Raw genomic sequence first — 57,671 nt, 5'->3', positions numbered from 1 at the left:
ACATCTCGAGTGATTGAAGGATTAGGAGATTTTCTTGCAATTTTATCAATTTCATCTATATAGATAATTCCTTTTTCTGCTTTTTTAACATCGTAATCTGCAGCTTGTAATAATCTTAAAATAACATTTTCAACATCGTCTCCCACATAACCAGCTTCAGTTAAGGTCGTTGCATCTGCAATAGCAAACGGAACATCCAATATTTTAGATAGGGTTTGAGCTATCAAAGTTTTTCCCGTTCCAGTTGGTCCAATAAGTAAAACGTTTGATTTATCCAATTCTACTTCATTATTTTTAGTTGAAGATAATATCCTTTTATAATGATTATATACAGAAACTGATATTATTTTCTTTGCTTTTTCTTGGCCAATAACGTATTTATCTAGCTGAGATTTAATATTTTGAGGTGTGGGTAGATTTTTACTAACCCCTAATTCTTTTTCAATATTTTTTGATTTATTTTCGTCCACTAATTCTTGAAAAAGATTAATGCATTCATCACAAATATAGATGCCATTTGGTCCAGCTATTAAAGCATCTGCTTCGCTAGAAGGTTTTCCGCAAAAAGAACAGTATTTTTCTGACATTAAAAATTCCTCCCGTATTGTTCCGTTTCCTGTATAGATATAATTTATTTTATCATTTTGTTGTTAAAACAAGTTTATAAAACACTTATATATTTATCTCCACTGTCTGGAGCAACTGTCACTACTCTTTTTCCTTTACCTAATCTATTGGCAACTTTAATAGCGGCTAAAATATTCGCTCCAGAAGATACACCAACAAACAATCCTTCATCTTTAGCCAATTTTTTGGTTATTTCGTAAGTTTCTTCGTCGCCTATCTGTATTATTTCATCTATTAAACTGGTATCTAGGTTATCTGGTATGAACCCAGCTCCTATTCCTTGAATTTTGTGTTTACCTGGTTGTTTACCAGATATAACAGCAGAATTAGTTGGTTCTACAGCAACAATTCTAACACATCCTGCGAATATTTTTTTCATTGCTCTTGCTACTCCTGTAATGGTTCCTCCCGTTCCTACTCCTGCTACAAAGGCATCTAAAGAATAATCCATTTGTTTTATTATTTCTGGTCCAGTAGTCACTTCATGAGAATAGGGATTAACCGGATTTGAAAATTGATTGGGCATGAAACCATTTGTATCTTTAACTATTTCTAAAGCCTTATTTATAGCACCTTTCATTCCTTGATCTGCCGGTGTTAAAATTAGCTCAGCTCCAAGAAGTTTCAAAATTTTTCTTCTTTCTACGCTCATACTTTCTGGCATAGTTAAAATTACTCTGTATCTTTTACTTCTTCCAATAGCAGCAAGTGCAATACCTGTATTACCACTAGTAGGTTCAACAATAATATTTTGGGACTCATTAAGTTTATTCCTAATTTCCGCGTCTTTAATCATAAAGAACGCTGGCCTGTCTTTTACACTTCCAGCGGGATTATTTTTTTCTAGTTTAATAAAAACTCTACCTGGTTCTATCAAATTTGATAAAGTTATAATTGGTGTGTTTCCTATCGATGTATAAATCAAAATATTGCCTCCTAAAATCATCTTATGGATTTTTAAATAACAAAATCTGAATTAATTGTATTGTTTAATTCATAATAATTGGAAGACGGGCAATTAATCTTTTTTATTTCAGCTGGAACACCAACGGCAAGAGATTTCGGTGGGACATCCATTAAAACAACTGAATTTGCCCCGATTACTGATTCGTCTCCTATATATATATGGCCCAAAACCTTTGCCCCAGAACCAATCATTACATTCTTTCCAACTATTGGATGCCTTTTTCCATTAGTAACTTTTTTAGCTCCCAAGGTAACCCCATGGTATATTAATGTGCCAGAACCAATACTAGCAGTTTCACCGATCACAACACCAAAACCATGGTCTATTACAACTCCAGGCTCAATAAGTGCTGCTGGGTGAATGTCCATTGAGTGAAATATTTTACTAAGTACATAAATAAAATATGCAACTGGATAGATTTTATATTTATAAAAAAAATTAGCAAAACGATATGACATTAAACCATGAAAGGAAATTGAGGTCAGAAAAACTTTCCATTTTCTTTTAGCAGTTGGATCTTTTTCTATGTACATACTTAAATCTTTTCCTAAATCTTTGAAAATATTTACGAAATCTTTAAAAAAATTCAAAACCCCTCTCATATTCACTCTCCCTATTAGAGTTAAATTCAACTAAATTTGTCAACATTATTTCTTATATTATATAAGATAAACTTTTCGATAAAAAGATAAATTTCTTAAATAGAGTTAACGTTTTTAAAAGACAAATCACCACTTGCTATTTAATATTAAATTCACTGACTGAAAAACTAGCTTTCTTTTCATTTTTCTCATCTTCAAAAATTAACTCTTTAGGTGATAGATAAACGTTTAAATTATCTGACATCCTTGACAATATAGATCTCATTTTTCTAGTGTGTATGGTTATCAAATATTGATTATCGAAAGAGTAGGATAATTTAAATGAAATTTTAGAATTATTATCTTCTTTATATACGTAACTATTTTTTTTGTTGAAAACCAGATAGGCTATATTACTTCCGTGAAAAGTTACATACAATTTGTCTAAAACATTTCTTAATTCTTTTGCGTTGATTACTTTTTTTTCTAAAAATTTATCTTCAAAGTTTATTAATTTTTTGCTAAATGAAGGATGTGTGGAACAAATTTTAATGAATATACCTTGTGTCTTAAGTATGATGTTTTTTTCATCAACACCTAACTCTAAAATATTATCTTTTTTTAAATGATTCAAAGATTTAACTAGATGTCTTGAAGAGATAAATGGAATTTCTCTATGTAATTGTATTTTAATTTGCGAGTAGACAGTATTTAACCTATAATAATTGCTTAAATACCCAAATAAAAGTTTGTTTTCATGAGTAAAAATATCAATTATATCCCCTTCATTAGCTGAAGCAGAGACAAAATCGAGTTTATTTAGAAACACATTTAGTTTTTTTTTCGTTATTACAGAGAACTCTTTATTTATTTCTATCTCTTTCTTATTAATCTTTTGAATTTTGCTATTTAAAGTCATTCCTTGTATTTCAAAAAGTATATTTTCATTATCTACAGAAAGTTTGACCAATGAGTCATCTTCCAAATTTCTATCTCTAATTATTCCTTTTAAATATTGTATAGGAATTGCAGCCATTCCATTAAAAGGTAAAAATTCTTTTGTGACGTTAAGATAAAGTTTAGCACAACCATCTGTAGCATAGACTTTCAAGGCGTTATCATAATAAAAATATACGTTGCGAAAAGAGGGTTCAACAGTTCCACAAAAAGCATCTAAAAACTTTGTGATTCTTTTTAATTCAACAAAAGTTAACCAACCTTCCATAGAATTCATCCTTTGAATAAAGAAATTTGGTTAGATTCAGGTAGTCCTCTTAAAACGCCTAATTCCTTCAGCGTTTGTACGTTAGTTTTATTGCAACCTGTTTTTGCTAAGAAATCTTCAATAGATTTGAATCCTTCCTCTCGTGTCTTGACAATACTTTCCGCAGCTTTTTCTCCAAGGTTAGGGACTTTGATAAAAGGAACAATAAGATAATCATTATCCATAATGAATTTTTTAGAATCAGATTTATATAAATCAACCATCTTAAAAGAAAATCCTCTCATCATCATTTCTAAAGCTAATTCCAAAACAATCATTTCATTCTTTTTTCTTACGTCTAGTTCAGTATTTCTAAGTTCAAATATTCTTTTTTTTATTGCCTCTTTTCCTGAGAAGATAACTTTTAAATTAAATTCATCCCCTTTAACGGTAAAATAAGTGGAGTAAAAAGCCAGTGGGTAATGTACTTTAAACCATGCTATTCTGAAAGCCATACTAACATAAGCTGCGGCGTGTGCCTTCGGGAAAAGATATTTTATTTTTTGACATGAGATTATAAACCATTCGGGTACATTAATTTCCTTCATTAATTTGATATCAACTTCATCTATACCCTTTCCCTTTCTTACTTTTTCCATAATAGAAAAAGCTTGTTTTGGTGGAGCCCCTTTCGTTAGAAGATAATTCATTATGTCGTCTCTACATGAAATGACTTCCTCAAGTGTAGCGATTCTCATATCTATCCAATTTTTGGCGATTCCCGACCAAACGTCTGTACCATGGGATAAACCAGATATTCTAACTAACTCAGAAAAAGTTTTTGGTCTAGTATCTTCCAACATTCTTCTAACAAATGTAGTACCAAATTCGGGTATTCCCAGTGTTCCTACAGAGGTTCCTAATTCGTTTTTTAAATCGATTTTTAAAACTTTTGTCGAAGAAAATAAGCTTAATGTATCTTTATCATCCATAGGTATAGACATAGGATCAATTCCTGTTAAATCAGACATTATTTTTATAAAAGTGGGGTCATCATGTCCAAGGGCGTCAAGTTTTACTAGATCATTATGAATAACATGGTAATCAAAATGAGTAGTTTGAACCCCTGATTTAGAGTCATTAGCAGGAAATTGAATAGGAGTGTAATCATATACTTCATCTTCCTTTGGAACAATCATTAGACCACCGGGATGCTGCCCAGTTGTCCTTTTTACACCCGTAATTGATTTAGCAATTCTTAATATCTCGCTATTCTTTAGAATTCCTTTATTTTCACAATATTTTTTTGCAAACATAAATGCAGTTCTGTCCGCTATAGTGGATATTGTGCCTGCTCTAAAAACATGATCTTCACCAAACATCTGTTCAATATATTTATGTGCTTTTGTTTGATAATCTCCTGAAAAGTTCAAATCGATATCGGGTATCTTATCTCCTTCAAATCCCATGAATGTTTCAAAAGGAATATCTTGACCGTCCTTAAGCATTTCTGTTCCACAGCTATCACATTTTTTATCTGGAAGATCATAACCAGAACCTATTTTTCCATCAGTAAAGAATATACTTTTTTTGCAATTAGGACAAATGTAATGAGGAGATAAAGGATTGATCTCAGTAATTCCCAACATAGTTGCAACAAGAGATGATCCGACTGATCCTCTTGAACCTACTAAATAACCGTCTTCTTTTGATTTTTGAACGATTTTTTGGGCAATTAAATATAGTACAGCATACCCATGCTTAATAATGGATTCTAATTCTCTTTTTAACCTTTTTTTTACTATATCTGGTAAAGGATTCCCATATATTTTATAAGCCTTTTCTAAAGAAAGTTTTTCAATATCATTTTCAGCATTTTCGATTTTTGGAGGATGAAGTTTATTGCTGAGAGGCTTGATTTCTTCAATTTGGTTAGCAATTTTGTTTGTATTAAAAATTACAATTTTTTCTGCGATCTCTTTATCTTCAAAGATATTTAAAGCTTCCTTTATCATTTCATCTGTTGTTCTTAAGTATCTATTTGAGTTGGAAAGGTTCCGTTTATCTGCAAATTTTAATGTATTTAAGAAAATGATGTCTTCTTTATTTAAATAATGAGCATTAGAGACCATTATAACAGGCATATTTAATTCGTTACCAAGATTATAAATTTCGTGATAAATCTTTTTCAATTGGGCAGAAGAAATATTCTTGCTAGATTCTAGTGCGTCTAATGGGGTTATTTCTAAGTAATCATAAAATTTAGCCATTTCCACAATTTCATCGTGAGATGCTCCTCTAAGGTAGGCTTGAAAAATCTCCCCCTCCTCTCCACCGCTTCCAACAATTAGACCATTTCGCATTTTTGATAATTCGCTTTTTAAAATTCTTGGTTCTTTATAAAAGTATTTAACATGTGAATTAGATACCAACTTGTATAGATTTTTTAAACCTTCTTTGTTTTTTACCAATATTGTCGTGTAGGTTGGATGTACTCTTTTATAATCTATAAACTTATTCAATTTTTGTAAATCACTTAGCGTTTCTACATTCTTCGATTTAGCTTTATCAATTAATCTTAAAAATAATAAAGCAGTGACATGTGCATCTTCATGTGCTCTGTGATGTTCAAAATCACCTAATTTTAATGCATCGACAACTTTGTTTAAACTATAACTTCCAAGAGTTAAAAGGGATTTAGACAGGGATACAGTGTCTATATAAGTTTGTTCAAAATGTTCGTTATATACCTTCTTTACCCATTCTCTTATGAACCTATAATCGAAATTAGCATTATGAGCTACGAGAATAGATCCTTCTATAAAACTTAAAAATTCAGGTAATATTTCTTCAATTGATTTTTCGTTTTCTAACATCTGGTTAGTAATTCCTGTTAAATTAGTTGTGAAATTAGAGATGGCCTTTTTTGGTTTTATTAATTTATGAAAGGTATCTGCTATTTTCATATTTTTTATTCTGACAGCCCCTATCTCTATTATTTCATTCATTGCGGGTTCTAAACCGGTAGTTTCAATATCGAAAACTACAAATTCCGATTCCCTTATTTTCTGGTCATTTTTCATTAAATTTACTATACTAACGTACTCATCAGCGACATAAGCCTCAATTCCAAATATTGGTTTTATTCCTGCAGTTATAGCTTTATCATAAAATTCAGGAATACTTTGTAAAACACCAGAATCTGTTATTGCTACGGCTGAATGACCCCATTTTTTTATGGTTTTTATTATCTCATCCACATCAAGAAGTCCGTTCATAGCACTTAATTTTGAATGTAAATGAAGTTCAACTCTTTTTGATGGGTATTCATCTTTTCTCTCTAACGGATCTTCTTTCAGTTTTATTACGTTTAAAGGTTTTATAGCAAATTCGTGGCTATATGTATCGTAGAAGATGTTTCCCTCAACTAAAATATTGTCATTGATATCTAATTTTTCGTTTAAAATATTAGCGGTTTCACCGAAAGATTTTACCACTGTAGAGCTTTTAAGATCCGTTAAATATATTGTTGTTATGGGACCTTTTTCGTTGAATTCTTTTTCAAATATCTTTCCGCTAACAGCGACATTGCTTCCCTCGTTTGAAGGTAAAATTGACAAAGGGATTGGAACTTTTTTAAAACTTTTACCTAAGATAATCAGTTGTTCAGAGTCATTGAAATCTTTTGAATTGATAATTGAATGAGACTCGTAAGTATTTCCTTGAACGGTTTTATTTTGAAGACTTTCAGAAAAGTCAGATTTCAGACTTTCATCTATTTCAATTTTGTATGGAAATTTATTTCCACTGTATTTAAATAAAATTGATTCAATTTGTTCTCTTTCATTATCTAATTTATTTTTTACAATGGGAGAATATGTTTTAAATATAATTTGATTTTTTGAGGAATATTCTGGATTTAATAGCCTTAGATAATCCTTCAAATGATGGTTTTTAACTATGTTTTCCCAATTATTGACAATAAATTCAGGGCCTTTATCGTTGCTTATTAAAATATTTACTTCCTTTTTTAGAAGATTCTGAAAAAAAAGTTTTAATTTGTTTTCAGTTACCTCGTTGTTAAGTTGCTTTAGATGAATTTCAACTTTGCCATCACTTATATGTATTTCCCCGTTAACTTCAAAAGGTATAAAACCAATATAATCTTGTAAAAATTCACTAATATTCTGCATTTTTTAAACTCCTTCTAAAATTTCCATGGCAAAAAGCCGTTGCCAGGGCATCCGCTGCATCGTCAGGGGTTGGGGTTTTTTCTAAATTTAGTAAAATTTTTAAAGTTCTTTGAATTTGACCCTTTTCTGCCCTGCCATATCCGGTTACAGCTTGTTTTATTTGAAATGGAGTGTATTCATATATTGGTATATTCTCTTTCTCCAAACAAAGTAAAATCACACCTCTGGCTTCTCCTACTTGAATCGCGGTAGCTACATTTTTAAAAAAGTATAATTTTTCAACAGCAGATTCATTAGGATTGTACTTTTCTATCAACATTTTAAGATCATAGTTTATTTTTAACAATCTTTTTGGAAGTTCTTGATTTTTGTCAGTATAAATTACTCCATAATCAATTGTTTTAAAGTTATTACCTTTTTTTTCTAATAAACCAAAACCAATTCTCCCATACCCCGGATCAATTCCTAAGATAACCATATCTTATACACCCCATAAACTTTCGATTTCTTCTATTTCTTTTGGGACATCTTTTGATAAATTTTCACAACCACCTTCAGTAATAAGAAGATCATCTTCTATACGTATACCAATCTCTTCTTCTTCAATGTATAAACCAGGTTCGTTGGTAATTACCATACCGGGTTTCAACAGAATATGCTTGTTACCAACATCGTGAGTATCTAAACCTAAAAAGTGACTAACGGAGTGAAAATAATATTTCTGAAGTTCCTCTTCTGAAGTTATCAATCCAATTTTTTTGCACTCTTCAGATAAAGATTTTTTAGCTATCTCATTCAATTCAAACAGAGTTATTCCTGGTTTTGCAGAAGATTCTACTTTTTTCATAGTGGATAATACGATACTATAAATTTCTTTTTGCCTTTCAGTAAATTTACCGTTTATGGGAAATGTTCTAGATATATCCCCACTATAATAGTTATATTGAGCTCCCAAATCTAATAATACCAAATCCCCTTCTTGAGTTTGTGAATTGTTTGAAGAATAATGCAAGATGGTGGAATTTTTACCAGAAGCAACTATGGGCTTAAAAGCAAAATCTTTGACACCTTTTTTTCGTAGTGTGAAGTCAAAATAAGCTTCTAATTCATATTCATACATTCCAGGTTTAGAATTTGTTATTAAATTCATAATTCCTTCTTTTGTAATTTCAATTGCTTTTTTAATATTATTTATTTCTTCTTCATCCTTTATAATTCTTAATTCTGATATCTTTTTTGATATGTCCTTAACATTTAAAAAAGGCAACTTATTTTGTATTTCTTGTGCTATTTTTAATTCCATAGATTCCTTTTGTAAGATAGGCTTTTTTAAATAAAGGTATATATTTTCTATGTTTGTTCTTGAAAGTACGTTTTCTAAGTACCCTTCAAATTCATCCAAATAAAGTATATCTCCAACTTTTATGCCGCTAATTTGAGAACAATGCTCTTTACTTGGGTTTTCACCAACCCATCTAGCCAACTGAGGATTGGTTCTTTGTATAAAAAGTTTTTCCTCATATTTCGATTCACTTTTTTGAATAACAAAAAAAGATTTTTCTATATCTAAATTAGTAAAGTAATAAAAATTTCTATCGGGGGTAAAATTATAGGTTTCATCCCCGCTTTTTACAGAGCTTTGTCCAGAATATAAAATTAATATTGAATCTTCTTCTATAGTTTCAAAAATTTTTTCTCTTCTTCTTTTTGTAAGCAATCTATTGCACCTCCTCGAATATTTGTTGCTATTACTTATTATATCATCAATAAGTTGCTTGGTTTTTTCTAAAGAAATATTTTTTTAAGACGATAAAATTATGAAAACATAATCAGGAGGAGTGGATTAAATGGATGATCAAGAAAAGATAAATTTAAAAATTGAAGGAATAACAAGCGAAAATACCGATGTTCCTATAGATAAATATAGTTCTTTTGAAGAAATGGTTAAGGATTATCTAAATAAAACAAAAGGTGTTTTAACAAAGATAAAAATTAATGAAAAAGAAGTACCCTTAAGTTATTATGATGAAATAAAAGACGCCTTTTTTGAGGGTGGAGAAAGTGTTGAATTAGAATTTACTTCAAAGAAAAAGGTTTTGCTAGATCTTATTAATCAATCAAAAGAATATATAAAAAAAGTAAGAGAGAATTTAGAAGAAATTTCTAAGGAAATTTTGTTAAACAGTAACGAAGGACATAAAATGCTCAATAGCATTGCCGAGGGAATGCAAGCATTGTTAGATGTTATAGAACAAACAAAAGTTTTTACCGAGGAAGATTATTATGATCATGATGAATTGAATCAGGTTCAGGTTGTTATAAAGGATATTGTTAATGCACAAAATCAGCAAGATTATTTAGAGCTTTCTGATATTTTTGAAGTTGATTTTGAAAATGTATTAGTTAATTTTGAAAAGATACTTAACGACGCTGAAAAAACTTTAGAAAATCAAGGGGTGTAAATATGTATAATAAACCAAACTCTAATCCTTACTTTGAAAATAGTGTAAATACAGCCAGTCCAGCAAAATTAATAGAATTATTATATCAAAACTCAATTGAAAGATTGAATAAATCTATTAAATCCATTGAAAACAATAATTTACAAGAAGCTAATAAACAGATAATTAGAGTAGAAGATATAATAATGGAACTAAATATTTCTTTGAATTTAGAAAAGGGTGGAGAGGTTGCTAAAAATCTCAGATCTCTCTATAATTTTATGTATGCAAAACTATTAGAAGCCAACACTAAAAAAGATATAGGGATTTTAAATGAAGTAAAAGAATTATTGGAAGATCTTCTAGAAACATGGAAAGAAGTAAGAAAAAAAGAAGTTAAAACTTCAAGAGAACTGAACGCTAAAACTTTAGATCCAAAATTTGATCTACAATATTAATTAAATAATCCCCTTAGTCTATTAAACTAAGGGGATTATATTTTAATCTATATTGTTACCAATATGATCATAGATTTTTATCATTTTTAAATCTCTCAAAGATGGCTCCATTGATCTCTCTTGTAGAATTTCCTCAGTATCGATAGTAACTTTTGCAATTAAATCTTCTTCATTTCCTAATTTAAGCAAAATGTCTCCATGTGGGTCAACAGCGATTGAATTCCCGCAATATTTTGGGGAATTATTTGAAGGCTTACCAACCGCATTAACTCCAATAGAAAATATTTGGTTATCCTGAGCCCTTGCAGAAGTTCTTATCTCAACTAATCTTTCAAATCCTACTGGAACAGCAGAAGTAATAATAGCAAGTTGATTAGATACCCGTAAGGTTGTTTATAAACAATTATTTGCGTTTATTGAAAAATATCTTTAATTTTCTTTTGATTTTATAAAATTTGCCAAAAATAGTATAATTATAAAAATACCAAATATCTCGTCATTTGAGCAAAAGGCATAAATAAGGGGAGTGATCTTAACGAATGTTCACCAGTTGGGATTATGTTTTGATTTTTGCGGCCATTTGAAAAAGTATAATTCTGAATTTGTCTCAAAAATAAAGGGGGAGCCTACTTTTCAGATTCTAGACAATCATTCTAATACTGTATTGTTGATTAAAAAACTTTTAGATATTGGATACAATGAGGTCCAAATAAAAAAGGTTTTGGGAGAGAACTCTCTAAGATTTCATAAAAGAGTTTTTTCCAATTAATTTATTATCCAAACTGAAATTTATATATGATAAAATAAAAATATATAAATTTTGTTAGGAGTTAAAAACATGCCGGGCTATCTAACCCATATTATATTTGGACATAAGATTTTTCCTAGCAGTTTAAAAAATGTAAAGATGTTTAATTTGGGGTTAATTGGACCGGATATATTTTACTATGATATATCTGATCCAAAATTTCGAATTGTTGGAGAAACCCTTCATAATGTTGATATTACTAAATTAATTAATGAGATTAAATCAACAAGTGAGGAGTATGCGTTAGGATTGTACCTGCATTCTTATTTAGATTTAAAAATTCATCCACGAATTCAATTAATAGAGAGAAAAACCGGAAAATCTCATACGAAAATTGAAACTTTAATTGACGCTGCTTTATTAAAAGAAGAATGGAATACCACAATTTTCAGACTAGATAAAAATTTTTTTCCAAATAAATTGCCTGCACGATTTATAAGGCTTTTTGATGAAGCACTTTATCGCTATTATGGGATTGAGGGAGTAAATATAAAAAGAATTTATGAAGCATTCATAAAACATTTTTATACGTTATATAGATGGTATCCAATTAAATCAATTTTTTCACATGTGTTGTTTTTTGTTTCTTTTGGAAATTTTAATTATAAGGATTATTTTATTTTTAAAACTCCTTCATCAGATATTTTGAATGATTATGGAATAAGTACTTTATGGAAAGAATCTTTAAATGAAGTAAACAAATTAATTTCCAATAATTTTTAGAAAATTTCTTAATATTAAAGAAAGGGCGTGCAAAAAATAGAATGAATTCTGGTAATTTAATTGTTATCGTTGGACCAATGTATTCAGGAAAAACATCTGAGTTAATATCTTTTATAGAAATATATTCGCTTGGAAAGAAAAGATACAAGGTATTTAAACCTATACTTGACAATAGGTACAATGATACTTACATAGTTTCACATTCCAATACTTCTATAAAAGCTATACCCATTAATAATTCCAAAGAAATATTGTTCCATATAGACGGAGATGAAAAAGCAGTTTTTATTGATGAGATACAATTTTTAGATGAATATTTGAGAGAAACAGTGGTTGAGTTAATAAATTCGGGTAAAGATGTTTATTGTGCTGGATTGGATTTGAGTTATAAAAACAATCCTTTTAAAGTTACTTCTCTTTTAATGGCTCATGCAGATACAGTAATTAAAAAGAAGGCGGTTTGCCATGAATGCGGAGAATATAAGGGAACGATTTCATACAAAATTGTTGATAACGGAGAAGAAATTGATGTCGGGGGTTTTGAAAAATATATAGCGGTTTGCAGGGATTGCTACTCAAAGTTAAAGCAGAAAAAAGAATTAACGGAAGAAAATTAACAGGGAGTGGTTCAAACATGAAGATCACAAGTATTTTTGATAAAACTGAATTGGCAAATGGAGTTAAAATGCCTTGGTTGGGCTATGGTACTTATAAGGCTCAAGGGAATGGGTTGAAAGAAGGGCTGAAATTTGCTTTGAATATTGGTTATAGACTTATCGATACTGCTGAAATGTACCAAAACGAGGAAGAAATAGGGAAAGCTATTGAGGAGAGTAACGTTCCAAGAGAAGAGTTGTTTATAACCTCGAAAGTCTGGAATACAAATCAAGGGTTCGATAATACACTTAAATCCTTTGATAGTTCTTTAAAAAAGCTCCAAACAGATTATTTGGATTTATATTTAATTCATTGGCCAGTAAGTGGGAAATATTTGGAAACATGGAAAGCTCTTGAAAAAATTTATAAAGAAGGCAGAGTAAAGGCAATAGGAGTTAGTAATTTTTTGATACATCATTTGCAAGATGTTATTAACAATTGTGAAATAATCCCGATGGTAAATCAAGTAGAGTTTCATCCTTATTTATTACAGGGAGAACTTTTAGAATTTTGTAAAGAAAATAAGATACAACTTGAAGCTTGGAGCCCTTTAATGAGAGGAAGAGTTAATTCTATTAGAGAGATACAAGATATTGCAAAAAAGTATAACAAAACTCCTGTTCAAATAGTTTTAAGATGGGATTTACAACATGAAGTTGTAACAATTCCAAAATCTGTACATGAAGAAAGAATCAAGGAAAACTCTGACATATTTGATTTTGAGTTATCCAAAGAAGAGATGAGAATTATAGATGGTTTAGATCGTAATGAAAGATTTGGAGCCCATCCTGATGATTTTTAGAAAAAGGCCTTTAATATAAGGCCTTTTTTTTACCATTCGTTATAATGAACCCTTTCTTCTTTATATCTATCTTCGTATCTTTTATCTTCGTTTGGGTATCCTATTGCGGCGCTACAATCTTGAACCCATCTTCCTTTTGAAACTTCTTTTTTGAGATCTCCACAAACTATAATTGCCACTGCTGCCTCTTTAGCCATCTTAGCATAAGGATGAACCTCTGAAATCTTTTCGAGAATTTCTTTCTTATTAACGACAATAAATTCCCAGGGCTGTTCGTTGTTTGCAGAGGGAGCTTGCATGGCGGCTCTTAAGAGTTGCTTTACTATTTCATTGGAAACTTCTTGATTTTTGAACTTTCTAATGCTTCTTCTATTCAAAATTTCTTTAAGTATTTCCAAATTTAGATACCTCCTTCTAAGTATAATTTTACTGTCTTCAGAAATTCCAAAACACAGAATTTAACTAACTTTTAATACCTTGTGTTTGAAGTGGTTACCTCCCTACGTTACAATGTTACTGTCTTTAGAAATTCCGAAACACAGAATTTAACTAACTTTTAATACCTTGTGTTTGAAGTGGTTACCTCCCTACGTTATAATCTATTTGGTACCACAAATTTATTATCCCGTAAGGAGGTCAACCAGATGTCTCTTCATTCTGAATCCAATCAACTGTATTTCGACTTTGTTTATTCCGATTATTTTAATAAAAATTCTGAGTTTAAATATTTACTCGATTTGATAAATCAAATAGATTGGTCTGCTGTTCCTGAATTTAACAATCCTAGGATCGGTAGAACTGGTTATTCTCGTCATTCTTTACTTAAGGCTTTGTTCGTTCAAAAGGTTAAATGAACACTTTTCGTTCCTTCTTCAAAGAACATTTTCCTTGGAATTCAATATTTTATTTCTTCTTTCCTTTTATTTAATCTTTTTTACCTCAGCTTAACCACTATTTTTTGCTATTTCTGAAGTGGGTATTTGCAATTTCGGACAACGTCTCGCGTGTTTGCGAAGTCCCGAAGGATTTAGCGAAGCATCGCAAACACGCTGTTATCTGCTGTAGGTTGCCGTTTAAATCTCATCTTCGTTTTATTACTTTCTTCCAGTATTTTCTTTTCCATCCATCCGCTTCTTTATATTTATCAAAACTATAACTGTATTTCAATAGTTCATTATGTGTTGACTGGTCAGAAGGGTTATCGACTGTCGCTGGACAATGGATAATATACCCTTCATTTTTAACAACTCGTTCAAATTCCATAAGCTCGTCTTTTAGCTGCCATCCCAATGCGTGGGAAGTGATGAGTACATCTATAAAGTTATCAGGTAAAGGGATTGAATGGAGAAACCCGTCAATCACATATACGTTGTCCGTTTTTAGCTTTTTAGCCTTTTCTTTTATGAATTGTCTAAGTCTTGTGACAGGTTCCATTGCGAAAACATATCTTGCATATTTAGCTGCTTCTAATGCGACATGCCCTGTTCCTGAACCTCCATCTAATATAATTTTGGCATCCAAAGATGTTATAGATGTTATCTCTTTGAAATCCCAATTATGAAATTCCAGTTTATCATAAACTTCTGGGCACTTGTTGTAGATTAAAATATCAGAACAAGTTTGAAGGACTTTCTTGATGCAAATAGCAAGTTCGTTGTTGTCCTTGATTGGTTCATTTTCTTTCTTAATCCTATTGATGAAATCGGTTATTACAGGACATTTTCTCTTTAGAAAGTCTTCTATAGATGGATTAGCCCACAACGCTACTGCAAATTCTCTTTCTGGAATCCATCCCGGCAAATATGCAATTTGAAATTCTTCAAGTAGATAAAAATCTTTGAGCTCAAGTTTTTCTGTCGTAAACATTTAAAACCTCCAAGTAATTAAGGCAACCTATTACAGATAACGTTCCCCGCATAAAAGAAGTTCCGCAGAAGGCGGCATTTGGGTGAGTGGCGTTAGGCACGAACCTTTTATGCTGAGTTAGGCGATGGGTTTGCCATTTATCATTTTATCTTTCTTTAAGTTTTTTGACTTTTTCAAAGAGCATTTTCCTTGGAATTCAATATTTTAGTTCTTCTTTCCTTATTATTTAATCTTTTGTACCTCAGCTTAACCACTATTTTTTGCTATTTCTGAAGTGGGTAAGTATAATTTTTTTATCCCCTATAAAAATAATAACACATTTTTATAATACATAAGATAATTAAATTAGCCATTAACAAATCTTTTAAAATCCAAAGTTGATTTTTCAATTTTAAAATGTTATAATTAAATTGCACCATTAGTTGAGGCTGGGTCCTGCGCAATAGGAACCCGTGAATCTGGTCAGGCCCGGAAGGGAGCAGCCATAAGCGGTGATTCTTAGGTGCAGCAGGGTAACCCAGCCATCTTTGCTATATAATAAACCGTGGAGGTATATAAGAATTGGCTAATCGTAAGAAAAATAGGGAAGAAACGGAAGATGTTCAAATATATGGTCCAGAAGACATTGCATTTATGAATGTTGAAGACGTGATAAGAAAAGTCAATAAAGAATTAAATACAAAAAAAGAAATAAAAAAAATAAATCCTGATAAATTTGAACATTATTACACTGAAAATCCAACATCAAAACTAACTACAAAACTGCTGAGTTTAAGCTTAAAAAATGGACATACTTATAAATTTAAAGCTCCATCAGGAGTTTATGGAAGAAAAAGAATAGATAAGGCAAGTATTTTGCTTATTGAAAATATTCAACTTTCTAACGAAAAAGTTTTGGATATGGGATGTGGCTATGGAGTTATAGGAGTTACCTTAAAAAAAGAATTTCCAAACGCTGAAGTATATATGAGTGATATTAATAGACGTGCGGTGGATTTCGCGAAAATTAATGCAAAAAATAATAACGCAAATTTAACTATAAAACAAGGCTATTTATTTGAACCATGGGGAAAAGATTTTTTTGATATTATTGTAACGAATCCTCCAATTGTTGCTGGTAAAAATGTTCTGCATGAGTTGATAGACGAATCAAAAAAACATTTGAATCAAAATGGTAAGCTGTTTTTGGTAGCTTATCATAATAAAGGTGGTCGTAGTTTAGAAAATTATATGAAGGAAGTATTCGGTAACGTAAAAGAGATTGAGAAATCTGGTGGATTTAGAGTTTATTTTTCTGTAAAGAGGGGTTAGAATGTTTTTTGGTTGTAAAAAATTATCTTTTGGATACTCTGAAAATAAAGTTTTAAAGGAAATTGATTTGGAGATAGAAAAAGGCGATTTTATTGGATTAGTTGGAAGTAATGGGAGCGGAAAGTCCACTCTTCTGAAGCTTCTTTGTGGAATCCTTTTACCTGAAGAAGGACAAATAATTTTCAATGATCAAATTCTTAATGATAAAAATAGGTTAAAGGTAGGATATATTTTTCAAAACCCTGAAAATCAAATTATAGGCGTTACCGTAGAAGAAGATGTTGCATTTGGTTTGGAGAATATAGGTGTTCCGAGAGAGCAAATGAGTGAAAGAATTGAATGGGCACTTTCAACGGTGGGTTTGACAGGTTTTAATAAAAATGATCCCAACACTTTATCTGGGGGTCAAAAACAAAGATTAGCAATTGCTTCTATATTAGCCATGAAGCCAGAAGTAATTCTTATGGATGAGCCAACTTCTATGCTGGATCCCAAAGGAAGAAATGAAATATACAAAGTAATAGATAGGTTACTTCAAATGGGTGAAACAATAATAATCGCATCGCATCATCCTTCTGACTTAGAAAAAGTCGATAAAATTATTGCGCTTAGTGAGGGTAAAATCGTATTCGAAGGAGATAAAGAAGATTTTTATTCAAAACGAATAATTGAAACCGAACTTCCTTTTAAAGAAAAATTAAAACGAAGCGTGAGCAGGAATTTAGAAGAGCTGGTAGATGAATTATGCCGATAATTTTACAAAATACTTCTTTTACATATGCTATAAATACTCCTTTTCAAAAAAAAGCCTTAGAGAATATTAATTTAGAAATTAATAAAGGTGAATTATGGTTGTTAGTTGGACATACAGGATCTGGTAAAACAACCTTAATGAGTCTAATGAATGGGTTACTTTTACCGCAAGAGGGTAATGTGATAGTAGAAGGAATGTCTACAAAAGATAAAAAGGTTAATATCAAAGAGATAAGAAAAAAAATAGGGATTGTTTTTCAATACCCAGAATCTCAGTTTTTCCAACCAACGATAAAAGATGAAATTATTTTTGCACCAAAAAACTTCAATTACGAAATCAATGAAGAGATGTTGAAATATTATTTAGAATTGGTAAATTTACCAGAAAGTTATCTAGAAAAAAATCCTTTTGAACTCTCAGGTGGAGAAATGAGAAAGGTGGCAATAATTTCTGTTTTATCATACAATCCGGATTATATTATTTTTGATGAACCGACAGTTGGTCTTGATTATACAACGAAAAAATCTATCTTTAACCTAATAAAAGAATTACTTAATTTGGGGAAAACTGTGATTTTATCTACTCATTGGATAAATGAATTTGTGAGTTTAAAACCTAATATTTTGATGTTAAAAAATGGAGAAATATCTTTTAAGGGAGAATTTGATGATTTTGCTTTACTAGATGATAAGGTTCTTTTAGAGGCAGGAATAGTATTTGATGAAAAACTTAAACTATATAGATGTGCTCTAAAAAAAGGTAAAATTGATTTTGCTCAAAAGATTTCATTATTATAATTATGGAGATGATATTAATTATGAAAAAGAAGATATTTTTGATTATATTATTTATATTTATTGTCTTAACTACTTTTTCGCAGTCAACAAAAGCTCCAGATATGCGAAGAATTTTCTTGATATATGTTGAAGGAGATGCGGAATTAAATCAGTTATTAGAAAATTCTTTAGAGAATAATCTTTTAAGGCAAAGTAAGTATAGAGTAGTCACAAAAGAAGATATATTATTAGAAAATCTCTTAAAGAGCCTTTCTCAAGAAGATTATATTAGTGATAATATTCAAGCAGATTTTTTAGTTTATGTTCAAATTATAGAGGCATTTCCATATAGAAAAAAAACAGATGATTTAATGTGGTGGGAGTACAGAATTTATGCAAAATGTCAGGTAATAAAAATTTCTAGTGGAGAAAGTATGTTTTCAAGAACATTTTCTTCGGTGGGGACCTCTTATGTAACCCAAACTCAAAGTGATTTTGAAGCTCTTTATACAGCTAGACGTTTGGCTGTGAATAATCTTGCTTCATCCATATCCAACCAATTAAATTATCTTTTTAGGATTAGAGCAAATATTGTTTCTATTGAAGATAAATTTGTTAGGATTGATTCTGGAAGAAATATTGGAATTAAAGAAGGTATGATGTTTGAGTTTGTAAAAAGTCAAGAGATAGATGGGATTTATTATGATCTTAATGAAGGGAAACTTATTGTTGAGCAGGCAATGGATAATTCTAGTATATTAAGAATACTAGAACCTCCAAAGAGTTTTGATTACAAAACGAAAGACGTCTATGTTATAGAGAACCCTGATTTATCCCCCATAAGAACTCTATTAAATCTATATTATGTTGGCCAAGATTTTGAAAGAAACGGATTTGGGTTTGAGCTTGTGATTGACACGTATAGTAACTTTTATTTAGGCATGGCTTTAGAATTTTTGTTTGGGAATGACTTAACCGGTACGAGTTTTAATTTTAAAATTGGTTATCTTAACAATTTAACTGAAAGCGAATCTGAAAGTGAATCAACTCTGTCAATTGGTTCTATAGTTGGAATGGAAAGCTTTGCATATTCAAATGATGCTACTGCTACATATTTTAAACTCGCTCCTTTTATTAAATATACATATTATTTTAATGATACTTTTGGTTTGTCTTTTGAAACAAACTACAATTTTTTATGGCCTTTAGAAATTAAAGGTACATCAGAAATAGAAAATTATTTTGGATTAAATGCAGGTATAACTTTTAGATTTTAAAATTAAAAGGTAGCGAGAATAAGAAACTCTGGAGGGGCATTTATGTTCAAACTTTTGTCCGAATATGGTCCACAAGGAGATCAGCCGAAAGCAATCGAAGAATTAACTCAAGGAATTGAAAGTGATTATAGATTTCAAACTTTATTGGGTGTAACGGGTTCTGGAAAAACTTACACAATGGCCAATATAATCGCTAATGTTAATAGACCTACTTTAGTATTATCCCCAAATAAAATTTTAGCTGTTCAGCTATATAATGAGTTCAAAGAGTTTTTCCCTGAAAATAGAGTAGAATTTTTCATCAGTTATTATGACTATTATCAACCTGAAGCCTACATACCTTCAAGGGATATATATATAGAAAAAAACGCTGATATAAATGATATTTTAGTAAAAATGAGACTTTCAACATTAAAATCAATTTTAACAAGAAGAGATGTAATAGTTGTTTCTAGTGTATCAGCTATATACGCTTCAGGAAACCCTCAAGATTTTTCCAATATAAACCTTTATCTAAGAAAAGGAGAAGCGTATTCAAGAAAAGAAATTTTAACTAAACTTGGAAAAATGCAATATACCAGACAGGAAAAAGACTTTTTAGGTGGAACTTTTAGATGGAAAGGGGAAGTTCTAGAAATCTTTCCACCTTATGATGATTTTGGAATAAGAACCACTTTTTTTGATAACGAGATAGAAAAAATAGAACGTTTCGATGTTTTTAACAGAACGATAATGGAAGAATACGACAAAATAACCATATATCCGGCTAAAGAATTTGTTACAAGTGATGAGAAAATACTTTCTGCTATCGAAGAAATAAACAAGGATCTAGAAACCCAAATAGCTTATTTCAAAAGCGAAGGAAAGTTGTTGGAAGCTCAAAGAATTGAACAAAGGGTACGTCAAGATATGGAATTTCTTCAGACCTTAGGTTACTGTAAGGGAATAGAAAATTATTCAAGATACTTTGATGGTCGAAGACCTGGAGATGCCCCCTGGACACTTCTAGATTATTTTGAAAATGACTTCATAACTTTTATAGATGAATCACATATTGCTGTTCCACAATTAAGAGCCATGTTCAGAGGAGACTATGCAAGAAAGAAAAACCTAGTAGAATACGGTTTTAGATTACCTTCTGCGTTAGATAATAGACCCTTAAGGTTTGAAGAATTTATTGAAAAAACCAATCAAATAATCTTTGTTTCTGCGACTCCTGGCCCATTTGAGATGGAGGTTTCTGAGCAAATTGTTGAACAGATTATCAGGCCCACAGGACTTGTTGATCCCAAAATTGAAGTCAAAAAAACCGAAGGACAGGTTGATGATTTTGTAAGTGAAGTTAAAGAAGTAGTTCAAAATGGTAGAAGAGCATTAGCGGTTGTTCTAACTAAAAAGGATGCAGAAATACTTTCAGATCATTTGAATTTAATGGGAGTTAAATCTTTATATCTACATTCTGAATTAGATACTATCGAAAGGTCAGAGGTTGTAAAGAAATTAAGAAATGGTGAAATTGAGGTCGTTGTTGGAGTAAACCTGCTAAGGGAGGGGTTAGATCTGCCAGAAGTTTCGTTGGTTGCAATAATGGATGCAGATAGAGAAGGTTTTTTGAGATCAGAAACTACTCTTATCCAAACGATTGGAAGGGCAGCGAGAAATGTCGATGGAAAGGTTTTATTATATGCAGATAGGATAACGGAAGCAATGAAAACTGCAATAGATGAAACGAACAGAAGAAGAGAAATACAAATTAAATTCAACCAAGAACACAATATAACTCCTCGAAGTATTATTAAAAAGCTACCGGAAGATGTATTTGCTCCTTTTAAAGATGATACTATAAAAGAAGATGATTATCTTTTTGCTGTTGAAGAGAATTTATCTCCCGAAGATTATATCTCACTTCTTGAAGAAAAGATGTATATGGCAGCTTCAGAATTAAATTATGAAGAAGCCGCAAAGTACAGAGATGAAATTAAAAAAATAAAGAGAAAGTATAATATAAAGCAAAACTAATTATAGTTATTAATTAATATAATTGTTTTAAAAAATACTCCTTATTTATTCAACGGAGTATTTTTTTATAAATTTCAAGATAAGAAGTATAATATTATTCAATAAACGAAACTGTTTAATAAATTTGGTATAAAGAGGTGGTCAATATGATGGCGGGTATATTAATTGCTTTTTTAATAGGTTTTCTATTCGGATTAAAAGGAAAGCTTAGATGGTTGAAGAAATATAAATCTGTTTTGCTGTCAACGGTATTTTTACTTTTTTTCATGGGTTACGAAATAGGTAATAATGATGCTTTGGTTTCCCAAATAAAAGAAATTGGAGTATATGCATTATATATAGCTGTTTTCTCAATATTAGGAAGTGTTCTTTTCACCTCATTTTATGAAAAGTTTTTTAAAAAGGAGAAATAAAGATGATTTTACTCTTATCCGCTGTTTTAGGAGGAATTATATCTGGTATTTATCTTGATATAAGTATACCAGAAAATTTAGTAACTATTTTACTGATGTTTTTGGTCTTCAGTGTTGGGGTAGATATTGGTAGCGAAGAGAAAATACTTTCAAAATTGAAAGTAAACCTAAAAAATATAATATTTCAATCCATTTTAACTATGTTAGGGACCCTTACTTTTGCATCATTTGCAATTTTTTTTACAGATTTAAATTTATTGGAATCAATAGGAGCATCAGCAGGTTTCGGATGGTACTCTTTATCTGGAGTTATGATAAGTAATCTTTATTCACCTTTTTTAGGTGCAATTTCATTCAGTTCAAATGTAATAAGAGAAGTTTTGGCAATCGTATTAATACCTTTGATATCCAAATGGTCACCTTTGGGGGCTGTATCGGTTGGTGGGGCGACATCTATGGACACTATGCTTGGGGTTATTTCAAAAAGCACCGATAAGGAAACAACTTTAATTGCTTTTGGTCAGGGAGTTATAATATCTTTGTCAGTACCAATTATCATTACGTTATTATTTTAAAAAAATAAAAGGTGTAGAAATCTACACCTTTTTAGCATTATTATTTTTGTTGTTGGTTTCTATACTTCTTATTTTTTTACGTAAAAACCTATCGGTATCAAAGAAAAACCTAAAAAGTGCCCAAATGAATATAAAAAATATACAAAGAGTGACCCATAACATTTCAACTGAACCCATTAAACCAAAGATTCCCGTTCCTCTTAGCCCTGTAATGATAAAAGCCAAAAGCCATTCTCTGCTAAATAATGCCACAACTGTTATTGCAAAAAGTATCCACGGTTGGTTAAAGGCTAAAGAAAAAATGAATACAGAAGCTAATCCTCCAATCCACAGAACTATCCTATAAATCTTCTTATTAAGATTGTTCTTTTCTTTATTATCTAACTTTGGCAAAACCAACACCTCCAAAAATTATTTTTCATCTTCGTTTACTCTTAATAATGCAAGAAAAGCTTCTTGAGGAATGTTTACTTTTCCTATTTCTCTCATTCTCTTTTTTCCTTCTTTCTGTTTTTCTAAAAGTTTCATCTTTCTTGTAACATCTCCACCGTAACATTTTTGTAGGACATCTTTTCTCAAAGCTTTTATTGTTGATCTTGCTATAATCTTTCCTTTACAGTATGCTTGAATAGGAATTTCGAATTGATGTCTTGGAATCAGATCCCTTAATTTATCAACCAAATTCCTTGCAACAGTATAAGCTTGACTTTCATGAACTACATAAGATAGGGCATCTACTTTTTCTTTATTTATTAAAATTTCTAATTTAAGCAAATTAGATTCTTTATAACCAGTAATTTCATAGTCCATCGAAGCATATCCCTTGCTAACAGCTTTCATTTTGTCAAAAAAATCAAATATTAAATCTGCAAGGGGAATTTCAAAATGTAAAACAACTCTATTTTTCCCCGCATTAGATACGGACAAAAAATTTCCTCTTTTTTCAACTTGAGCTAAATTTATTAAATCCCCCATATAATCAGGAGGAGTTATTATATCTAACTTACAGAAAGGTTCGTAAACCTCTTCTATGGTATCTTCTTCTGGAAACTCAGAAGGGTTAGTAATTTCTAATTCTTTACCATTTTTTAGCTTTGCTTTGTATATAACACTTGGAACAGTTAATATAACTGCAAGTTCAAATTCCCTCTGTAATCTTTCTTTGACTACCTCCATGTGTAGAAGCCCTAAAAAACCAGCTCTAAATCCGTAACCCATTGCAGGAGAATTTTCCGGAGTAAAAACAAGTGAAGCATCATTTAATTTTAATTTTTCAAGAGCTTTTCTTAATTCTTCATAGTATTCAGGAAGGCCAGGATACAAACCTGCATAAACCATGGGTTTAACCTCTTTATAACCCGGCAGCGGCTTTTCAATAGGGTTTTCTGCATCGGTTATAGTATCTCCGACTCTGGCTTCTTCAATCTCTTTAATACCTGCTATAATATAACCGATTTCACCAGATGATAAATCTTCTGTTTCCATCATTTCAGGATGGAAAACCCCTACTTCGCTCACTTCATAAACCTCTTGCGAAGTCATAAATTTAATTTTCTTTCCTTTCTTAACCGTGCCACTAAAAATTCTACAATAAACGATTATTCCTTTATATTTATCGTATTTTGCATCGAAGATTAACCCTTTTAATTTTCCTGATATATCTTCTTTATTAAGTGGGGAAGGGACTTTCTTAACAATTAACTCTAATAGTTGCTCTACTCCTTCTCCAGTTTTGGCACTAATTTTTACAATTGAATCGGCATCAATGCCAACTAAATCATTTATTTCAAGTATGGTTTCTTCTATATTAGCTGTTGCAAGATCTATCTTATTAACTGCTCCTATGATTTCCAAATCATTTTCCAACGCCAAATAAGTATTAGTAACAGTTTGAGCTTGAACGCCTTGACTGGCATCAACTAATAAAATAGCGCCTTCACATGCTGCTAAACTACGTGATACTTCATAAGTAAAATCTATATGACCAGGTGTATCTAAAATATTTAACTCATAATTATTTCCATCTTTAGCTGTGTAAAATACTTTTACAGGGTGTGATTTAATTGTTATACCTTTCTCCCTTTCTAGATCCATCGAATCAAGAAACTGTTCTCTCATATTTCTTTCATCAATAGAATGAGTTAACTCAAGAATTCTATCCATCAAAGTAGTTTTGCCATGATCTATATGGGCAATAATTGCGATATTTCTGATGTAATTCGGATCGAACAAGAAAAAAAGCACCTCCAATGGGAGATTAGTTTAAAATAGGTTATATGAATTAAAATAAAAACCAGTATTATTATATCATAAAAGAATAGAAAATAGTATTTTTCTAATTCCTGTCAAGAAAAGAAATTTTATACCTTAAAAGCCTTTGTTTTTAGACAGTAGAGCTCTCAAAATTCAGTGCCTCTTCACAATAGTGTTCAACTTATTTATATGGTTTGATATTATATAAACTGAGTTTTTTAAAAAGTTAAAAAACTAATGATATAATTATTTGTGAAAATTTAGCGAGTACTTTCAGAATTCTTCTAATGGAGGTTAATTGAATAATGAAAAGAGTATCTATTACTTACAAGATTCCTGAATCGGGAGTTAATTTATTAAAAAATGAATACGAGGTTTGGATCAATCCGAAGGATAAATTATTGACCAAAGATGAATTAAAGGAGCTTGCAAAGGAATCAGATGCTTTGATAACGATGTTAGCTGATCCAATAGATGAAGAAGTTTTAAGCCAAGGCAAGAATAAATTAAAAATCGTAGCAAATTATGCGGTAGGATACAATAATATAGATATAGATAAAGCGAAAGAATTGGGAATTTACGTAAGTAATACGCCGGATGTTTTGACAGAAACAACAGCAGATTTAGCATGGAGTTTGATGTTAGCAGTTGCAAGAAGAATAGTTGAAGCGGACAAGTTTACAAGGGAAGGAAAATTTGATGGGTGGAAACCGGAGCTTTTTCTTGGAACTGATGTGTATGGAAAAACTTTAGGAATTATTGGTTGCGGGAGTATAGGTCAAGCGGTAGCAAGAAGGGCAAAAGGTTTTGATATGAAAGTTTATTATTACCAAAGGCACAGACTTTCTAAAGAGAGGGAAGAGGAGTTAAATATTTCTTATCTGCCTCTTGATGAACTTTTAAAGGTATCTGATTTTATAAGTTTGAATGTTCCCTTAACAGAAGAAACTTATCATTTGTTGGATAGAGAAAAATTGTCTTTAATAAAGAAAGACGCTTTTGTTATAAATACTGCAAGAGGCCCTGTTATCGATGAAAAAGCTTTATATGAAAAATTAAAAAATAATGAAATTGGCGGAGCCGCTATAGATGTTTATGAAAATGAGCCAAAATTAACTCCTGGATTAGCTGATTTAAAGAACGTTGTTCTTACCCCTCATATTGGTTCAGCTACCCATGAAACGAGAAATAAGATGTCTCTGATGGTTGCAAAGGATGTAATAAGAGCTTTAGAAGGACAAGTGCCAGAGCATGTAGTTTGGAGGTAAATATTGAATAGAGTGTATGAAATTTACCAAAAATTGTATAAATTTTATGGTTCACAACATTGGTGGCCCGCAGAGAATTGGTTTGAAGTAGTTGTTGGGGCAATTCTTACTCAAAATACTTCATGGAAAAACGTAGAAAAGTCAATTGAAAATTTAAAAGATAAAGATCTTTTAGAACCTTTTAAATTGTATAGAATTAGCGAAGAAAAGCTGGCTGAATTGATTAAATCATCAGGTTTTTATAATTTGAAAAGTAAAAGACTGAAAAACTTTTTGAAATGGCTTAAGGGTTATGATTTTGATGTAAATAAAATAAAGCAAAAAGATCTTTTGAATTTGAGAGAAGAATTGCTTAGTATAAAAGGGATAGGTAAAGAAACTGCAGACTCTATACTTTTATATGCATTTGAAAAACCCGTTTTTGTTGTAGATGCATACACAAAAAGGATGTTTACAAGATTAGGATTTCGATTGTCAAAAGATTATGATGAGATAAAAGACTTTTTTGAGAAGAATTTGCCAAAAGATGCTCAACTTTTTAACGAATTCCATGCGTTAATAGTTAACCACTCTAAAGAATATTGTAAAAAGGTTCCGAACTGTAAAAAATGTTTTTTAAAAGAAAAATGTGAATGGGGAGTGACGCAATAATAATAAGTTTAAAAAAATATGGTCTTGATGATATTAAAAGATTAGGTATCGCTGTATCAAAATGTCTATTTCCAGGAGCAAAAGTTTTACTTTTAGGAGATCTTGGAACTGGAAAAACTACTTTAACTTCATATATTATAAACGGGCTGTCTGACAAACCAATAAATGTAACAAGTCCAACTTTTTCTTTGATAAAAGTTTATGATACTAATCCAAGAGTGTACCATATAGATTTATACAGATTGACTGATCCTCAAGAAATAGAATATTTGGAAATTTTTACCGATTCTGATGGAGTTTATATAATTGAATGGGCAAACTTTTTAGATTATCTTACACCTGAAGAAAGGTTAGAGATCCATATTTCATACAACGAAAATATCAGATACCGAGATTTATATATCAAATCGTTTGGAGAAAAGTATGAAGAATTGAAATCAAAGATAGAAAAGGAGTTATATTCTAGTGTCGATTCAGCGCATACTAAACGTAATTTCAGAAAAGGATTATAAAGCTCACAGTAGAAAGACAAGGGCATTAATAGAAAAGGCCAATGGGATAATAAGAAAGCCAAGGGAATTAAATCCAAGAAAAATGTTCTGGATTTACAGAGTATTAGGTAGAGATGCAGAATTAAAAATTTCTAAAAAACATATCAATGATTTTCAATTTTTGATCATGCATATACTGCGTAAGCCAAAAGAAAACAGATTTGAGGATTTAAAAAGGTATTATAAATTAAATCAAGAAGCCATTGATAATTTAAAGTTTTTGATTTTTCCTAATAAATTTCCACCAGGTGGATACAACGAAAAGTTGAAAAAATACGGTGTCGAATTTTATAACGAACAAGTTATATTAAAAAGATTAAATTTTAAGGATTTCATAGATCTTTATTCCTTGATAACTTATATACCTTTGGATGTGAAGACTCCATTCGTTCAAAATTTATTGGATGAAATATTAAGCATAGATCCACTTGAAACTAAACTGTCTTTGTATAAAAAAATAAAGGATATTTTTAAAAGTTTGGGTCAGTACGAAAAACAGATGGTAGAAGTTCAGTTAAAAAACATTTCTTACTATCATTTTAGGCTTATGAATTTAAATTCTAGAAAAGGTGTTGTTATTGATGGAAGTAATGTGGTTAGATACAATGATTTAAATAATATGAATATCTTTTTAGATTTGCTAGATAACTTGTATATTGAGAATTTGGTATTTTTTCCTGCTGTAATTGTGTTTGATAAAAATATTGATTATATTTTAAAAAGTGAAGAAGATAAAAATATATTACGAAGATTAATAGAAAAAAAGAGAGTTTACTTAGAATCACCTGCCGATAAGCTTATAGTTTATTTCAGTAATAAATTTGGGTATTATATGATTTCCCAAGACAAGTTTCAGGAGTATAAGTTTGATAAAGAAAAATTATTAGAATTGCGGAGGTTTATTGATGAGTGAAGAATTATTTGATTTAGAAAGATATGATTACAATTTGCCAGATGAACTTATTGCTCAAGAACCAGCCGAACCTAGAGATAGTTGTAAACTGATGGTTATTAATAGAAGAACAAAAAGCATTGAACATAAAATATTTAAAGATATTGGGGATTATCTTGAGCCGGGGGATCTTTTGGTGTTAAATAATACTAAGGTTATTCCAGCTAGGTTATACGGTAGGAAAGAAACAGGGGCTCACGTAGAAGTTCTTCTTTTGGAGAAAGACGGTAGCGAAAAAAGATGGAAAGCTCTTGTAAAACCAGGAGGTAAGATAAAAACAGGGAATAAACTTTATTTTAAAAACAACTTATCTTGCTCGGTTGTAGAACATCTTGACGATGGATCTAGGATTTTAGAATTTCAAGAGCCACAATTTTATTCAAAGTTGGAACAAATAGGGGAAATTCCGCTTCCACCGTATATCAAAAAAGAACTCGATGATCCAAACAAGTATCAAACAGAATACGCAAAATTTGATGGCGCTGTAGCAGCGCCAACTGCAGGGTTGCATTTCACAAAAGAATTGATGGATGAATTAAAAGTTAGAGGCATTAAATTTGCAGAAATCACACTTCATGTAGGATTAGATACGTTTAGACCTGTTAAAGAACAGGATATAAGAAATCATCAAATTCATGAAGAGTACTTTAATGTTTCTAAGGATGTGCTTCACGAAATTGCAAGAACAAAAGCTCAAGGAAAAAGAGTTATTGCTGTTGGAACAACGGTCGTTAGAACTCTTGAATCAATTTCAAGAAACCCTAATAAATTAGTTGACAAAACAAGTCTGTATATTTATCCCCCGTTTGAATTTAAGATTGTAGACGCTCTTATAACCAATTTTCATCTACCTAAATCATCACTCCTTTTTTTAGTTTCAGCATTTTCTGATTATAAATTTATAATGGACGCGTATGAAATTGCAAAAGAAAAAGAATATCGTTTCTTCTCCTTTGGCGATGCTATGTTTATAATATAATAAAAAATTAAAGTTAAGTAAAAATTAGACGATAAAATATTGATAAAATTCAATAAGGATTGGTGATCATGATGGGGATATCAAATATTGGCGGGAATACTGATTTTAATATTAATCAGATAAAATCTCCCAATGGAGAGAAAGATATGGTTAATATTAATCTAAATACTCAGAAACAAAATAACGAATCTATGACGAATCAAAAGATTACTAATGAAGAATTAGACAAAATTTCTGAAATCATAAAAGAAAAACTAGATAAACTTTCTCAAATTTTCAAAGGGGAAGCGAGGTTTGAATTAGAAAGAGATTTAGACATATTAATAGTCAAGATAGTTGATAAAGAAACTGAAAAAGTAATTAGACAAATTCCCCCTGAGGTGTCTCTAAAATTAGCGAAGGCCTTAAACGATATTGAAGGAATATTATTAGATGAAATAGCTTAATCGCTATTTTAAAACATTTTCGATCAGATTAGAAACGTCTTTAAAAGTATTAAGAGTGTGCATTCTTTTTCTTATTTCTTTTGCACCTTCAAAACCAGAAAAGTATTTAATTAGTACTTTTCTGAATTTTTTTACTGCGAAATTTTCCGACTTATAAAAATCAATCATTAAGGCTAAATGTTTCAAACATACTTCTATACGTTCTTTTTTAGAAGGAATATAATTATTATTCATAAATATCCAAGGGTTTCCTATTGCTCCCCTTGCGACTAAGACAAAGTCTGCTCCATAATTATTTATATAATCTTCGATATCTTCTCTACAAAAAACATCACCAGATGCTCCTAATGGAACATTGATATTTTCTTTTAATTTCTTAATGAAACTTCTATCAGCTTTTCCTGAGTATAATTGAGTTTTTGTTCTTCCATGAACTATAATGTAATCTGCTCCATTTTCTTCAATAATTTTTGATACTTCTTCGATATTAATTATATCGAACCCTATTCTGACTTTTACTCCTACAGGTAAATTTATATTAGCTTTTAAATTTCTAATTATCTTGCCTAATAATTCAGGTGTTTTTAATAAAGCTGCTCCTGATCCTTTCTTAATAACTTTGTTGGCAGGGCATGCAGCATTAATGTCTATCCAACTAGCTAAATGCTCAACCCTTTTTGCCGCTTCAACAAATTTTTTAGGTTCATTACCAAAAAGTTGAATACCTATATTTCTTTCATTTTTTTGAGGAAGCATTTTCTCAACTTTTTCATTTTCCCTTAAAATTGAATCTACAGAAATCATCTCTGTAAAGGTAAACTGTGCTCCAAATTCCCTTGCTAAATTTCTAAAAGGATAATCGGTATAATCTGCCATTGGTGCTAATCCAATCTTATATTTCATCTATTTCTCCTTTCTTTTTAATCTTACATTTAAATTATATCATCTAAAATATAATCAATTTATATCTAAAATCAAAAAAATATAATTATATTAAAAAATTATCGAAAATAATAAATAATTTTTAGTCACGACTTGACAAACTTAAAAATATATGGTAAGATATTATCAGAATTTTAAAATAAATAACAAAATTTTTAAAGGGGGAGTTTAAAATGTTGAGAAGACCGAATAAAAAAATCAAAAAGGTTGAATCTTATTACACCGGGTTCGACCAACTCTCGGATGAATTATTTTATTTTTATTTAGAAAACATCAGAAAACTGTGATATATTTACCATATATACTTAGACAAGAAATTGGAGTTTTAAGTCAGCAAATATGATAAAATATATTGAATATGAAAGTGAAATTTAAAAAAGAGGTATAAAAGTTTGTTTAAACTTACAAAAAAAGGCGAATTTAAATATATAAATACCAAATACAATAAAAATATTTTTGTTACACCTTTCATTACAGACACTCATCTCCATTTGTTAGGATTTGGAGAAAAGTTGGTGCAACCTTCTTTAGAAAATAAAAGTTTACCAGAAATAAAAGAAATTATAATTAATATATTGAAAAAGAATCCAGATAAAATAATCTTACGAGGTTGGTCAGAAGAATTTTCAATTCCTGATAAAAAGTTTTTAGACGATATAAGCGAAGATATTCCGATTATGTTGGTTAGAAGATGCGGTCATAAGGCAGTAGTTAATTCTAAAGTGTTTGAGCAGATTAATTTTAAAGATTTTGAAGATTATATAGAGTTTGAAAAGGGTTTTTTAAAAGAAAAAGCAATAGACAGATTCTATGAAACTTTCGGTGCTTTTACTAATATAAAAGATAATTATGAATCTGCAAAAACTTATTTAAGTAAAAAAGGTTATAACTTCGTTCATTCAGATGATCTACATGGAGTTTCAAAAGAAGAACTCCCATTTTTAAATGATACTGATTTCTTTGTTTATGAAAAAGTTGCGGTAAGTAGTTATGATCAACTTTTAAATTATTATGATCATGGATATTTTAAAATCTTCAAAAGTGTTAAAATATATTTAGATGGTTCTTTGGGTGCAAGAACAGCTTACCTAATTGATAAGTATAACGACTCAAATACTTTCGGGGAAAAATTGTGGGAAGATAGCGAACTGAATGAAATTGTTAGATTTTGTGAGAGTAAAGGTCTTCATTTGGCAATGCATGCTATAGGAGACGGAGCTGTTCAACAAATTCTGAAAGTCTTTGAAGAAGTTAAGCCTAAATTACTACATAGAATAATACACGCACAAATATTAAAAGAAAAACAGATTGAAAAAATTAAAAAATACAATCTTATTATTGATGTTCAACCTCAGTTTATAGAATCAGATAAGATTTTTATTAAAAGTAGGTTGGGTAACAATCTCAATAACGCATTTAAGTTCTATGAATTGTATAAAAACAATATTCCTCTTTTTATATCTTCTGATGCACCTGTGGAAGAACCAGATTGGTTAAGAGATATGAAGAAATTGAAAGAATTGGGTATTCCTTACAAATACTCTTTATTTCGTCTAACTTATAGCCCAGAAATAGTTGATAATATTAATAGAGAAGAAAGTATAGAAAAAAAGGCATTAATTTTTAATCAAAATCCTTTTGATGAAATATCATTGCCAGAAATGTATAGTGAAGATTCACTAATATGAAAAAATTACGGGAGGTAGAGAAATGGGAAAGCTAGCTTTGGAAGATTTTACAAAGTATAAGTTTTTGTCAGGGACAAAATTTTCCCCTAATGGAAAGAATTTAGCTTATGTAGTTCACGAAATGGACGTAGATGAAAACAAGTATTTATCAAATATTTGGTTGTATGACGTTGATAATAAAAAGTCCAGAAAACTAACTACTTTTAATAAAGAGAGTTCTTTTGTGTGGATGGACGATGAAAATATATTATTCTCAGCTATTAGAGATGAAAAAGACAAAAAGAGAAAAGAAAAAGGAGAGCCCTTTACTGTATATTATAAGATTAACATTTATGGAGGAGAGGCAGAAAAATTTTTTGAGATTCCTCTTTTTGTTTCTGATATAGAACCAATTTCAGAAAATAAGTTTGTATTAACTGCATCTTACGATGAAAAATATAAGGATTTTGAAAAATTATCCAGTGAAGAGAAAGAAAAAAAGTTAGAAGATTTTAAAGAAGAAAGAGATTACGAAGTATTAGATGAAATTCCATATTGGTCTAATGGTCAGGGTTTTACCAATAAGAAAAGAAATAGATTGTATTTGTTTTCTTTAGATGATAATCAGATGAAACCAATAACAGATGAATTAACCAATGTAGAAGGTTTTAAACTGAACAAAGAAAAATCTAAAATCCTTTTCATATCTAATACATTTAAAGATAAAATGGAAATAAGATCCGATTTGTTTTTATATGATTTAAACAATAATAATTTAGAAAAATTAACTCACGAAGATCCTTTCAATTATTTTTATGCAGACTTTTTCAATGGTAATATTATCTTTTTAGGAAGTGATATGAAAAGTTATGGCATAAATGAAAATCCGAAATTTTATTTAATGAATATGCAAACTAAAGAAGTTAAAAATATCGAAACGGATTTTGATTACAGTACGTGGAGTTCCGTAGGTTCTGATTGTAGATACGGTTCTAATAATGCTTTCAAAGTTGAAGGAAGTTATTTTTATTTTGAAACAACAGAGTGGGGAAATTCTTATATAAACAGAATAGATGAAAGTGGCAAAAGAGAAAAATTAACTACAAAAAATGGTTCTGTAGACGGTTTTGATGTATTTAATGGCAAAGTTATCTTTGTAGGAATGAGAGATGTGAAACTACAAGAGCTGTATTTGCTTGATGAAAATAAGGAAGAACAGTTGACAGAATTGAATGAGTGGGTTATTAAGGAAAAAAAGATGTCAAAACCTGAAAGAATAACTTTTTTAGGCGAAGGCGATGTTGAAATCGAAGGGTGGATTATGAAACCTACTGATTTTGAAGAGAATAAAAAGTATCCAGCTATACTAGATATACACGGAGGACCTAAGACGGTATATAGTGGAGAAGTTTTTTTTCATGAAATGCAATATTGGGCTAACGAAGGATACACAGTTCTTTTTTGTAATCCTAGAGGCAGTGATGGAAGAGGAAATGAATTCGCCGATATAAGAGGGAAATATGGAACGATAGATTATGAAGATATAATGCATTTTGTTGATAGAGTTTTAGAAAAATATCCTTTTATAGATAAAAATAGAATAGGTGTAACTGGTGGTTCATATGGTGGATATATGACGAATTGGATAATAGGACATACGGATAGATTTAAAGCGGCAGCTTCTCAAAGGAGCATAGCTAATTGGATATCAAAATTTGGGACTACTGATATAGGATATTATTTTGTTGAGGATCAACAAGCATCGACTCCGTGGAATGATTATGAAAAATTATGGTTTCATTCACCAATGAAATATGCGGATAAAGTAAAAACTCCAACCCTATTTATTCACTCTGAAGAAGATTATCGTTGTTGGCTTGCTGAAGGCTTACAGATGTTCACATCACTTAAGTACAATGGAGTTGAATCTAAACTGGTACTGTTTCGAGGAGAAAACCATGAGTTAAGTAGAAGTGGAAAACCAAAACATAGGATAAGAAGGCTGAAAGAAATAACACAATGGTTTGATAAATATTTGAAATAAAATTAAGTGGAGGCAGAAATGCATTCAAAAACAAAAAGGTTAGTAACGATTTCTTTGTTGTCAGGGATCTCATTTGTGTTAGGATTCACACCATTAGGGTTTATTCCGATTCCACCGGCAAACGCTACAACTATGCATATTCCAGTAATTATTGGAGCTATTTTGGAAGGTCCAGTTGCTGGTATGGTTATTGGTTTGATATTTGGAGTTTCTAGTATAATTCAAGCACTTTTAAGGCCAAATATTTTATCTTTTGCTTTTATAAATCCTTTGGTATCAGTATTACCCAGAATATTGATTGGGTTGGTTTCATATTATTCGTACTGGTTAGTTCTTAAATTCTTTTCGAGTGAAAAAGAAAAAGTTTCTAAATGGAAAGAAAGCGTTTCTGTGGGAGTAAGTGCTGCTTTAGGTACTTTAATCAATACAGCAGGGGTATTAGGGATGATGTATCTTATATTTTCTGAAAGAATAGCAACCGCGATGGGTGTAGGAACTAATGCCGTTGGTGGTGTATTATTAGCTATCGCATTAACTAATGGCATTCCCGAAATTATAATAGCGGTTTTAATCTGTGTTGGAGTAATAAGAGCAGTTAAAAAAGCCGGATATTAATAAATTATCTTTGCAAAGGAGGAATTTTTAATGAAAAAATACACAAATGCTCATGAGTACGTTGATGTAGAAGGTAACGTAGCTACTATCGGCATATCTGTAAAAGCTGCCGAAGAATTAGGTGATGTAACTTATGTTGAGTTACCAGAAGTAGGAAAAGAAGTTAAAAAAGGTGATATTTTGTGTACGATTGAATCTGTAAAATCTGCTGAAGACATTTATGCACCCGTAAGCGGGAAGGTTATTGAAGTTAATAATGAACTAGAAGATAACCCTGAAATAGTCAATGAAGATGCTGAAAACAGAGGATGGATCGTAAAAATGGAATTATCCGACAAAAGTGAACTTGATGGTTTGCTAGACGAAGATCCACCCATTGAGAACTAATCATTAATAAGTTCTAAAGGCCTCTATCAATGATATGATACCTCTAAAGTAGACACGTAATTAATAAAAATTGCAAAACTACTTTGGAGGTATTAATTATTATGTCAAGAAAAGGGAAATATAGTAAAGAAATAAAGATAAAAGCATGTGAAGATTATATAGCGGGAAAAGGAAGTTTTGAAAGCATAGCAAAATCAATAGGGTGTGACGAATCAAATTTACGAAGCTGGTATTACAGATATATAAAACATGGCGAAAAAGTATTTGACTCAAAAAAAAGAAATAAATCATACAGAAAGGAATTCAAGATATCTGTAGTTAAAAAATACATAGATGGAAAACATTCAGCCATGGATTTATCAGTAAAATACGATATTCATCTTTCAACAACAGTCTTGCTGTTGATCTCATCAAAGAGATGCAGTAATTGAAGTTGGCAGCATATGACAGCCAAGTCAGGAAGCACGCTTTCCCAGGCAACAACCCAAAGGGTTTTGCAAGGAGGCGCTAGAATCTTCCTTCACTAGATGAGTCGTATCTTAATTCTAGCATTAGGATACCTCTTTTCAAAGAACAATAAAAAAAGAAAAGTGAATAAAAGAAAAAAGAATAAAAAACAAAAGAAAAAGGCTATTTTAGAACCAAGAAAAATGTGTTTCTCAATTTAATATTATACGAGGAGATAATATCTGTATGAGTGATTTAGAAGAGTTATGGGATCTTCAACTTGCTGATTTACGTGAGATCCCTATAGATAATTTTTCATATATAGGAGATGCTGTAATTGCTTTGGTATATAAATTAAGGCTGTTAAATGATGGTCGTATTAAAACCAGAACTATATATGAAAATTCTAAAAAATTTTTAAGTGCAAAATCGCACTCTAAATTTGTGGATTTAATCTATAGCAAATTTACTTCTGAGGAAATGAATTATTATAAGCGAGCTGTAAATTCTAACGGAGCAAAAAAAAGGGGAAACGATGCGGATTATAGAAAATCTACAGGCTTTGAAGCAGTTATAGGTTACCTTTTTTTAACTCATAATTACTCCAGAATAAATGAATTATTAGAGGTGATTGATAGTTGTATGTCTACGGAAAAAACATATTAAAAGAAATAATAGATGCTAAATATCCCATTAAACATATTTTTTTTAGTAACTCTAAAACCGAAAAGGGTTCTTTAAAAAGTTTTGTGGATAATGTTGATAAATTAAATTATACTTATAGTTTTGCATCAAACGATGTGTTGGAAAAAATGGCTTCAACTAATAAACATCAAGGAGTAGTTATAGATATTGGGAAGGATTTCCTGTATGAAACGTTAGATGTAATAGAGGACAAAGAAAATTTATTTTTAGTTATCTTGGATCAAATACAAGATCCTCACAATTTCGGAGCTATAATAAGATCTTCAGTCGCAGCCGGAGTGGATGCAATTATTATTCCAAAAGATAATTCTGTAGATGTAACACCAGTTGTAATAAAAGTTTCATCCGGATTGATATTTAAAATCCCAATAATAAAAGTAACTAATATATCTAATACCATTGAAGAATTAAAAATGAAAAACATTTGGGTTTATGGAGCTGATACCAATGGAAAAAGTTATTATGATATAGACTGGTTAGGAAATGTTTGTATTGTTTTTGGGAATGAAGGTAACGGCATCAGAAAAAATGTAAAGAATCATTGCGACAAACTTATTAGTATTCCGATGTCCAATAATGTGGAATCTTTGAATGTTTCTGTAAGCGCGGGTATTATTTTGTTTGAGGCAAGAAAACAAAGAAATCTTTAATATAATAAATTATTTTGGAGGTGTAATTAGTGATTAAAAGCAAGAAATTATTAATTTCTGTGGTTGTTGTTTTAATGACTTTTTCAGTTATAGCTTTTTCAGTCAAGAGGTTAGTAACATAAAGATTGGATATGTATCTTTTGAAAAAACTAGTCGAAAATTATTACAAGTGGAAAGATTTGGAAACTCTTTATCAAAGGGATTTACAATTTTATCAAGGTAAAATAAGTGAAATGGAACAACAATTCTTAGATCTTCAGAGGTCAGGTGCCACCCCAGAAGAGTTGCAACAAAATTACCAACAAATACAAGCCCGTATTAATCAGTATGATCAAGCTTTACAAATAGAATACCAACAGAAAATGAATCAAATAACAAATGAAGTAGCTTTGAAGATTTCACAATATGCAAAAGATAATGGGTATGATCTAATTTTAAACGAAATTGGTGTAATATATTTCAATCCTAAATGGGATATAACAAATGATATTATAGAATATTTGAATAATGAAGAAAATAAAACTAACTAAAATATGGAAAAAATTATTGTAGAATGTAAAAAAATTTCTAAAAATTATGGTAAAAAAATAGTATTAGATTCTGTAGATTTTGAATCAAAAGCAAGTTTTATTACTGGTTTATTGGGTCCGAATGGAGCTGGTAAGACAACGCTTTTCAAAATAATATTGGGATTAGTCGTTCCAAATACAGGGAATGTTTTTCTGGATGGAGAAGTTATTACACATTTGCCCATACATAGGCGTGCTTTAAAAGGGTTAGCTTATCTGCCTCAAGAACCTTCTGTTTTTAAAAATTTAACGGTTATAGACAATCTTAAAATGATAGCAGATCTTTTGAAAATTCAGAATGCAGAAAAGAAAATTACAAATATTTTAAATGAATTTGGTTTAGACACCTTAATACACCAATACGCGTATTCTTTGTCAGGAGGAGAAAAAAGGAAGCTAGAATTTGCTAGAACTTTAATAACAGATCCCAAAGTTATTCTTCTAGACGAACCTTTTGTGGGTATAGATCCAATAACTGTCAAAGACATACAAGAAATAATAAGAAAACTTGCGAAAACAGGAATATCTATTATTGTGACAGATCATAGCGTAGATGAAATAGCTCAAGTAGTTGATGAATTGTATGTTTTACATAAAGGTGAAGTAATAGCTCACGGTGTTCCAAACGATGTGTTGGAAGATCACAAAGTAAAAGAAAATTATCTTGGTTGGTGATATTTTGATAGTTGGTGTAATAGGTTATTCAGGAAATATATACAAAGAGCCTGTAAAATCTCTGACTTCTTTATGCTTTGAAGTGGGTAAATGCATAGCAAAAAACAATTGGATAATGATGAACGGTGGAAGAAATGGTGTGATGCAGCTTGTATCTAAGGCTGCAAGAAATAGCAATGGTAAAGTTTACGGAGTTTTACCTTGGGAGCAACAAGGCAATGAATATTTGGATTTCACAATAAAAACAGGGTTGGATCTAAATATGCGATCTTTTGTTCTTTTGAAAAATGTAGATGTTGTGATAAGTATAGGTGGTGAAATTGGTACTGCTATAGAAATTTTTGGGGCGTATTCTTATAAAAAGCCTATATTTCTAATGAAAGGTTCTGGGGGTTGGACAGATAGAGTGACAAACGTTCTAATTGAAGGAAAATATTTAGATAACAGAAAATTGGTTGAAGTAAAACAAATATCTTCAGTTGAAGAGATGGAAAAACAGTTAATAGCACTTGAAGAGGTGAAAAATAATTGGTCAGAGTAAGATTTGCCCCAAGTCCAACCGGTTATCTACATGTTGGAGGGTTAAGGACCGCACTATTTAACTGGTATTTTGCCAAAAAACACAATGGAAGGTTTATTATTAGAATAGAAGATACGGATTTTGAACGTTCAAAAAAAGAATACGAAGAAAGTATTTTAGAAGAATTAAGATGGGTAGGCTTAGATTACGATGAAAGCGTAGATAAACCTGGACAGTATGGTCCATACAGACAAAGCGAAAGATTGAATATCTATAAAAATTATATAGAAAAATTGTTGAACGAAAATAAAGCATATTATTCAGTATTAAAAGATGATGAGACAATCTTTGAAGATAATAATCTCCCCTGTAAATATAAAAATAATAATGATTTTTCTATAGTTATTAAATTTAAAGTTAATAAAAATGAGGAAGTTTCTTTTACGGATCTTATTAGAGGAGACATAAAATTCGATACAAAAAATTTAGAAGATTTTGTGATTTTGAGATCAAACGGTATTCCAATATATAATTTTACAGTAGTAATAGATGATTATCTAATGAAAATAAGTCATGTAATAAGAGGAGAAGATCATATCTCTAATACTCCAAAACAGTTGTTAATATACAATGCACTATCTTTTGAAGTTCCGAAATTTGCTCATCTTCCACTGATATTAGGAGAAGATAAAGCCCCATTATCTAAAAGACATGGGGAAGTTTCTATAACTTATTTTAGAAAAGAAGGATATCTTCCTAAAGCGATATTAAATTATTTGAGTTTGTTAGGTTGGAATGCCAATGAACAAATATTTGATTATAATCAAAAGTATCAAGAATTTGAATTAACAAATGTTTCCAAAAACCCTTCGGTTTTTGATTATAATAAGCTTCTTTGGACTAATGAGGTTCACCTTAGAAAGGACTCTTTAGAAGAAATATATAATATTTTTTTTGAATGGATAAATTTTGTTTTAATTGAAAATAAATTATCCAAAGAAGATGAAAAGTTTATAAAACAAGTGATTGAAATCTCTCGGGAAAAAGTGCAAACTTTAAAGCAACTATATGAGTTTTCAGAAAATTTCTTTACAGATAATTTTGATTATCAAGAAGATTTTGTTGCAAAATTCATGAAAAAAACTTGGTTTGAAAAATTACTTAAAAATGCAATAGATGAATTTTCTAAATTAGAAGAGTTCACGGTTGAAAACATTGAAAAAACTTTAAAAAACTTATCCTCATTAAATATCACAGGAAGAAAGAATGTATATCAATCTATAAGAGGATCTATTTTAGGAAAAACGGTCACTCCTGGCTTGTATGAATCAATATTTGTTTTGGGTAAAGAAAGGGTTATTATTAGACTAAAAAAGGCTTTAGAATATTCAAAAAAAATATCATTTTAAAGGTGGATTAATTATGTATCCCTATTTAAAAAATAAAAATATATTATTAAGTGTTTCAAGCGGTATAGCAATATATAAAGCGATCGATCTGCTTTCAAGATTAAGAAAGATCGGAGCTAATCCTAAGGTTATTATGACTAAAAACGCTCAAAGTTGGATATCCGATCAGGTATTTTCTGCGGTTGGAAATTGTGAAGTTTATTATGAAATTTTTGATGTAAAAGGTGGATGGATTCCTCACACAGAACTTTCAAGATGGGCAGATCTCTTAATAATTGCTCCAGCCACAGCAAATATAATAGCAAAAATTTCACATGGAATAGCTGATGATTTAGTTTCTTCAACCGCTTTAGCTTATTCAAAAAAGGCAAAATTAATAGTTCCTACTATGAATGTTAGAATGTATGAAAACCCTACAAATCTTTCAAATTTAAAGATGTTGAATGAACAAGGATGGCATATCATAGAGCCCGAAGAAGGAGAATTAGCTGATGGAGAAGTAGGAAAAGGTAGATATCCTGATAATATAAAAATCTTAGTACATAGTGAATACTTACTTACAAAAAAAGATTTTTTGAATAAAAAAGTATTGATAACAGCAGGACCTACAGTTGAAAAGATTGATGCGGTAAGATTTATATCCAACAGATCAAGTGGAAAAATGGGGTATGAATTAGCTAAAGAATTTTCTTATAGGGGAGCAGAAGTTACTTTGATATCAGGTCCTACTAATTTGGCTACACCAAGTATTGTAAAAAAAATATATAGGGTTGAAAACACACAAGAGATGAGAGAAAAAGTACTAAAAGAATTTCAGAAAAACGATATTATAATAATGAGTTCTGCGGTCAGTGATTTTAGAATTAAAAATTACTCAAATCAAAAATTAAAAAAAGATAGTATAATTAACTTAGAATTAGAGAAAAATCCTGATATTTTAAAAGAACTGGGAGAAAAGAAAAATGAAGATCAAATATTAATTGGATTTGCAGCGGAAACAGAAAATCTTAAAGAAAACGCAAAAAAGAAATTAAAAGAAAAAAATTTGGATTTTATTATACTCAATGATGTTTCAAGAAACGATATAGGATTCGATGTAGAAGATAATGAAATATCTATTATAAGTAGGAAGGAGGAATTAAGAATTGATAAAAATAACAAAAGGATTATTGCTGGTCATATTTGTGACTATATTTTTGATAGGTTTTTCTGAAGATTATTTTTTTCTTTATCCAGCAGAATATATTCAAACGCAGAATATTGTTAAAATAAATTTAGAAAATTATACAAGCGTAAAAGAAAAACCAAACTTATACATTTATGATGGTGGAAATAAGAAAAAACTACCTGTTTATCAAACAATCAACGGAGATTTTTATTTTAATGTTAATTTAAATATGTTCCAAGGGAATTCATATTCTTTTTTAGTAACCGCTGAAAATAATAGAGGAGAATATATCTCTCAATTTTTTCCAAGTTTTTTAGAAAAGGATTCTTTTTCTGGTGATATTCGGTTTGAAATTACAACATCAATAACAGAGAATGGTTATGAATATTATTTTGATTATTCCCCAGCCGAAAAGTTTACTTTGATCAATATACAGTTCAGAGATAAGGATTTTAAAGAAGAAGAATTTTTAGAGTTTTTAAATGAAATTGAAAATGGCTTTCATGAATTTGTTGTCATCTTTCATAATGAGTACGGGATACCTTTTGAAAAAAAGGTAAAGTTTTTAAAGTTAGATAAACTAGTAACAACCGAAAATATGTTAAAACCCAAGCAAGTTTATGAAATAAGCACATACCATATAGTTCAAAAAGGGGAAAGCTTATATAGAATTTCAGAAAAGTACAACGTTTTACCCGGAGATTTAGTGAATATAAACAACCTTAAGGATCCTTCTCTAATATATCCTGGTCAACCATTAAAAATTGGAAAGGTTGAGTATGGGGAAAGCCCTCTAAGGCTTGAAATAGATCTTTCGAATAATAAGATGTATCTCTATTTTCATGACACCATTATTAAAAACTATATAGTAGCTGTTGGGATGAGCGATCATACGCCCCCAGGATATTATAGAATCTCCTACAAGGAAAAGGATCCTGCATTATATTGGTACGATGAATATATACCTCCAGGATCTTTAATGAATGGAATGGGGACAAGATGGCTTCAACTTTCTAATCCTCAATATGGAATCCACGGAACAACAAAGCCTTGGGAGATAGGGAAAAGGATTTCTCATGGATGTATAAGAATGTTTAATTTTGATGTTGAAGAAATAGATTTTTTGGTATCTTTAGGAACGGAAGTTTATGTATACAATTGAAAAAAAATAAAGAACCCTTAAAAAAGGATTCTTTTGTTGGGGTGGCTGGTGGGATTTGAACCCACGACATCCTGAGTCACAGTCAGGCGTTCTGCCGCTGAACTACAGCCACCATAAGTTGTTGGTGCGCCTGGGGGGACTCGAACCCTCAACCCTTGGATTAGAAATCCAATGCTCTATCCGTTGAGCTACAGGCGCTGGAGCGGCCGACGGGGGTCGAACCCGCAACCCTTGGCTTGGAAGGCCAATACTCTACCAATTGAGCTACGGCCGCACAAAAATACAAATGGTCGGAGCGACTGGACTTGAACCAGCGACCTCCGGTGCCCAAGACCGGCGCGCTCCCAACTGCGCTACGCTCCGTGTTGCTTTTTTCAAGATATATAATATCACAAGAAATCCATTTTGTCAACGACATGAAAAATTAAATTTTGCGAATTAATACTACAATTTTATTTAATTCTTTGCTTTTAGATTCAAATATAGTGATAAAATAGAGTGGCTTTTATTAACCACATAGAGAAAAGTACCGCGGGAGGGATATATGAAATGAAAGTAAAAAAGCTAGAAAAAGAGTTGTTAGATTCTTATAAAACAGAGGAACCTACGATACAAGAATTAAGAAGTATAGCAAAGAGTCTAGGGATAAAATTAAAAAGAACTTTGAAAAAAAAGGAAATATTGAAGTTAGTTCAAATAGAAATACAAAAGCTTTTGGATGATTCTATCAAAACAAAAGAAAATGAAAAAGAGAAATCACCAAAAAAAGTTAAAATAGAAAGTAAAATAAAGACCTCTTTAAAATCAAACGAAGCGAAAGAAGTTCCTAAAAATTATAACAAGGACAGAATTAAAATGATTCCTGTGAATCCTAATTGGGTTTATGTTTATTGGGATTTTTCAAAAAAAACTAAAATGAAGTTAAATGAATTATCTAAAAAAAATAAATTATCTCTAAGAATGGTACAGATATTAGAAAAAGAAGATAATGAGAGAACTTTTGAAAAAAATTTATCTCAAAAAGAATTAGTAAACAATTATTTTTTCAATGTTCCTCAAGAGCTTTCAAAATATAAAGCTTATCTTGGAATCAAAGATGAAAAGTGCGGTTTTCATCCGATAATAGAATCTAATAAGGTCATAACCCCATCTTCTTCATTAAAAAAAGCGGATAAAGAAGAATGGTTGATATTAAAAGAGAATAAAATTTTAAAAAATAAAAGTAAAGGATCAAAGATAAAAGTAATAGAAAGATTATTAGGTAGCAGTGAAAAAAGTTTTGTAAGTGAAGACAAACTTGAGACAATCATCTCAGGGAAAGGTTTGATTTTATGAAAAGAAGAAAAGGTAAAATTCTTCTCTTACTTCATGCTCACTTACCTTACATTCATCATCCTGATTTTAAAAATTTCATGGAAGAAAGATGGCTTTTTGAAGCTATAACAGAAACATACATTCCTTTGATTAAAACGTTTAAATCTCTGGAAAGAGATAAAATACCATTTAATCTTACTCTTAGCTTGTCTCCCACACTTATGGAAATGCTTTCTACGAGGGATTTAAAAGAAAAATATCACAATCATATTATAAAAATGATAGAATTGATCGAAAAAGAACTAGAGAGGACAAAAAAAGAAAAACCTTTAAAATTTCAATTAGCGAAACATTACAAAAAAGAATTGTTAGAAAATGAAGAGATTTTTTTTAACGAATACAATCAAGATATATTAAAAGCTTTCAAGGAATTTAAAGAAAAAGGTTACATTGAAATGATAACATCAAATGGAACGCATGGATATTTACCTTTCTACAGAGAATATCCTGAAGCAATTAATGCCCAGTTAAAATCTGGAGTTTTAACTTTCAGAAAATATTTTGAAGACGATCCACCTGGAATATGGTTTGCAGAATGCGCATATTTTAAAGGATTAGATGAATATTTAAATGAAGAGAAAATAAAATATTTTTTTGTTGATTCGCATGGTTTTTGGTATGCAGAAACTACTCCAAAATATGGAGTTTACAGGCCAATAGTAACTCCAAACAAGGTATTTGTTTTTGCAAGAGATCCTGAAACTAGTGAACAAATATGGAGTAGCGAAGTAGGTTATCCAGGTGATTCAAGATACCGAGAATTTTACAGAGATATTGGTTTTGATAGAGAAGAAGAATACATAAAACCGTATATAGATGAAAGTGGAGTAAGATGTAATACGGGAATAAAATATTACCGTATTACAGATAAATCAAAACCTCTTGACAAAAAAGAAGTATATAATTTAAACGAAGCTCAAGAAGCGGTATTAGAACATGTAAAAGATTTTTTAGATAAAAAAAACGATCAAATTAAAAAATTACTAGAAGATATTGAAGATGAAGAGCCTGTTATTGTCGCACCATTTGATGCAGAACTTTTCGGTCACTGGTGGTATGAAGGTCCGATGTTTTTAGAACAACTTTTTAGGCAAGCCGTTGAATATAATAATATAGAGTTTTCTACGCCACTTAAGGTTATTGAAAAATCCGAAAAAGTTCAAATAACTTATCCAGCAGAATCATCTTGGGGTGCCAACGGATATCATGAGGTATGGATTAACGGTAAAAATGATTGGATATATAGACATATATTTGAGATTACTGAGATAATGATTGAAAAAGCAAAATTATATAAAAATCCTTCTGCTAATCAAAGAAGAATTTTGAACCAAATGATGAGGGAGGTTTTAATTTCTCAATCAAGTGACTGGGCTTTTATATTAACCACTGATACTACTGTAAAATATGCTGAAAATAGGATTAAATGGTGTATAAATAGGTTTTTCGATTTGGATGAAATGTTATCAACTAACGTTATAGACGAAGAGAAAATTTCTTTTTATGAATGGGTCGACGGTATATTTAAAGATATTGATTATACAATTTTTATAAAATAATAAGTGATTTTTTTAATTAATACAAAGAACTATATCTCGAAAGGAGGAAGAAAAGTGCCAGAAAAATATTTTGAAATAAGATGGCATGCAAGAGCTGGCCAAGGAGCAAAAAGTGCTTCTCAGTTTCTGACTGAGGCTGCAGAAGAAGCGGGTAAATATTCTAGTTCATTTCCTGAATACGGAGCTGAAAGATCAGGAGCTCCAATGAAAGCTTTTAACAGAGTGGCTGATGTTCCAATAAGGATTAAAAGTAACGTCGAATCACCAGATGTAGTTGTAGTTATAGATGATACTCTTTTAACAAATCCAGATGTTATATTAGGTTTAAAAGAAGATAAATTTTTGTTAGTAAATACTACAAGAAGCATTGAGGAAGTAAGAAAATTAACAGGATATAAAGGTAAAATAGGTGTTATTCCTGCTACTAATATTGCCTTAGATGAAATAAAAAGAGGTATACCAAATACCGTTATGATTGGCGCTTTAGTAAGAGCTACAGATATTGTTCCTTTAGATGCTGTAAAAGAGAAAACAAAAGCAGCTTTTTCCAAAAAATTTTCTGATGAGGTTGTAAAGGCAAATATCAGGGCTTTAGAAAGGGGATATCAGGAGGTGAAACTCAGTGAGTAATTTGAAAGGTTGGAAAGAAATACCTATCGGTGGAGTTATAGATAAACCAGCCACAGCACGAAATTATAAAACTGGTGAATGGAGAATACAAAGACCTATTATAGATAGGGAAAAATGCACAAATTGTATGCAATGTTGGGTATACTGTCCAGATATGGCAATAGATGGAAGGCTTGATGGAAAGAGGATGAAATTAGGAGAGTTTAATATGGACTATTGTAAGGGTTGTGGAGTATGTGCAGCTGTATGTCCAGTTAATGCAATTGAAATGAAACCAGAATCGGAATTTATTTAAAGAATAATGAGAAGGAGGTTAAAATATGCCCGTAAAACTTACAGTTACAGGAGCTGCTGCAGTAGCTCATGCTATGAGACAAATTAACCCAGATGTTGTCGCAGCCTATCCGATAACTCCCCAAACACCTGTTGTTGAATATTATGCAAGTTTTGTGTCCGATGGAATTGTTGATACAGTAATGGTTCCAGTTGAATCTGAGCATTCTGCTATGAGTGCTGTTGTTGGTTCAGCTGCAGCAGGAGCTAGAACAATGACGGCTACCGCAGCGAATGGTTTAGCGTTGATGACTGAAATTGTATATATAGCTGCTTCTTATAGGCTTCCAATAATAATGCCTATAGTTAATAGAGCTCTTTCTGGCCCTATTAATATTCACTGTGACCATTCTGACGCAATGCTTGTTAGAGACTCTGGATGGATTCAATTATTCACAGAAAATCATCAGGAAGCATATGATTTTACAATAATAGCAACAAAGTTAGCTGAAAAGGAAAATGTTTTGTTACCAGCCATGGTTAATTTAGATGGATTCATTACCTCACATGGAGTGGAAAGTTTTGAAATGTTAGATGATGAAGTTGTAAAAGAATTCGTAGGTACTTGGAATCCAAAATATTCGCTTTTAGATACTAAAAATCCCGTAACTTTTGGGCCTTTAGATCTATTTGATTATTATTTTGAACATCACAGACAACAAGAAGAAGCTATGAACCATGCTTACAAAGAGCTTCCGAAAGTTTTCGAAGAATTTGCAAAAATTTCTGGAAGAAAATACGATTTTCTTGATTTATACAAAACTGATGATGCTGATTATATTATGGTAGTTATGAATTCAACTGCTTCGACAGCAAAATATGTGGTTGATCAGTTAAGAGAAGAGGGCAAAAAAGTAGGACTTGTAAAACCTCAAGTTTTCACACCTTTTCCAAAAAAAGAATTTCAGCAAGTTTTAAACGGAAGAAAAGGAGTTGTTGTATTAGATAGAGCAATGTCTTTTGGTAAAGAAGCTCCTTTGTATTCTTTAATTAAATCTTCTCTGTACGAAGTTGCTTCTAAACCTTCGCTAGGTTCTTATATTTATGGATTGGGAGGAAGAGATACTACTCCTGAAATGATACGAGAAGCTTTTGAAGATGCTATAAAAGGCAATTTAATAACCGATGAACAAAGATACTTAGGATTAAGAGAATAATTGGAGGTGAAGAATTGTGCCTAATATTAGGGATATTGTAGGATACGTTGAAACAAACGATTGGGCATTCACACAAGGACATAGATTATGTCCTGGATGTAATGCTCCAATGGTAGCAAACTGGGCTACATTGGCAGCAAAAAGTTTAGGATACGAACCGGTTGTGGGAGCAGCAACAGGATGTTTGGAAGTCTCTTCAACAATTTATCCGTTTACTTCTTGGAATGTTCCTTATATACACAATGCATTTGAAAATGTTGCAGCAACTATATCTGGTGCGGAAGCAGCTTATAGATCGTTATTAAACAGAAAAAAAATAGATAATGATAAAATAAAATTTATAGCTTTTGCTGGAGATGGTGGAACTTATGACATTGGTTTACAGGCTTTATCAGGTGCTATAGAAAGAGGACACGATTTTGTGTATATTTTGTATGATAATGAAGGATACATGAATACAGGGAATCAAAGATCAGGATCAACCCCTCCAGGTGCAGATTCAACTACCGAACCAGTTGGTAAGGCCTTATCAGGTAAATTACAATTAAAGAAAAGTATAGTTGATATAATTGCTGGTCATGAAGGAGTATATGCAGCAACTGCAGTTACTTCAGAACCATGGGATTTCATGAGAAAGATGCAAGCTGCTTTAGAATTTGAAGGTCCGGCTTTTATTTCTATTTTAGCACCTTGTGTAAGATTTTGGAGAATTCCTGATGATTCGGGTCCTGAGGTAACTAAATTAGCTGTTGAAACAAAGTATTGGCCATTATGGGAATATAATATGGGAGTTTATAAAGTAACTAAAAAGCCAAAAACGTTCAAGCCTGTAAAAGAGTATATTACAAAGCTCGGTAGGTACAACAAGCTTATGAAAAGACCAGATGCAAATGAAATATTAGAAGAAATGCAAAATTATGTAGATGCTAAATGGGATAGATTGTTAGCTTTGGAAGAAATTAGTAAAGATAAACCTATTAGGAGAAAGATATAAAGATATATAAAAGGGGATATTAATTTATCCCCTTTTTTTCTAATGTAAGTTAATTTAAGTATTTTGATAAATTGTGATAAAATAGCATATAAAATCACAAAAAAATTTTCGAGAGTTTAGGAGGCATTAGTTAATGAATAATTGGTTTAAAAGGCATGAAAGAATTATCACGATCATAGTTATAGCAGGTTTTTTAGCAGGTATTGTTTGGTGGTCTGTAGCAACTTATGTTACTTCCAGGAATCCTGCAGTTAATCCCGGGGTTAGTAATATTCCAAGAAAAGAGGATTCGGTTTTAGTTATTACTAAGGAAAGTATTGATTTAGAATACCCCTATTGGATTATGAAAAATGAAGTTGATTCAATTACTCAGCAGCAGGCACAAATTTATCAACAATATTACGGTCAACAATTAGACCCTGTTTTTGATTACTTAGTGATTGATAATCAAATTGTAGATCTTCTTTATAATGAGAAAATTGTAAGGTACTATGCAGAACAGAATGACCTTTTACCTTCAAAAGAAGAAATAAATTCTCAAATTAATGCATTAGTTGATCTATATATATCTCAATATAAGATGGATACTAACAATTGGAATAATATGGTTCAATACTATGGAAGTGAACAAAATATCAGGAACATTTTAATTTCTGGTTTGCAAGAAGATGTAGAAAATAGTCTAATAACAAATAATGTAAAAAAAGAAGTTGCAAATATTTCAAGAGAAGAAGCCCTCACATATATCCAAGAAAATTTTGAAAGTATAAAGAGTAATTACGAAGAAGTTAGAGTTCAGCATATACTTTTATCTGACGAAGCAACGGCTAATAGTATTAAAGAGAAAATTACTAATGAGGAGATAACTTTTGAAGATGCTGTTGCTATATATTCCGAAGACACATTAACAGCAACAAGTTCAGGAGATATTGGTTGGATAAAACGTGGTCAATACGATCAAAATTTAGAAGAAGCCGCTTTTAATGCTGAAATAGGCGCTATTTTAGGACCAATAAGTACATATCAAGGATATCAGATAATAAGGGTAGTTGATAAGAAAATTTTTAAAAATCCTGAAGATGTATTTTTATATGATGAGGTGTATTCTGAAATTCAAAATACTATTCAAGAAGAAGAATACAATAATTGGTTAGTAAGTTACATAAGAAGTGGGGATTTCGGAAGAAATTATTATGATACCAAACTTATGTATATGTATCAATTGACTGAGGCGGGAACTAATACGGAAAAGTTAGAAAATCTTGTAAAAGAAATTGAGAATATAGTATTTGAAGAAAATGAAATTTCTGTTGAAGCAGACTCTGACTATCTTGCTATTTATACATTGGCAGTGAACCAACTAATGAATGATTTTAATGATCAATATACTTCAATAAATGAGTATCTTAGTTTATCAGAGTTGGTAGATCCTGAGACTGTTGCTTTAGGTCTAGAAGAGATAGGCAAAAGAATAGATGAGTTAAATATTCAAAAGACTACGGAAGAGAGTACCGAGTTAAATAATTTACTTTCAAACTATAAAGATGCTCAAAATTTTCTAACTACTAAAAACAAGATAGAAACTCTAGGAATTACTACTACAAATGAAGCAAGTAGCTTAAAGGTAGAATTAGAAGGAAAAATGGAAGATTATATTAATAAACTAGAGAAAGTACTAGCAGATTTATTCAGGCAATATCCGTCTTCAAATAGTGTAGTTCAAATGTATTATCAATTAAATCCTCAAGATCCAGAAGTGAGGGTTAGTTATTCTAAATTACAGCTCAGCCAGATCAAGCAGTATTCTTCGTATCTTGGTTCTCAATACCTGTTTTCTTTCTTTCAACAACCTATTACAGAAATTCTTGTCAATGTTCAAGGGGTAGTAGACTCCACACAGGCTGCCACTGACACCAAGTTAGAAGCCTTAGATATAGGATTAGAATTGGCAGAATTAGTTGGATTAAGAGAAATTAAATTATTTTTCTTGGAAACAGTTAAAGAGCTTGATCCAAACTATTATTCAAATATCGACCAGATGATAGAAGATACTAAAAAAATTATTGAAGAGTCATCAAATCCCGCAACGCAAACTTCTGAACCATTTGCAGAAGATAGTTTTATAGGAATAGAATAAACGTTTTATAAATAAAAAACCGAGGGCTCAAATTTCCCTCGGTTTTTTGGCTGGGACGGTAGGATTCGAACCTACGAATAACGGAGTCAAAGTCCGTCGCCTTGCCGCTTGGCCACGTCCCAACATCTAACTCTACAGATTTTATTATAGCATACTAGGATTATTTTGTCAACTTATGGTTTTAAAACTCTTTTGCCGTTAGATAACCATGACTTGTAGCATAAGTTATAGATCTTGTCCAACCACTACAATCTCCTATAATTTTTAGATTAGGTAAAACCTTATTATCAATCTTGTTTGCGTAAAATTTAACTTCCGTCCCATATAAAAGATTATCTGGGTAAGTTACTCCTGGTACTACATTTTCTAATCGCTCTAAAAAATCAATTATTGATTCAGTCGTTCTCCTTGGTAAAGCAAGATTTAGATCCCCTAATATATAATTATTTGCATCAAGAGTTGGTTCAACTCTCCCGAGTTTTTTAGTTCTTTTAGAGATTATGAAATCTTCATAACATTGGAGAATAACTTTATTTCCTCCGGCTAAAATATTGGATAGTTTAGCAATATAAGAACCGTATCCTATAGGATCATTAAAGGGTTGTGTAAAAGAATGTGTAACTAGTACAGCGAAATTTGTATTCGATGTTTTTTTATTGGTATTGGCATGCCCATTAACAGTATAAAAATCATCGTACTTTTCTAGGGTAACTTCTCCACCGGGGTTGTTGCAAAATGTTCTGACTATATAACCCGTTTTGGTTTTCAATCTAACTTTAAATTCATACATTTCTTTATTTAAGTAGTCTACTACATGGTTTGGTAATTCTAATCTTATTCCCAAATCAACCTTATCGTTTGATAAAACTAGGTTGGGATGGTTATTGACTATTTCTGATACAAGTTTATGGCCTCTTCTTCCAACCGCCACAACTACCTTATCATAGATTTGTTCACTTTTTCCGCTTAACACAGTTATCTTTTTATTATTAACTACAATTTGTTTTACTTCCTCACCAAATTTAAAGTTTATATTTTTCAAGTTTGAAAGATCCTCGTAAATAGCTTTAATTGTATCTATTAGAATATCAGTACCTAAATGAAAAAAGTGAGAGCGGACAGGGTCAAATCCGAAATGATAGAATTTTTTGTACAGTTCTTTGTTTTCAAAAGAATTTCCTTTTTCAAGTTCATTAGATATGATTAATTTGTTTTTACTATCGAACTTTGCAAAACCAGATTTTTGTAAATAAAATTCAACTACTTTCTTTTGAGTTGCGATAGGGATATCTAAATCTCCTCCCATTTCTTTAGATATGAATAATTTTCCATCATATTTTAAACCACCAAAACCTGCATTTTCTAAATCTTCTCCTTTTTCGTAAATATCAATATTATACTTTTTATCTTTACCTTCTTCTATTAATCTTTTTAAGAAACCAATAGTAGCAGCTCCAAAACCTATAATTGCTAAATTTTCCATATCAATAACACCCCCCTGTTTCTTTTAATGATTTATATTGACAATCAGTTATAATTATAGTATAATAACTTTGAATTGCCGAGGTGGCGGAATTGGCAGACGCGACGGACTCAAAATCCGTTGAGGTGGAGAACCTCGTGCGGGTTCAACTCCCGCCCTCGGCACCAAGAAAGGGCATGCAAACGCATGCCCTTAATTTTTTTTATAAACGAGAAAAAAAATAGCAACATTTCTTTACAAAATTTATTGAACAATAAAATCAGTTTTCAATTTATTTTTTTCTACTAAAGTTACATTAACTAGAAAACCATATTGCCCTTTTAAATTTGGTACATAATTTCTAAAAATGGGAGTTAAATCCACAAAAACATAAGCAACATCACCAATTCCTATTCTTTGGCTAAGTTTATTAAATAGATCATTTTCTGAGAGTCGTGGTTTTGTGTTAATAACTTTTTGTAATTCATCAGGGTTTTTAACTGAAACATATAAAAATTCGTTTTTCCAAACATAAAATGTTTGAGTCACAGTTGTCTTTCCGCTATTTTGATTGGTAGTCTCTGATTCTATATAAAATTCCAACATATTTTCATTAATTTTCTTGTGTTTAATATTATTCTCATTCAAGATAGGAATTATATCATCAACTTTAACTTCGGTTTTTAACTTCAAATAATTGTTATTAGAAATTTCAGATAAATTATCAGTTATTTGTAAATCAGCATTTACCTCTATTCCTTTAGAAGAATTTATCAGTTTTTCAGCTATTTCGTAATCTACAACTATATTTATAAGGTCAGAGTAATTTGCTATGTCATTTGGTATCAAAGATGAAGTAAAAAACATATTCCCAAAAAATGGAACCTCTTGTGGACTTTTCACAAAAGTAACATCTATAGATTCTGTGTTAGCTGTTCCAATTCCTCCTCCAACAAGAAAACCATCCTTTGGATAGAAATATCCTTCGCCTTGATAATCAGAAGTATTAATTCTGTAATAAAGTCCGCTATCAGAATAAATAATCTCCTCAAAATCTTCAACACCTTTTTTAGATGATGAATACAAATTTTTATCTTGAACCATGGCTAAATAACTAAGACCCCCGATATTTTCAACTATTGGAGTAAAGACCAGTCCGTAATCTTTTAAGGGTTCTAAAAGTTTGTCTAAGTCTTTTGCAAAGGCCTCAGGATTGTTAATAGGTCCAATAGAAAATCCAAATTCATATGATTTTTCTCGTGGTTCTTGAACAAATACAGCTAAATCAACATCGAGCTGATTTATAAAACTTTGAAAATCAATCTTCAAAGCATTAAAATATATTTGAGCAAAGCTAGAAATTAATAGTTCTGCATTAAAAGGTTCCAATAATAATGTTTTAAGAGTGGGAACTGTTTTTAAATCGTTATAAGTATCGTCTAAATTTTTGATATAGACAACACCTTTAGAATCTACAGGAACTATTTTTAAAACATCTTGTCCTAAAACCGAAGAAAGAACTAAAACGAGAAAAACAGTAATTGTAAAAGTGATTTTTTTAATCATTTGATTTATGCGTTTGATAACGCCTCTACCTCCTTAAATTTTTTCACTCATAAGATAGTATAATTCTATCATAAATTCTGTGAATTTTTCAAGCGCTATATTTCAATAAGCATAATAAGTAACAAAAAAGCTATTTGATAAATAAAGCTGTTTTGAAAATTGTATATCTCAATAGGGCGAAAAGATATTTTATCTTTTAAGACGAAGTATACAAAAATCCCTAAAAGAAAGAATAAATATTGAGAGGAAATCTTTAGAAATGATAATTCAGAAAAATTAGAAATTAAATAAAAAGTAATTCCAAAAATGTTTAATATAATGAAAATAAAGATGTACCAATATTTATAGCTAAAATTTTTTTTAATGTGAAAGGTACTCAACAATTTATAAAAATACATACCAAAAATAAATATATTTATTTCAAGAAAGTATGATAAAGATAAGTTGTCTTTTAAAATGAATAAAGAAAAAGGGAACAGCCCGCTAAGGTTTAATAAGAGAAAACTTAGTAACACTAGAGTATCTATGGGTAATTTTACTCCCTTTAATTCTTGTAAATTCTTTGTTTGGTTTTCTTCATATATATCTTCTGCAATCATAAACAAAAAACCCTTTGAAAACATATGATAAATTATGAAATATGGGAATATTGAAGGTTGTACCATGAGAATTATTAATCCATAACTCATTTGAGACATGGTGGAATAAGCAAAAAATTTCTTAATGTCATCTTGTAACAAGGTAAAGAAAGAAGATGTAATCGCTGTTATAATGGCAAATACATATAAAAAATTTTTTAAGTTATCAGGAATAGAAGAATACAAAAGATAAATTATAAAAATGGGTAACTTAACAATGACTCCCGATAAAATTGGAGAAACTCCTTTTACTGCCTCTGTATGAGCGTTTGGTAACCATCCAGAAAGAAAAAAGAAACCACCTTTTATAAGAAGACCAGTTAATATAAAACTAAAAGCTAAATTATTTATACCGTTTGATAAATTGTAATTAATATTCAGAGTACCTGAATGAGAGTAAAGGATTCCAACCCCTATTAAGTAAAGATTTAAAGCCACTAAACTCATTATCATATATTTAAGAGATGCCCATATTCTTATCTCATTTTTGTCATAGGCTAATAGCAAAAAAGTCAGAATAGAAGCCAATTCCAGATGAACATAAAGATTAAAGAAATCCCGACTCATGAAAAAACCGTTTATGCTTCCAATAAGTAAAAGCCATAAAGAGAAAAAAACATAATCATATTTATTTATAATTCTTAAAATAACTATTAATGAGAAAATATTGAAGGAAAGTAGTAAAATTCTGATAGTAACATTGAATTCAAATTCTATCCCCTTTAGTGCTGAGTAATTACCTATAACCATCGAACCTTCTTGTGCTAAGAAAATAAATAAAAAAGTTAAAATATAAGAAGTTAAAACTAAAAAGAATGATTTCTTTTTAAAAATATAATTTAATATTCCTAAAGATATTGGAGTCAAAGAAATAAGTAATAGCATTTATTTCTCCTTTTTAATTATTTTGTCTTATTATTTTTCGATAATCTTTTTTTCAATTTCGTTGACATCTCTAGTTTTATACTGAGAAGATAGTATCATGGTAAAAACTAGCATTAAAGCAAGATTAGCAAACCCGATTACTATAACTGTTAATAGGAATGAATGAATCAAAGGATCAGCAAAGTTCTGTAAATCAATAGTGATTATCGGAGAGTGCTCCTCATAAGCTAGAAGGACAAAAAATAGGACAACTCCTCCTTGAAAAACTCCTAGATTAAAAAATTTTAATATAAGGTCATTTTTAACAATAACTCCAAATAAACCTATAAAAATTATAAGAAAGACTAATGTATTATATAAAGTCATAGTAAACCTCTATGTTTTAGAAATCTGTATAAAATGGTCCAGGAACCGCCAAAAACTTCGAAGTATATCAAGAAGTTTAATAATAATGCGGATCCTCCGCTTGCTAATTTACCAGGAGTTCCTTGTAAATTAAAATTGGAGAAAAAAGTTCCTCCCCAAAGATAACCAAAAAGACCATAAGCGATTATGAATAAAGGGACCAACATTTTGAGAATCTCAATCTTTGACTTAATAAATAAATTTTCAATTTCATCAGTTGGTTTAACTAATGAAACCGCTAAAAAGCCTGTACCTAATATAGTACCTGCAGCGAATCCACCACCAGGGGCTATATGACCAGTAGTTGAAATATAAATAGAGATTAGAACGATAATTTGAAAAAAGATTGGGGTTATTACTTTTATAATGGGAGTATCATATGAAAGATTTTGATTATTTGATTCGCTAATAGGTATTTTACCGATGAATTCTGAAACTCCAATAACAGCCATTGTAAAGACAAGTATTTCAAAAAAAGTATCATATAACCTATAGTCAAGAATAATTGCTGATACCATATTCGTTGATCCATTTTCTGAGATTATATCTTTTGGTTCATAGAAACTCATCATCTCTCCCAAGCTTAAATTGAAAGTTATAACTAAAAATATTAATACAAATAGAAAAAATAATATCAGATTTTTCACCCTATATACCTCCTTACGAGGTTTTCGTAGTAATTTGGATCAGATTTTATTTCTTCTAAGTATTTATTAAAATCAGCACACAAAGATTTATCTTTTATATAGAACAATATTCTATAACCTGATTCCCTCAAAACCTCTGCATTTTTTGATAAGATAGTCTCGCCTTCCATTATTTTTTTTCTGTATCTTACCGCATCAATTAAAAAATCATCTTCTAAATTATCTACAGTACTTTTTTCTAAATTTGAAACGAAGATACCATTACAAGTTTTTTTTGGTTGGCCAATGGAATATAATTTTGATGGTAAGATAGTATCTGAGGGGATTATATTGTCATAATTTTTTTCAATAATAATTCCACCTATTAATATTTCACCATGATCATTAATATTCTCAATTAAGTTTTCATCTTCAACCTTAATAAAATCAGCGTCCAAACCTTTTCTTTCTAAGAATTCCTTAATTAATTCATATTCAAAACCTGTCAAGTTACCTTCTTTTTCTTCAATCATGTAAGGAGTTTCGATATAGTATATCTTAACTTCCGCAGTCTTTTTTATTGCTATTAAATATATATAAGTAACAAAAGCTGCGCCAATAGTTATTTCAACAAAAGCTACATCCGGTGCGTTTAATATAAAAAATAGTATAGATAACGCGACAGAAAAAGCACCGTATCCAAGAATTGCGTTGATATAACTTTTTTGAGCTAAAATGTACATAGATAATACAATCAAGCTAAAAAACAATAAAATCATCGAACTATTCATTTGATTTTTTACCAACCTTTTCTCCGGTTTTTGCAGCGTAGTAAGCTATAATAGAGGATATAGCTGGATTCAAAATTATCGTAATAACAGAAAGAATTATCAATCTTCCTGAGCTTTCCGGATATTTAAGGATTAAAGATAAAAGAATAGAAATAACCCCAACGGTATCGGAAATGCCGACAGCTTGGATTTTAGAATATAGATCTTCCATTGTAAACAATCCTATAGTACCAAGAAATATAAATAAAGATCCTATTCCAAGCAATATGTTAGCGATCATCTTTTACTTCCACCTCGTTGTAAGAATGTTGAAACGATCAATATTCCCCAAATATTTAATACTAAAAAGATTATAATAACGTCTAAAAGGAATAATTGATGAGAATTGAAAGAAAAGATAAGCATTAATAACACAGATTTCGAAGAAAAAGAAGAATAGGAAAGTAATTTTTCCCATTTTGATTTAGATAATATTAATTTAATTAAAGTTAAACAAAGAGAAAATAATACAACAATTTCCAAAATTCTGATCAAATAATATCTCCTTCCCAGACTCCATCAGGGTTATGAGCCTCATCGGGATTTGATGAAACTCTATGAAC

The 57,671-nt window shown here is 30.5% G+C and carries 61 protein-coding genes, 6 tRNA genes and 1 other RNA gene (2 of these 68 cut by a window edge); 41 read left to right on the top strand and 27 right to left on the bottom strand.

Annotated features, from left to right (window positions below):
- The 7 genes from clpX to PW5551_RS03480 form a co-directional block, all read right to left on the bottom strand.
- On the bottom strand, positions 1 to 587 hold the beginning of the coding sequence (clpX, locus tag PW5551_RS03510; protein ID WP_113074429.1) for an ATP-dependent Clp protease ATP-binding subunit ClpX. 643 nt of this gene lie to the left of the window's left edge; 587 of the gene's 1,230 nt are visible here — the first part of the coding sequence; the start codon lies at positions 585 to 587; the stop codon falls past the left edge of the window.
- 74 nt (positions 588 to 661) lie between these two features.
- The gene (gene cysK / locus PW5551_RS03505) at positions 662 to 1,552 is read right to left on the bottom strand and encodes a cysteine synthase A (protein WP_113074428.1); all 891 of its coding nucleotides are present in this window, start codon (positions 1,550 to 1,552) and stop codon (positions 662 to 664) included.
- A 32-nt stretch (positions 1,553 to 1,584) separates the two neighbouring features.
- On the bottom strand, positions 1,585 to 2,196 hold the full coding sequence (epsC, locus tag PW5551_RS03500; RefSeq protein ID WP_113074427.1) for a serine O-acetyltransferase EpsC: 612 nt from the start codon (positions 2,194 to 2,196) through the stop codon (positions 1,585 to 1,587).
- Positions 2,197 to 2,332: 136 nt separating this feature from the next.
- A complete protein-coding gene (locus PW5551_RS03495) occupies positions 2,333 to 3,400 on the bottom strand; it encodes a hypothetical protein (protein WP_113074426.1) in 1,068 nt (355 codons plus the stop codon).
- A 5-nt stretch (positions 3,401 to 3,405) separates the two neighbouring features.
- The gene (locus tag PW5551_RS03490; protein ID WP_113074425.1) at positions 3,406 to 7,572 is read right to left on the bottom strand and encodes a PolC-type DNA polymerase III; all 4,167 of its coding nucleotides are present in this window, start codon (positions 7,570 to 7,572) and stop codon (positions 3,406 to 3,408) included.
- On the bottom strand, positions 7,559 to 8,050 hold the full coding sequence (gene ruvC, locus PW5551_RS03485; RefSeq protein ID WP_113074424.1) for a crossover junction endodeoxyribonuclease RuvC: 492 nt from the start codon (positions 8,048 to 8,050) through the stop codon (positions 7,559 to 7,561). The genes PW5551_RS03490 and ruvC overlap by 14 nt, the downstream gene beginning before the upstream one ends.
- Positions 8,051 to 8,053: 3 nt before the next feature.
- On the bottom strand, positions 8,054 to 9,289 hold the full coding sequence (locus PW5551_RS03480) for an aminopeptidase P family protein (RefSeq protein WP_113074423.1): 1,236 nt from the start codon (positions 9,287 to 9,289) through the stop codon (positions 8,054 to 8,056).
- A 130-nt stretch (positions 9,290 to 9,419) separates the two neighbouring features.
- Between PW5551_RS03480 and PW5551_RS03475 the strand changes: the two genes are divergently transcribed.
- Both PW5551_RS03475 and fliS read left to right on the top strand, forming a co-directional pair.
- On the top strand, positions 9,420 to 10,034 hold the full coding sequence (locus tag PW5551_RS03475; protein ID WP_113074422.1) for a hypothetical protein: 615 nt from the start codon (positions 9,420 to 9,422) through the stop codon (positions 10,032 to 10,034).
- Positions 10,035 to 10,036: 2 nt separating this feature from the next.
- Positions 10,037 to 10,471 (top strand): flagellar export chaperone FliS, encoded by a 435-nt coding sequence (gene fliS, locus PW5551_RS03470; RefSeq protein WP_113074421.1) that lies wholly within the window; start codon positions 10,037 to 10,039, stop codon positions 10,469 to 10,471.
- Between the two features lie 42 nt (positions 10,472 to 10,513).
- Here the strand turns inward: fliS and PW5551_RS03465 are convergent, their stop codons facing one another.
- Positions 10,514 to 10,789, bottom strand: a complete 276-nt coding sequence (locus PW5551_RS03465) for a nitrilase-related carbon-nitrogen hydrolase (protein WP_255420112.1) — start codon at positions 10,787 to 10,789, stop codon at positions 10,514 to 10,516.
- A gap of 520 nt (positions 10,790 to 11,309) precedes the next feature.
- Between PW5551_RS03465 and PW5551_RS03455 the strand changes: the two genes are divergently transcribed.
- Genes PW5551_RS03455 through PW5551_RS03445 form a run of 3 tightly spaced genes read left to right on the top strand, consistent with a single transcriptional unit; the run spans position 11,310 to position 13,461 of the window.
- A complete protein-coding gene (locus PW5551_RS03455; RefSeq protein WP_113074418.1) occupies positions 11,310 to 12,002 on the top strand; it encodes a hypothetical protein in 693 nt (230 codons plus the stop codon).
- A gap of 41 nt (positions 12,003 to 12,043) precedes the next feature.
- The gene (locus tag PW5551_RS03450; RefSeq protein ID WP_113074417.1) at positions 12,044 to 12,619 is read left to right on the top strand and encodes a thymidine kinase; all 576 of its coding nucleotides are present in this window, start codon (positions 12,044 to 12,046) and stop codon (positions 12,617 to 12,619) included.
- 17 nt (positions 12,620 to 12,636) lie between these two features.
- The gene (locus tag PW5551_RS03445) at positions 12,637 to 13,461 is read left to right on the top strand and encodes an aldo/keto reductase (protein ID WP_113074449.1); all 825 of its coding nucleotides are present in this window, start codon (positions 12,637 to 12,639) and stop codon (positions 13,459 to 13,461) included.
- Between the two features lie 29 nt (positions 13,462 to 13,490).
- On the opposite strand, the gene PW5551_RS03440 is transcribed toward PW5551_RS03445, so the two are convergent.
- Complete coding sequence (locus PW5551_RS03440; protein ID WP_199562167.1) at positions 13,491 to 13,859, bottom strand: nitroreductase family protein; 369 nt, start codon at positions 13,857 to 13,859, stop codon at positions 13,491 to 13,493.
- Between the two features lie 246 nt (positions 13,860 to 14,105).
- Between PW5551_RS03440 and PW5551_RS03435 the strand changes: the two genes are divergently transcribed.
- Complete coding sequence (locus PW5551_RS03435; RefSeq protein ID WP_113074416.1) at positions 14,106 to 14,315, top strand: hypothetical protein; 210 nt, start codon at positions 14,106 to 14,108, stop codon at positions 14,313 to 14,315.
- Between the two features lie 226 nt (positions 14,316 to 14,541).
- Here the strand turns inward: PW5551_RS03435 and PW5551_RS03430 are convergent, their stop codons facing one another.
- The gene (locus PW5551_RS03430) at positions 14,542 to 15,327 is read right to left on the bottom strand and encodes a class I SAM-dependent methyltransferase (protein ID WP_113074415.1); all 786 of its coding nucleotides are present in this window, start codon (positions 15,325 to 15,327) and stop codon (positions 14,542 to 14,544) included.
- Between the two features lie 426 nt (positions 15,328 to 15,753).
- On the opposite strand from PW5551_RS03430, the gene ffs reads away from it, so the two are divergent.
- The 8 genes from ffs to PW5551_RS03390 all read left to right on the top strand — a co-directional run bounded on the left by ffs (position 15,754) and on the right by PW5551_RS03390 (position 22,452).
- Positions 15,754 to 15,853: signal recognition particle sRNA small type (gene ffs / locus PW5551_RS03425), an RNA gene on the top strand.
- 173 nt (positions 15,854 to 16,026) lie between these two features.
- Positions 16,027 to 16,638: a class I SAM-dependent methyltransferase gene (locus PW5551_RS03420; RefSeq protein WP_370445899.1), complete on the top strand. Its 612-nt coding sequence runs from the start codon at positions 16,027 to 16,029 to the stop codon at positions 16,636 to 16,638.
- A gap of 1 nt (position 16,639) precedes the next feature.
- On the top strand, positions 16,640 to 17,392 hold the full coding sequence (locus PW5551_RS03415; RefSeq protein WP_113074414.1) for an energy-coupling factor ABC transporter ATP-binding protein: 753 nt from the start codon (positions 16,640 to 16,642) through the stop codon (positions 17,390 to 17,392).
- Positions 17,383 to 18,189, top strand: a complete 807-nt coding sequence (locus PW5551_RS03410; protein WP_113074413.1) for an ATP-binding cassette domain-containing protein — start codon at positions 17,383 to 17,385, stop codon at positions 18,187 to 18,189. Before PW5551_RS03415 ends, PW5551_RS03410 begins: the two co-directional genes overlap by 10 nt.
- 20 nt (positions 18,190 to 18,209) lie before the next feature.
- Positions 18,210 to 19,445, top strand: a complete 1,236-nt coding sequence (locus PW5551_RS03405) for a hypothetical protein (protein ID WP_113074412.1) — start codon at positions 18,210 to 18,212, stop codon at positions 19,443 to 19,445.
- A 42-nt stretch (positions 19,446 to 19,487) separates the two neighbouring features.
- The gene (gene uvrB, locus PW5551_RS03400; protein ID WP_113074411.1) at positions 19,488 to 21,464 is read left to right on the top strand and encodes an excinuclease ABC subunit UvrB; all 1,977 of its coding nucleotides are present in this window, start codon (positions 19,488 to 19,490) and stop codon (positions 21,462 to 21,464) included.
- Between the two features lie 149 nt (positions 21,465 to 21,613).
- A complete protein-coding gene (locus PW5551_RS03395; RefSeq protein ID WP_233488414.1) occupies positions 21,614 to 21,877 on the top strand; it encodes a LysO family transporter in 264 nt (87 codons plus the stop codon).
- 2 nt (positions 21,878 to 21,879) lie between these two features.
- The gene (locus PW5551_RS03390) at positions 21,880 to 22,452 is read left to right on the top strand and encodes a lysine exporter LysO family protein (protein ID WP_113074409.1); all 573 of its coding nucleotides are present in this window, start codon (positions 21,880 to 21,882) and stop codon (positions 22,450 to 22,452) included.
- A 21-nt stretch (positions 22,453 to 22,473) separates the two neighbouring features.
- On the opposite strand, the gene PW5551_RS03385 is transcribed toward PW5551_RS03390, so the two are convergent.
- Positions 22,474 to 22,845 carry a hypothetical protein gene (locus tag PW5551_RS03385; protein ID WP_113074408.1) on the bottom strand — a complete coding sequence of 124 codons (372 nt, stop codon included), beginning with the start codon at positions 22,843 to 22,845 and terminating at the stop codon, positions 22,474 to 22,476.
- An 18-nt stretch (positions 22,846 to 22,863) separates the two neighbouring features.
- Positions 22,864 to 24,684, bottom strand: coding sequence for a translation elongation factor 4 (gene lepA, locus PW5551_RS03380; RefSeq protein WP_113074407.1), 1,821 nt, complete (start codon positions 24,682 to 24,684; stop codon positions 22,864 to 22,866).
- Positions 24,685 to 25,010: 326 nt separating this feature from the next.
- Here lepA and PW5551_RS03375 point away from each other — a divergent pair, with 326 nt between their 5' ends.
- The 6 genes from PW5551_RS03375 (at position 25,011) to PW5551_RS03350 (ending at position 29,552) form a co-directional block, all read left to right on the top strand.
- Positions 25,011 to 25,973 (top strand): D-glycerate dehydrogenase, encoded by a 963-nt coding sequence (locus PW5551_RS03375; RefSeq protein WP_113074406.1) that lies wholly within the window; start codon positions 25,011 to 25,013, stop codon positions 25,971 to 25,973.
- Between the two features lie 3 nt (positions 25,974 to 25,976).
- Positions 25,977 to 26,624, top strand: a complete 648-nt coding sequence (locus PW5551_RS03370; RefSeq protein WP_113074405.1) for an endonuclease III domain-containing protein — start codon at positions 25,977 to 25,979, stop codon at positions 26,622 to 26,624.
- Entirely contained in the window at positions 26,606 to 27,136 is a 531-nt protein-coding gene (gene tsaE / locus PW5551_RS03365; RefSeq protein ID WP_113074404.1) for a tRNA (adenosine(37)-N6)-threonylcarbamoyltransferase complex ATPase subunit type 1 TsaE, read from the top strand. Before PW5551_RS03370 ends, tsaE begins: the two co-directional genes overlap by 19 nt.
- Complete coding sequence (locus tag PW5551_RS03360; protein WP_113074403.1) at positions 27,090 to 28,088, top strand: hypothetical protein; 999 nt, start codon at positions 27,090 to 27,092, stop codon at positions 28,086 to 28,088. Before tsaE ends, PW5551_RS03360 begins: the two co-directional genes overlap by 47 nt.
- Positions 28,081 to 29,106, top strand: a complete 1,026-nt coding sequence (gene queA / locus PW5551_RS03355) for a tRNA preQ1(34) S-adenosylmethionine ribosyltransferase-isomerase QueA (RefSeq protein WP_113074402.1) — start codon at positions 28,081 to 28,083, stop codon at positions 29,104 to 29,106. Before PW5551_RS03360 ends, queA begins: the two co-directional genes overlap by 8 nt.
- A gap of 71 nt (positions 29,107 to 29,177) precedes the next feature.
- The gene (locus tag PW5551_RS03350; protein ID WP_233488413.1) at positions 29,178 to 29,552 is read left to right on the top strand and encodes a flagellar protein FlaG; all 375 of its coding nucleotides are present in this window, start codon (positions 29,178 to 29,180) and stop codon (positions 29,550 to 29,552) included.
- A 3-nt stretch (positions 29,553 to 29,555) separates the two neighbouring features.
- Here PW5551_RS03350 and PW5551_RS03345 read toward each other — a convergent pair whose 3' ends face one another.
- Positions 29,556 to 30,455 carry a tRNA-dihydrouridine synthase gene (locus PW5551_RS03345; RefSeq protein ID WP_113074400.1) on the bottom strand — a complete coding sequence of 300 codons (900 nt, stop codon included), beginning with the start codon at positions 30,453 to 30,455 and terminating at the stop codon, positions 29,556 to 29,558.
- A gap of 431 nt (positions 30,456 to 30,886) precedes the next feature.
- Here PW5551_RS03345 and PW5551_RS03340 point away from each other — a divergent pair, with 431 nt between their 5' ends.
- From PW5551_RS03340 to PW5551_RS03280, 13 genes are all read left to right on the top strand, one after another.
- Positions 30,887 to 32,182 carry an amidohydrolase family protein gene (locus PW5551_RS03340; protein WP_113074399.1) on the top strand — a complete coding sequence of 432 codons (1,296 nt, stop codon included), beginning with the start codon at positions 30,887 to 30,889 and terminating at the stop codon, positions 32,180 to 32,182.
- A 22-nt stretch (positions 32,183 to 32,204) separates the two neighbouring features.
- Positions 32,205 to 34,205, top strand: a complete 2,001-nt coding sequence (locus tag PW5551_RS03335) for a S9 family peptidase (RefSeq protein ID WP_113074398.1) — start codon at positions 32,205 to 32,207, stop codon at positions 34,203 to 34,205.
- A gap of 18 nt (positions 34,206 to 34,223) precedes the next feature.
- Entirely contained in the window at positions 34,224 to 34,820 is a 597-nt protein-coding gene (locus PW5551_RS03330) for an ECF transporter S component (protein WP_113074397.1), read from the top strand.
- Positions 34,821 to 34,850: 30 nt separating this feature from the next.
- Entirely contained in the window at positions 34,851 to 35,207 is a 357-nt protein-coding gene (gene gcvH, locus PW5551_RS03325; RefSeq protein WP_113074396.1) for a glycine cleavage system protein GcvH, read from the top strand.
- Positions 35,208 to 35,308: 101 nt separating this feature from the next.
- Positions 35,309 to 35,638: a transposase gene (locus PW5551_RS03320; RefSeq protein WP_113074395.1), complete on the top strand. Its 330-nt coding sequence runs from the start codon at positions 35,309 to 35,311 to the stop codon at positions 35,636 to 35,638.
- Between the two features lie 262 nt (positions 35,639 to 35,900).
- A complete protein-coding gene (locus PW5551_RS03315; protein ID WP_113074394.1) occupies positions 35,901 to 36,320 on the top strand; it encodes a Mini-ribonuclease 3 in 420 nt (139 codons plus the stop codon).
- Complete coding sequence (gene rlmB / locus PW5551_RS03310; protein WP_113074393.1) at positions 36,293 to 37,009, top strand: 23S rRNA (guanosine(2251)-2'-O)-methyltransferase RlmB; 717 nt, start codon at positions 36,293 to 36,295, stop codon at positions 37,007 to 37,009. The genes PW5551_RS03315 and rlmB overlap by 28 nt, the downstream gene beginning before the upstream one ends.
- A gap of 140 nt (positions 37,010 to 37,149) precedes the next feature.
- Positions 37,150 to 37,539 (top strand): OmpH family outer membrane protein, encoded by a 390-nt coding sequence (locus PW5551_RS03305; protein WP_158526126.1) that lies wholly within the window; start codon positions 37,150 to 37,152, stop codon positions 37,537 to 37,539.
- Between the two features lie 3 nt (positions 37,540 to 37,542).
- Complete coding sequence (gene lptB / locus PW5551_RS03300; protein WP_113074391.1) at positions 37,543 to 38,253, top strand: LPS export ABC transporter ATP-binding protein; 711 nt, start codon at positions 37,543 to 37,545, stop codon at positions 38,251 to 38,253.
- Between the two features lie 4 nt (positions 38,254 to 38,257).
- On the top strand, positions 38,258 to 38,794 hold the full coding sequence (locus PW5551_RS03295) for a TIGR00725 family protein (protein WP_113074446.1): 537 nt from the start codon (positions 38,258 to 38,260) through the stop codon (positions 38,792 to 38,794).
- A complete protein-coding gene (gene gltX / locus PW5551_RS03290; RefSeq protein ID WP_113074390.1) occupies positions 38,782 to 40,182 on the top strand; it encodes a glutamate--tRNA ligase in 1,401 nt (466 codons plus the stop codon). Before PW5551_RS03295 ends, gltX begins: the two co-directional genes overlap by 13 nt.
- A gap of 13 nt (positions 40,183 to 40,195) precedes the next feature.
- A complete protein-coding gene (gene coaBC / locus PW5551_RS03285; RefSeq protein WP_113074389.1) occupies positions 40,196 to 41,395 on the top strand; it encodes a bifunctional phosphopantothenoylcysteine decarboxylase/phosphopantothenate--cysteine ligase CoaBC in 1,200 nt (399 codons plus the stop codon).
- The gene (locus PW5551_RS03280) at positions 41,328 to 42,512 is read left to right on the top strand and encodes a L,D-transpeptidase family protein (protein WP_113074388.1); all 1,185 of its coding nucleotides are present in this window, start codon (positions 41,328 to 41,330) and stop codon (positions 42,510 to 42,512) included. The genes coaBC and PW5551_RS03280 overlap by 68 nt, the downstream gene beginning before the upstream one ends.
- Positions 42,513 to 42,549: 37 nt before the next feature.
- Here PW5551_RS03280 and PW5551_RS03275 read toward each other — a convergent pair.
- The 4 genes from PW5551_RS03275 to PW5551_RS03260 form a co-directional block, all read right to left on the bottom strand.
- A tRNA-His gene (locus tag PW5551_RS03275) sits at positions 42,550 to 42,624 on the bottom strand.
- Between the two features lie 10 nt (positions 42,625 to 42,634).
- Positions 42,635 to 42,710: transfer RNA gene (locus PW5551_RS03270), tRNA-Arg, on the bottom strand.
- Positions 42,711 to 42,786: transfer RNA gene (locus tag PW5551_RS03265), tRNA-Gly, on the bottom strand. It abuts the tRNA gene before it with no gap.
- 13 nt (positions 42,787 to 42,799) lie between these two features.
- A tRNA-Pro gene (locus PW5551_RS03260) sits at positions 42,800 to 42,875 on the bottom strand.
- 186 nt (positions 42,876 to 43,061) lie between these two features.
- Here PW5551_RS03260 and PW5551_RS03255 point away from each other — a divergent pair.
- The 7 genes from PW5551_RS03255 (at position 43,062) to PW5551_RS03225 (ending at position 50,696) form a co-directional block, all read left to right on the top strand.
- On the top strand, positions 43,062 to 43,847 hold the full coding sequence (locus PW5551_RS03255) for a DUF4912 domain-containing protein (protein ID WP_113074387.1): 786 nt from the start codon (positions 43,062 to 43,064) through the stop codon (positions 43,845 to 43,847).
- On the top strand, positions 43,844 to 45,445 hold the full coding sequence (locus PW5551_RS03250) for a glycoside hydrolase family 57 protein (protein ID WP_113074386.1): 1,602 nt from the start codon (positions 43,844 to 43,846) through the stop codon (positions 45,443 to 45,445). Before PW5551_RS03255 ends, PW5551_RS03250 begins: the two co-directional genes overlap by 4 nt.
- A 54-nt stretch (positions 45,446 to 45,499) precedes the next feature.
- Positions 45,500 to 46,075: a 2-oxoacid:acceptor oxidoreductase family protein gene (locus PW5551_RS03245; protein ID WP_113074385.1), complete on the top strand. Its 576-nt coding sequence runs from the start codon at positions 45,500 to 45,502 to the stop codon at positions 46,073 to 46,075.
- On the top strand, positions 46,068 to 46,370 hold the full coding sequence (locus PW5551_RS03240; RefSeq protein ID WP_113074384.1) for a 4Fe-4S binding protein: 303 nt from the start codon (positions 46,068 to 46,070) through the stop codon (positions 46,368 to 46,370). Before PW5551_RS03245 ends, PW5551_RS03240 begins: the two co-directional genes overlap by 8 nt.
- Before the next feature lie 25 nt (positions 46,371 to 46,395).
- Positions 46,396 to 47,565, top strand: coding sequence for a pyruvate ferredoxin oxidoreductase (porA, locus tag PW5551_RS03235; RefSeq protein WP_113074383.1), 1,170 nt, complete (start codon positions 46,396 to 46,398; stop codon positions 47,563 to 47,565).
- 13 nt (positions 47,566 to 47,578) lie between these two features.
- Positions 47,579 to 48,559 carry a thiamine pyrophosphate-dependent enzyme gene (locus PW5551_RS03230; protein ID WP_370445898.1) on the top strand — a complete coding sequence of 327 codons (981 nt, stop codon included), beginning with the start codon at positions 47,579 to 47,581 and terminating at the stop codon, positions 48,557 to 48,559.
- Between the two features lie 133 nt (positions 48,560 to 48,692).
- Entirely contained in the window at positions 48,693 to 50,696 is a 2,004-nt protein-coding gene (locus PW5551_RS03225; RefSeq protein WP_113074381.1) for a peptidylprolyl isomerase, read from the top strand.
- 47 nt (positions 50,697 to 50,743) lie between these two features.
- Here PW5551_RS03225 and PW5551_RS03220 read toward each other — a convergent pair.
- Positions 50,744 to 50,818, bottom strand: a tRNA-Gln gene (locus PW5551_RS03220).
- Positions 50,819 to 50,877: 59 nt separating this feature from the next.
- Entirely contained in the window at positions 50,878 to 52,179 is a 1,302-nt protein-coding gene (locus PW5551_RS03215) for an NAD(P)/FAD-dependent oxidoreductase (RefSeq protein WP_113074380.1), read from the bottom strand.
- A 77-nt stretch (positions 52,180 to 52,256) separates the two neighbouring features.
- Here PW5551_RS03215 and PW5551_RS03210 point away from each other — a divergent pair.
- Positions 52,257 to 52,346, top strand: a tRNA-Leu gene (locus tag PW5551_RS03210).
- A 76-nt stretch (positions 52,347 to 52,422) separates the two neighbouring features.
- Here PW5551_RS03210 and PW5551_RS03205 read toward each other — a convergent pair.
- The 8 genes from PW5551_RS03205 to PW5551_RS03170 form a co-directional block, all read right to left on the bottom strand.
- Positions 52,423 to 53,724 carry a hypothetical protein gene (locus PW5551_RS03205; protein ID WP_113074379.1) on the bottom strand — a complete coding sequence of 434 codons (1,302 nt, stop codon included), beginning with the start codon at positions 53,722 to 53,724 and terminating at the stop codon, positions 52,423 to 52,425.
- A 95-nt stretch (positions 53,725 to 53,819) separates the two neighbouring features.
- Positions 53,820 to 55,247, bottom strand: a complete 1,428-nt coding sequence (locus tag PW5551_RS03200) for a complex I subunit 5 family protein (RefSeq protein ID WP_113074378.1) — start codon at positions 55,245 to 55,247, stop codon at positions 53,820 to 53,822.
- A 30-nt stretch (positions 55,248 to 55,277) separates the two neighbouring features.
- The gene (locus PW5551_RS03195) at positions 55,278 to 55,613 is read right to left on the bottom strand and encodes a cation:proton antiporter subunit C (protein ID WP_113074377.1); all 336 of its coding nucleotides are present in this window, start codon (positions 55,611 to 55,613) and stop codon (positions 55,278 to 55,280) included.
- Positions 55,610 to 56,299 carry an MnhB domain-containing protein gene (locus PW5551_RS03190; protein ID WP_113074376.1) on the bottom strand — a complete coding sequence of 230 codons (690 nt, stop codon included), beginning with the start codon at positions 56,297 to 56,299 and terminating at the stop codon, positions 55,610 to 55,612. Before PW5551_RS03190 ends, PW5551_RS03195 begins: the two co-directional genes overlap by 4 nt.
- Entirely contained in the window at positions 56,296 to 57,069 is a 774-nt protein-coding gene (locus tag PW5551_RS03185; protein WP_146738319.1) for a DUF4040 domain-containing protein, read from the bottom strand. The genes PW5551_RS03190 and PW5551_RS03185 overlap by 4 nt, the downstream gene beginning before the upstream one ends.
- Entirely contained in the window at positions 57,062 to 57,349 is a 288-nt protein-coding gene (locus PW5551_RS03180; RefSeq protein ID WP_113074374.1) for a monovalent cation/H(+) antiporter subunit G, read from the bottom strand. Before PW5551_RS03180 ends, PW5551_RS03185 begins: the two co-directional genes overlap by 8 nt.
- Entirely contained in the window at positions 57,346 to 57,603 is a 258-nt protein-coding gene (locus tag PW5551_RS03175) for a hypothetical protein (protein ID WP_113074373.1), read from the bottom strand. The genes PW5551_RS03180 and PW5551_RS03175 overlap by 4 nt, the downstream gene beginning before the upstream one ends.
- A protein-coding gene (locus tag PW5551_RS03170; protein WP_113074372.1) for a Na+/H+ antiporter subunit E crosses the window boundary here: on the bottom strand, positions 57,600 to 57,671 show its 3' end. It continues 354 nt past the right edge of the window; 72 of the gene's 426 nt are visible here — the last part of the coding sequence; its start codon lies off the right edge, out of view; it ends in the stop codon at positions 57,600 to 57,602. The genes PW5551_RS03175 and PW5551_RS03170 overlap by 4 nt, the downstream gene beginning before the upstream one ends.

It is taken from the genome of Petrotoga sp. 9PW.55.5.1 (assembly GCF_003265365.1).
In the GTDB taxonomy this organism is placed as follows: domain Bacteria; phylum Thermotogota; class Thermotogae; order Petrotogales; family Petrotogaceae; genus Petrotoga.
The sequence above is the reverse complement of the archived record's forward strand: the minus strand, read 5'-3'. Positions and strand labels throughout refer to the sequence as shown.

Bases quoted from the DNA above. Each gene is read 5' to 3' on its own strand.
- queA (WP_113074402.1), top strand. From the start codon at position 28,081: ATGAGTGAAGAATTATTTGATTTAGAAAGATATGATTACAATTTGCCA.
- PW5551_RS03430 (WP_113074415.1), bottom strand. From the start codon at position 15,327: ATGTTTACGACAGAAAAACTTGAGCTCAAAGATTTTTATCTACTTGAA.
- PW5551_RS03395 (WP_233488414.1), top strand. From the start codon at position 21,614: ATGGCGGGTATATTAATTGCTTTTTTAATAGGTTTTCTATTCGGATTA.
- epsC (WP_113074427.1), bottom strand. From the start codon at position 2,196: ATGAGAGGGGTTTTGAATTTTTTTAAAGATTTCGTAAATATTTTCAAA.
- PW5551_RS03405 (WP_113074412.1), top strand. From the start codon at position 18,210: ATGAAAAAGAAGATATTTTTGATTATATTATTTATATTTATTGTCTTA.
- PW5551_RS03335 (WP_113074398.1), top strand. From the start codon at position 32,205: ATGGGAAAGCTAGCTTTGGAAGATTTTACAAAGTATAAGTTTTTGTCA.
- PW5551_RS03435 (WP_113074416.1), top strand. From the start codon at position 14,106: ATGTCTCTTCATTCTGAATCCAATCAACTGTATTTCGACTTTGTTTAT.
- PW5551_RS03195 (WP_113074377.1), bottom strand. From the start codon at position 55,613: ATGACTTTATATAATACATTAGTCTTTCTTATAATTTTTATAGGTTTA.
- PW5551_RS03490 (WP_113074425.1), bottom strand. From the start codon at position 7,572: ATGCAGAATATTAGTGAATTTTTACAAGATTATATTGGTTTTATACCT.
- fliS (WP_113074421.1), top strand. From the start codon at position 10,037: ATGTATAATAAACCAAACTCTAATCCTTACTTTGAAAATAGTGTAAAT.
- PW5551_RS03320 (WP_113074395.1), top strand. From the start codon at position 35,309: ATGTCAAGAAAAGGGAAATATAGTAAAGAAATAAAGATAAAAGCATGT.
- PW5551_RS03495 (WP_113074426.1), bottom strand. From the start codon at position 3,400: ATGGAAGGTTGGTTAACTTTTGTTGAATTAAAAAGAATCACAAAGTTT.
- PW5551_RS03205 (WP_113074379.1), bottom strand. From the start codon at position 53,724: ATGATTAAAAAAATCACTTTTACAATTACTGTTTTTCTCGTTTTAGTT.
- coaBC (WP_113074389.1), top strand. From the start codon at position 40,196: ATGTATCCCTATTTAAAAAATAAAAATATATTATTAAGTGTTTCAAGC.
- PW5551_RS03375 (WP_113074406.1), top strand. From the start codon at position 25,011: ATGAAAAGAGTATCTATTACTTACAAGATTCCTGAATCGGGAGTTAAT.
- PW5551_RS03475 (WP_113074422.1), top strand. From the start codon at position 9,420: ATGGATGATCAAGAAAAGATAAATTTAAAAATTGAAGGAATAACAAGC.
- PW5551_RS03225 (WP_113074381.1), top strand. From the start codon at position 48,693: ATGAATAATTGGTTTAAAAGGCATGAAAGAATTATCACGATCATAGTT.
- PW5551_RS03390 (WP_113074409.1), top strand. From the start codon at position 21,880: ATGATTTTACTCTTATCCGCTGTTTTAGGAGGAATTATATCTGGTATT.
- uvrB (WP_113074411.1), top strand. From the start codon at position 19,488: ATGTTCAAACTTTTGTCCGAATATGGTCCACAAGGAGATCAGCCGAAA.
- PW5551_RS03330 (WP_113074397.1), top strand. From the start codon at position 34,224: ATGCATTCAAAAACAAAAAGGTTAGTAACGATTTCTTTGTTGTCAGGG.
- PW5551_RS03200 (WP_113074378.1), bottom strand. From the start codon at position 55,247: ATGCTATTACTTATTTCTTTGACTCCAATATCTTTAGGAATATTAAAT.
- PW5551_RS03445 (WP_113074449.1), top strand. From the start codon at position 12,637: ATGAAGATCACAAGTATTTTTGATAAAACTGAATTGGCAAATGGAGTT.
- PW5551_RS03345 (WP_113074400.1), bottom strand. From the start codon at position 30,455: ATGAAATATAAGATTGGATTAGCACCAATGGCAGATTATACCGATTAT.
- PW5551_RS03250 (WP_113074386.1), top strand. From the start codon at position 43,844: ATGAAAAGAAGAAAAGGTAAAATTCTTCTCTTACTTCATGCTCACTTA.
- PW5551_RS03350 (WP_233488413.1), top strand. From the start codon at position 29,178: ATGGGGATATCAAATATTGGCGGGAATACTGATTTTAATATTAATCAG.
- tsaE (WP_113074404.1), top strand. From the start codon at position 26,606: ATGGGGAGTGACGCAATAATAATAAGTTTAAAAAAATATGGTCTTGAT.
- PW5551_RS03185 (WP_146738319.1), bottom strand. From the start codon at position 57,069: ATGAATAGTTCGATGATTTTATTGTTTTTTAGCTTGATTGTATTATCT.
- PW5551_RS03255 (WP_113074387.1), top strand. From the start codon at position 43,062: ATGAAAGTAAAAAAGCTAGAAAAAGAGTTGTTAGATTCTTATAAAACA.
- PW5551_RS03455 (WP_113074418.1), top strand. From the start codon at position 11,310: ATGCCGGGCTATCTAACCCATATTATATTTGGACATAAGATTTTTCCT.
- PW5551_RS03415 (WP_113074414.1), top strand. From the start codon at position 16,640: ATGTTTTTTGGTTGTAAAAAATTATCTTTTGGATACTCTGAAAATAAA.
- PW5551_RS03180 (WP_113074374.1), bottom strand. From the start codon at position 57,349: ATGATCGCTAACATATTGCTTGGAATAGGATCTTTATTTATATTTCTT.
- ruvC (WP_113074424.1), bottom strand. From the start codon at position 8,050: ATGGTTATCTTAGGAATTGATCCGGGGTATGGGAGAATTGGTTTTGGT.
- PW5551_RS03450 (WP_113074417.1), top strand. From the start codon at position 12,044: ATGAATTCTGGTAATTTAATTGTTATCGTTGGACCAATGTATTCAGGA.
- PW5551_RS03315 (WP_113074394.1), top strand. From the start codon at position 35,901: ATGAGTGATTTAGAAGAGTTATGGGATCTTCAACTTGCTGATTTACGT.
- PW5551_RS03215 (WP_113074380.1), bottom strand. From the start codon at position 52,179: ATGGAAAATTTAGCAATTATAGGTTTTGGAGCTGCTACTATTGGTTTC.
- porA (WP_113074383.1), top strand. From the start codon at position 46,396: ATGCCCGTAAAACTTACAGTTACAGGAGCTGCTGCAGTAGCTCATGCT.
- lptB (WP_113074391.1), top strand. From the start codon at position 37,543: ATGGAAAAAATTATTGTAGAATGTAAAAAAATTTCTAAAAATTATGGT.
- PW5551_RS03410 (WP_113074413.1), top strand. From the start codon at position 17,383: ATGCCGATAATTTTACAAAATACTTCTTTTACATATGCTATAAATACT.
- gcvH (WP_113074396.1), top strand. From the start codon at position 34,851: ATGAAAAAATACACAAATGCTCATGAGTACGTTGATGTAGAAGGTAAC.